We start from the raw sequence: 57,671 nt of genomic DNA, 5'->3' as shown, positions 1-57,671 counted from the left end.
TCGTTCGTCAGCACATCGCCATGAAGTGCCTCGATCGTAGAATTCACATCCACCAGCGACACATTGTCCCCACCACGACTACGAAAATCGTCATAGGCTGCTTGCGCATGGAGACTGAACCTGACAACCGGGTCAGCCGAACCACTACAGAGTTTTGTCGGAGCTATGGGATCCCAGCCAAGCAAATCCTGCTTTTTTGCGGCTATCGTCGTGCCATTGTCCGGGTTAGTGGCAAGGTCCTCCAGATAATCGGCTTTAAAGATTTCATCCCTGGCTTCGGCAGGCACAGTTGCAACTGCAGGGAGTTGAGTCAAATCGGCTGGATAGTGCACGACTGGGAAAAGCTCTTCGATAAAGCCGTCGTAGGGGACATTAAAGACATCAGACGCCGTGTCGTACACATCTCCATAAACTTTTTGCCAGGCGGTAATCTGGAACGGCACAAAATACTGTACGCCAAGGATCGGATTTTCAACACCGTCAATCAGCGACTGCGATACCTGATACGCCCCGGCGAGATGGGCTGCTGCAACCAGATTAAATTCATCCGCATAGTCGCGCTCAATTGCGCGGTGTGTTGCCATGGCGGCATGACCACCCTGAGAATAACCGCTGAGCATGACCTTGCCGTTTAATGTCAAGCCGAGTGATGGCGCAGCATTTCGCGCTGCCCGAATCGAATCGATTACGGTGCTTGCTTCCGTGTCCGCATGCGTATAGGGGTGATAGGGATAGCTGGAAAGTGCATACCCGAGATAATCGGTTGCAACTACTGCGTACCCCTGTGAGGCAAAAAAAGTCATCAGGAGCATGGCTGTAGGATCGGAAAGATCCATGGCATTGGTGCGGGCTTTTTCGAGGTTGGTGGCCCGAGCAAAGGCGACCAGCGGCAAGGGCCCCTGACAGGCGGGATCGGTTCCGTTGGGAACAAAAAGCGCGGCCGAGGCATTGCTCATTTCTCCCGGTTGTGCACCGGGGGTCTGGTAGTTGATTTGTAAAACCCTGACATCACAAATGGCCGGGCCGGTCAAAACCTGCAAGCCATTTTCCGACGTTACCGAATCAAGCTGAGAAATGCTTTGCGTGCTTTTTTCAATCGGCTCCTCAACCAGATCCCCGCGAGAGGACAGGCTGTTATTGTTTCCTCCGCAGGAAGCCAACAACAGCCCTGCCAGAGTGGTCAATGCTATTTTATGGAAATTCATGTTTGGCCTCCTGTACCTTCTGTAGATTTTCATCTTCGCGCAAAGGCGGTCAATCGGGTCGCAAAGTCATTTGAGCTGGTAAAGGATCATGATGCTGACTACCCAACGGGAGTTTGACTTGTCACTCTTCGCCTTCGGCAATCTTCAGCGCAAGCTTTCGTGCCTCCTGCATGACAACCTCTTCGTCCAGCGTAAGGAGCTTCCTGTCCTGCATGACAACGTTGCCGTCAATAATCACTGTTTCCACATCTGCCCCGTTGGTTGCATACACCAGCTGCGAATAGACATTGTAGAGCGGTATCAGATGCGGACTGTTCAGGTCGATAATGATCAGGTCGGCGCGTTTGCCCGTTTCCAGCGAGCCAATCAGGTTATCCAGTCCCAACACTTGAGCGCCGCCAATGGTCGCCGCCTTGACTGTTTCACGGGCAGACATGGCTGTAGGTTCAAGCCGCGACACCTTTTGCAACAAAGTAGCGGTATTCATCTCCTTGAACATGCTCAGATTGTTATTGCTGGCCGCGCCATCGGTCCCGAGACCCACAGCAACACCGGCGTTGAACATTTCCTGTATGGGAGCGACACCGCTGGCGAGTTTCATGTTGCTCACAGCGCAATGCGCCACACCGATCTTCTTTTTTGCCATCAGCATGATTTCACTGGAGGTCGGATAGACGGCATGAGCTGCGATCACCGTCCCACCGAAAAAGCCAAGGCTGTCAAGATACTCAAAAGGAGGCATACCATATTGCTTTGTTATGTCGCTGACCTCCTTTTGAGTTTCAGAAACATGAATCGTGAGCGGCAACCCCAGGTCATCGGCAAGCTTTTTTGCCGATTTCAGGGTCTCAGAAGAGCAGGTGTATGGCGAATGCGGCGCGACTGAAATTGTAATCAGTGGATCGTTTTTCCATTTGGCCGCCAACTCTTTGATGGTCGCAAAGCTCTCTGCGGGGCTTTGGCTGTCAGCAGTCGGAAAATCGATGATCGCCTCGCCGACAACCGCCCTGACGCCGGCTTTGTTGGCCGCCATGGCCAGCTCATCCGCGTAAAAATACATATCACTGAATGTGGTTGTTCCGGAGCGAACCATCTCAGCGAGTGCCAGATTTGCACCACTACGCACCGATTCAGCGGTAATAAATTTTGCCTCGGCCGGCCAGATATGCTTTGTCAGCCAGGCATCCAGCGGCAGGTCGTCAGCCAGCCCCCGGAAGAGGGTCATGGCCGCATGGGTGTGGGTATTCACCAGGCCGGGCATCACCAGTTTTCCGGCGGCATTGATGCTGCGAATCGCGTTATAGCGCTTTTTCAGGATCGTCGACGGACCCACTGCCACGATTTCACCATGGTCAATAACCACGCTGCCATCCTCGACAATGGTCATTCCGGCATCCATGGTCACAATCAGGGCATGGTCAATCTTGAGATCCACCTGGTTTGTCGAGCCGAAGCTCACACTTTGAATGCACAGGAGCAATAAAACGCCCAAAGCCGCGGACATAAAGTTCAGCCTTTTGTGACTCTGCATCTTCTGTCGACCAAATTTGATCATCAGATCACCATGAGTTCGTTTAATTTTTTCCTGTTGTTTTGGCAGCATAAAGCCGGCTTTAATTTGCTGAGCGACTGGAGATACTTGACTCCGAAGTAAATACCGTGATTATTGCCATCGGTTCCGCTGTAGGTGACAATCCCCCAGACATCCTCCTTGGTGAAGCCATACTTCGGCGCAAAGAAATCGATAACCTCATTTTCAAACTGATGTGTATTCAGAGCAATAAGACTGGCCGCTCTTGGATTGCCGACATTGTTCATTGCCACATCGGCAAGCCCGGAATCGGCATACCAGCGATAGAATTCCTCTAGTTCGACATTTTCGTTTACAGGAAAGCCGATCATGTTGCTTTTCTCGGCAATAATATTCTTGGCAAAGGCGTCCAGGCGAGCCATATCGATTTCGCCAGCAAAGCCAGGTAAAGATGTTGTGAACAAAATCAGAATTGAAATCAGAAACTTTTTCATGTGCAATACCCTTCGTTAATTTATGTGCTGCGGTGCGACCCGCCTCGGCCGTGGTTCCCCGGTGCGGGCGCTCGACGGTTTGTTCGTCAGGGGGTGCCGACCATAAGTTCCGTCCAGGTGCTTCGCCCCTCGGGGTCGTAGTCGGCCTCGGGAGGCAGGGAGGACGAGGTGACGACCATTTCCAGGGGCACGATCCCACCGTCCCTGGGTGCGGTGTAGAACATCTGCACGGTCTGGCCTATGCCGTTGAGGAGCATCGGAACGCTGCGCTGCCCCACGACGCCCTTGTCATCGAGGAGCGTGACATCGACGCCGACGAGCCCGTCGGCGTCGACGCCGTCCGCGTCGTCGAAGAGCACCTCCACCTGGACCACGGCCGCCTGGCCCGGCCAAAGGGAGGTCGTCTCCTCGCCCAGTGAACCGTCGGATAGCAGGGGACGCACTGACAGGGAGCCGGTGACCAGTTGGAGGCTCTTCAGCGTGCCCGACGTGATCTCAGCGACGGAGTGGGAATCGGCCACCCTGGCCATCACGGCGGACTTGGGAGTCGCCGGGGTCTGGATTGCCACCGGAACGTTGCCCGCGTCATTGGCCGTGTTGAGGTTGCCGCCCGTGGTCGAGAGGACCACATGGAGGTAGCCGGTGCTCACCCCGCTCGGGGTCGTAAAGTCGATCTCCACGTCCTGCCAGTTGTCATCAGACGCCTGGTACCCGTCGGCCGAGTTCCCCTTGTGACGACCGGGGATCGAGACAATGGGGTTCAGGATCGCCATGGGGAGCACCGTGGCCTTGGAGACGTCGGGCTGACCGCTGGTGGCCTCGTACAGGAAGGTGACCGTCACCGGGCCCGTCGGGACGAAGCTGTAGTTGTAGACCCGCAAGTTTGCCCGGACAACCTGGTTGGCAGGCAGGACGCGGTCCTTGATCCCGAGGAACCGGAGGCCCCGGACGCGGCCAGTGAGGTCGGGGACGCCCGCGGGCTTCGTCCACTGCTTGCTGCTCGGGTCGTACTTGTACTGCCGGGGAAGATTCAGCGCCGGGTCGGCCGCCTTGTCGTAGGGCGAGGCCGGGCCCCAGAGGCTCGAGTTCTGGTTGTACAGCTGGCTCACGGCGTAGGCGACAGAGACGTTGCCGGTGTCGCTGGTGTAGACGGCGGCGTCGGCGTAGAACTCCTGCTCCCAGTAGGCCCTCCCCGAAGGGCTCTCGTAGTCCCGCGTGCCGGGCCACGAGGCCTTCACCTGACTGAGCGTGCTGTGGTCAGTCGTGGTGATCGAGTCATTTGCCGTAGAGTACTCGTTGTCGTACTCGACGCTCGTCTCGATATCCACCACGTGGAAGTCGAGCTGAGGCGTGACGTTGACGTAGCTCGAGATGGTGTGCTTCGTGGACTTGAGGTCTTCCTTCTTCTCCTCGTCTTCGATCGTGAAGCTCCACGTCGACTCGTCGGGGTTGCCGATGAGTGTGCCCATGCTCCGGGCCAGGACGAGGCCGTTGATGTCCTTCCACGGGTCATCGATGGTCTTTGAGTCCCCTCCCAGGGGGTAGTCGCGGGTGCCCTCTAGCGTGCGAGGGTAAGAGAAGAGGTTCAGGCCGTTGTGCCAGGGCTCGTACCAGTCGACAGCCGTCCCCGGCGTCGGCGACAGGGATACGTCGGCGTCTATGGGAAGGATGTACTGCAGGAAGGCCTGAGAGCCGTCGTCGGTGATCGCCTGGGAGGCAGGGAAGAGGACGGGGTAGCGGTAGACCTTGTGCGTGGTCTTCCGGTATTGGATCTGGTCGTCGGCCTCGGCCGTGAAGTCGACATCGACGTGAATCGTCTCACCGATCTTGGAATCGTGCTTCGTCGCCTGCTCGCTGGCGTACTTGCCTCCTGCCTCGAAGAGCGGTGGCAGGATCTTAAACGGGTTCCCCTTGCGGATGGCAAAGTCGGTCGCTACGCTCCACTGGCCCGAGCTGATGTGGGTCGTGGCCGTCGAGTGGGAGTCCGACGTCTCGCTCGCGAGCGACGTTGAGTACTCGCCGAGGAGCGAGAATGCGTCCATGATATGGGGCGCACCCTCATACGTGATCTCGTCCCAGTGCTTGGGCGGAGCTTGGATGATGAACAGCGGCTCGATGTTGTTCGTGACGGTGTAGCTGTAGGGCTGGCCCAGGACCATGCTCTCGTGGTCCAGGTCCGCTGCGACGAGGGAGGGGACGACATTGCCGGCCTTAGCTGCGTCAAACCGGCGCCCAATACCGAGCAGTTGCAGCCCTTCCGTCGCGTCCCACTGGAAGACGCCCCAATAGAGGCTCGCATTGTGGTCCGCGTAGTAGGGACCCGCAGGAGGTGCTAGGGTGACGAGGCCGATCTGCTTTCTCAGCTCTAGAGGTTTGGAGGGAGCAGGCGGATCGGGGTAGACGAAGCGCCCGGTGTCCATGGAAAAGCGGGGATATGTGTAGTTAAGCGTCCAGCCGCCGACGACGTCGTCCAGGCGATACGTCTTCTTCGTTCCCGCGCCGTGGAGGACGGCAGACCGTTCCCCCGAGACCTCGTCGACGGTGACCGGCCACTTGTGGACGGCGATCTGCACGATCTTCAGGGTGTCCCACACATAGACGGCGCCGGGCGGAGTCCGTTGATTCGTGGAGATCCAGACCAACTCTCCGATGCCGTCGCCGTCGAGGTCGGCGATCGAGGCCTCGATGCCTGGGGCACTCGATTGGGTCTCCGTGGCGTTGAAGTACTCGCCGACTTGTACCCCCTCCACGAGTTTTTCGAGATCCTTCGTCTGCGGATTGTACTTGTAGACGTCGAGGTAGACCTTGCCGTTGCAGTGAAGCACGGCCAACTCGTCGACGCCGTCGCCGTCGAGATCTCCCATGGCCACGGCCACGCTGTCGTTCTGGATCTTCCAAGCGCCGACTTCGCTGCCCATGCCCTTCCAGGCAAACTTCGCTCGGCTTCCGTCATAAGCGATGGTCAGAATCTTCAGAACGTTGTTGTGTGAGTACCAGCCGGTAGTTCCGTTCACTTGGGTATAGTAGAGGGCCACCTCGGGAAGGCCGTCGTTGTCCAGGTCGCCGACGGCGGTGCGCACGCTATTCGGTGGCAGGTGGTTCGTGAGGCCGCCGACTACGTCGCCTCCGGTGGTGAAGGCGCACGTCGCGTCGACCCAGAAGCTGACCGTCTTCGTCGTGTCCAGGCTGGCGTCGTAGAGGGACTTACCGTCGACGAAGACGGCCGCCACCTTCATGTTCTTGTAATCGTGTTCGTGTTTTCCTTCCCAGGTGGTCGGGTTGGTGAGATAGGTCACCAGGTAGTCAGTGTAGCCGTCGCCGTTCCAGTCCCAGGCCACCATGTCGTGGGCCACGTTCATGTCCGTGGAGGGAGAATCACGATAGATGGAGCCGTCGGCGTTGAAGTTGTACTTGTAATAGGGCCTCGGCACATCTAGCCGCATTCGGCGGAACTTTTGCGTCGTCTCGGTCGTCTCGCCCCGCCCCGTGAGTTCGAGCCACAAACCCGTCGCGGTCCCGTCGGTGTTGGTCTTGGTCAGGTAGGAGGAGCAGATGACGCCTGTGGGCACCTGGCTGTAGGTCTTGGTTCCCATGAACGGCTGGTCTAGGGTGTAGCTCTGGAGCACGTTGCCCGCCGCCTGGGCCAGGGAGAAGACGCGGCTCTCGCTGTCGCCGCCCCTGACGCCCAGATCCCCCGGCTTGGTCACCAGTGTGCCCGCGTCGGCGTATGCCGAGAGATCGCTCTCCAAGGCGACGCCCTGGGCCCGGAAGGTGAGGATGTTCCCGGTCGGCTCCATGTAGGAGACGATCGCCCGGTGTTTCGGGCTGAGGGGGGCTTTCCAGTACACGATCGGCCCGTCGTCCTTCTGGGGCTGGACCGTGACAAGCGGCGGGAGGGAGTCGGGCACACTATCGCCACCGTCGTCGCCACAACCGCCGAGGAAAAGGGGAATTGCTATCAGAGAGATACCAAACCAACGGGACAATCGCATCGCTACCTCCGGTTCTAAGCGCTTCGGTTCAACTACGTGATGCTCTTCTCGGCAAACGCTGACCGGCCCGACGAAAACCGGGATCGAGCCTGCGGGGAAGCTCGGTCACGCGCTGCAGTTCCAAGCCGAACAACAGTTGCAATCCACCAACTTGAGAACGTATCTTCCTAGAGTCTGCTCTACCGCTTGCTGTGACATAACAAACTCCTGACCCGTGGTTTACTTGTCCGAAACTGGACAGCTGCAACTTCAACAAAAAAAACATTAAAGCATACTGCTTAAAGTGTACCAATTTTTTATCATCAGTTATTTCGGTAAGTTACAAAAACGCGCTTCAAGAGAGTTGTCCAAATCGAGACAATGTGTGCCTGTGGGGACAATCTAGGTGGTGGTGGTGGTGGGAGAAAAGCTGGTGGACTGTTTCTGTTTCAACCGGAGAAGCTTTCACCTCTCCGGCAAGAGACAACAAGCCCATTCCGTTGTAGGAAGGGCGCATTGATTGGAATTGATCCTAGGAGGCTGTCGGACTTTGAAAGAATCTACTGCGAAACCGGAAAATCGGACCATATTCCCGCAAATTTTCGACAAATGATAGTTATGCGCGAATTATAGCAAATTCAAAACGTCGCCCATAGTAAATCAAGGGGTTGCGCTAATTGTTTTTCAACAACCTGTTAGATATTTGATCGGCGGCGAATACTGACCCGAATTTTTTCTGTGCACCGATTTTTTTTAGTGGAGTTAAGCCGTACTTTCAACTTACACATTATGCTGATGGTGGCAGAGCTGTCCGATATGTCACCATTTTAAGCACACAAACGACCCCAACCGGAATTCCCGAGTTGGGGTTTTCCTGGAAGTTGTTCTGAATCGCTATCCTGCTTAGCCTTAGGGTTTATAGAACGGTCAGGACAGCCAACTTGTAGCTACCCGGGCACTACTCCTAAACCCGCAGCCCGGTCTTAACGTGCTTTATTTTCCGTTTTCTGAGACGACCCCTTATAGTGGTTATTTGAATTGGCACGGCGTCATAACATCGCAGAGATTTCCACAAGATTCAAATCTTGGCAAACCAACCCCGGATAAATCCTGGGAACGCACAACCATAGGCCCTCGGTTTCTCAGTCAAACAGCATGTTTTCAAACACGAAAAGAGGGCCATTTTCATCCTCCGATGAAGTGGCCCTGAGTAGGCCAATCCATCGATATCATTACGACAATCCCGATGCAGCTCACACGCATCGGCAAACCGCGTCGACAACTGAGCGCCAGACGACGACTTTTGGCAACCCTCCTTGAGGAGGGCTGCATCTTTGCTGTGCGCGGGGAAAGTCGCTTGTTTTGAGCCCAGGTTGTGTATTCCTGTCGGTTGGGTAAGCTTGGAAGGTGTGGAGTCCCCTGGTTTGGCCGCCACGATCGAACGGGAAAGCCATAAGGGGCTGGCCGCATTGCAGACAGTGGCAACGTGTTTCGCCATGACCCGTGGAAGCTGAACTGAGGTCGTCACCATGATCGTTACGCGAAATTTTCAACGGCCTCGGAGGTCGCTCCTGCAAAATCTCGCTCTGCGGTTTGTCTTCAGCGTTCTTATCTTCGGGTTCCAGATCAGTTCCGCTCTTGCCCAACAGAAACCGGCTCAGGAGGAGAGATCCGCGGCCCCTATCGGGGAGAGCACAGCGGTCGCCGAGCGGATCGAGGTTCAACCGGTCTCCAGCGACCAGGCGATCGACAGGCGTCTGACCAGAATATTTGAAGCGACCGGCTGGTTCTCTGATGTCAGCGTGCAGGTCCAAGAAGGGGTGGCATTTCTCGACGGACGCACCGACTCGGCGGACCATCGAGTCTGGGCCGGGGAGTTGGCCAGAAAGACCAGCGACGTGGTGGCGGTGGTTAATCGTATTCAGGTGACGGAAAGTTCCCCCTGGGATTTTTCCCCTGCCGTCAATGAGCTGCAGTTCCTCTGGATGTGGACCTTGCAGAGGCTGCCGCGCCTCGTGATCGGGTTGCTGGTGATGTTCGTGGCTGGAAGCCTCGCCTGGTTAGCGGCGCACGGTGCGAGGAGGACTCTTGGGCAGCAGATGAATCCTCTGCTACGTGATGTGGTTGCGCGGGTTCTGAGCATATTTATTCTTTTGATTGGGGTGTATCTGGTACTCCAGGTGGTTGGCCTCTCACGCCTTGCCGCCACGGTCCTCGGCGGTACGGGACTCATCGGTCTGGTGGTCGGGATCGCCTTTCGCGATATTCTGGAGAACTATCTGTCCAGCATTTTGATCAGCATCCGTAATCCTTTCCGTATCGGCGATCTGGTGGAGATTGGCGGACACATCGGCGTCGTGCAACTGGTAACAACCCGCGGTACGGTGCTGATGAATCTGGACGGCAACCATGTCCAGATCCCCAACTCGATGGTCTACAAAAACATTATCCGCAACTTCACAGCCAATCCCAATCGCCGCGAGAGCTTCGAGGTCGGGATCGGCTTTGAGAACAGGCTGTCAATTGCCCAGGAGGTTGTCAGGGACGTTCTCAGTGGACACCCCGCAGTGCTCAAGGATCCGGAGGCCCTGGTTCTGGTCGATAGGCTTGGTGCGGCCACCGTGAACCTGAAAATTACTTTCTGGTATGACGGCTCGGCCTACAACGGACCCAAGGTCAAGTCCTCGCTGATTCGCATGGTGAAACGGGTGCTTCAGGACCAGGGAATTTCGATGCCCGACGAGGCCAGAGAGATCCTTTTCCCCGAAGGGGTATCGGTTCGCATGCTGGAGGCGCTGCCACCCAAGCACCAGAACGAGTTGCCTAAAGAGACTGTCTCGCCCGTCGGTACCGAGGTGGTCGCCACCGGAGCTGAAGGGAGCCTGGTCAGTGAAGACGAGCAGCTTCGGGAACAGGGCCGCAAATCCAGAATCCCGGAGGAGGGTGAAAACCTATTTGTCGACAATCCAGCACAATGATTGTTATGACCCGGACTGCAGTGAAAACCTGTCCTCCAACCGGCGCACGCTGAAAGCTATCCTGGCCGTTAGAGCGCAGCGTGTACGATTCGAAACGGGGGCGTTGACGGTTTGGTCGCCGACAGATTGCGTCAAAGACTGATCGGCTGCCTCGTGGAGGGCTCCATTTGCGCGCCGATTTTGATTGGCTCGCCACCATTTATGACCGCCTCCTCGGGCCTCCCGATCCGGACCGATGGAGAGATCTGCTCAAAGGGCCCTGTGGCGGGTACCTGCTCAATGCGGGCGGCGGGACGGGCTGGCGGTGCGGGTGGTTGTGGATAAACAGGGATCACCCGCGCAACGCCAATTCCTTTTTCTCCAGCACCAGCATGCGGTCGCGCAGTTCGGCGGCGCGCTCGAATTCGAGGGCGGCGGCCGCGGTGAGCATGTCTTTTTTGAGGCGCGCGATGTCTTTGCGCAGCTGCTCGGGGGAGCGGTATTCGGTTTCTTCCTCGGCGGCCAGAGGCAAATCCACATAATCGCCCCGTTCGGCGATGTCCTCGAGAATCGAGCGCAGGGATTTCTTCACCGATTCGGGCGTGATGCCGTGCTCGGCGTTGTAGGCGAGCTGGGCTTCGCGGCGGCGGCCGGTTTCGTCGATGCAGGCCTGCATGGAGCGGGTGATACGGTCGGCGTACATGATGACGTGGCCGTCGACGTTGCGCGCGGCGCGCCCGCAGGTCTGGATGAGCGAGCGCTCGGAGCGCAGAAAACCCTCCTTGTCTGCATCGAGAATCGCCACCAGGGCCACCTCGGGGATATCCAGGCCCTCGCGCAGCAGATTGATGCCGATGAGCACGTCGAACACCCCCTTGCGCAGATCGCGCAAGATTTCCATGCGCTCCACGGTTTTGATGTCCGAATGCAGGTAGCGCACGCGCAGGCCCAGTTCTTCGAGATAACCGGTCAGATCCTCGGACATGCGCTTGGTCAGGGTGGTGACCAGCACCCGATAGCCTTGAGCGATAGTGGCGCGCAATTCGTGGATAAGATCGTCCACCTGGTTCTGCGCCGGGCGCACTTCGATAGGTGGATCGACCAGGCCGGTGGGGCGCACGATCTGCTCAACGATGACACCCTGGGCTTTTTGCAATTCAAAATTGCCGGGAGTGGCCGAGACGTAAACGGTCTGGAACTGGCGCGCCTCGAATTCTTCGAAGGTCAGAGGCCGGTTATCGAGAGCCGCCGGCAGGCGGAAACCATAGTCCACCAGGGTCTGCTTGCGCGAGCGGTCGCCGCGATACATGCCGCCCACCTGGGAAACGGTGACGTGGCTCTCATCGATGAACAGCAGACCGTCGTCGGGAAAGTAATCAAGCAGGGTCGCCGGTGCCGATCCCGGCGCGCGGTTTTCCATATAGCGCGAATAATTTTCGATGCCCTGGCAGTAGCCCATCTCTTCCATCATCTCGATATCAAAGAGGGTGCGCTGTTCGAGGCGCTGCGCTTCCACCAGACGGTTGGTGGCGCGCAATTCCGTGAGCCGCAGACGCAGATCTTCCTGAATCTCCTTGATGGCACGCTCCAGGGTCGGCTGGGTGGCTACGTAATGGCTGGCCGGAAACACATAGACGCGCGGCAGCTTGTCGATAATCTTGCCGCGCAAGGGGTCAATCTCGGCGATTTCCTCGATCTCGTCGCCGAAGAAGGTCACGCGCAAGGCACGCGCCTCTTCGTAGGCGGGAAAAATTTCCACCACATCGCCGCGCACGCGAAAGGTGCCGCGATGAAAATCGATGTCGTTGCGCTGGAACTGGATCTCCACCAGACGACGCAGCAACGCGTTGCGATCAAGTTCGAGCCCCACCGCCAGCTCGATGAGCATACCGTTGTAGGCCTCAGGCGAACCCAAGCCATAGATGCACGACACCGAGGCGACAATGAGCACGTCGCGCCGGGTGAGCAGGGAACGGGTGGCGCTGTGGCGCAGTTTGTCAATTTCTTCGTTGATCGCCGAATCCTTCTCGATGAAGGTATCGGTGGTGGGGATATAAGCCTCGGGCTGATAGTAATCGTAGTAACTGACGAAATATTCGACGGCGTTGTTGGGAAACAGTTCCTTGAATTCGCCGTAGAGTTGGGCGGCCAGGGTCTTGTTGGGTGCCAGCACCAGGGTCGGGCGATTCAAGGCCGCTGCAACGTTGGCCATGGTGAAGGTTTTTCCCGAGCCGGTCACGCCGAGCAATACCTGATGATGGTCACCGCGGTTCACCCCTTCGACCAGTTCGGCAATGGCTTGGGGCTGATCGCCGCGCGGCTGGTAAGAGGTTACGAGTTCGAAGCGAGCCATGGATTTTATTCCGGGGAAAGGGCTTAAAAAAGCCATTGTAGCGTAAACAGAAACGGGGCGCCGAAGAAAAATCCCCGGCGCCCCGCTCTCATTCTTTAACCCTGTGTGAACCGCTCTTACAGAACGACGGTTTCCTGATGCTCGCCGAACACCGCACGCAGGGTGTCGGAGATTTCGCCGAGGCTGGCATAGACCTTGACCGCGTCAAGAATGAAGGGCATGAGGTTGTCGCTGCCCTGGGCAGCGATTTTCAGCGCAGCAAGCTTCTGTTCCACCGCGCCATTGTCGCGCTTGGCCTTTAGCGCTGCCAGGGACTTCTTCTGCGCGATTTCAACTTCGGGCTTGACCTTGAGCAGGTCCTTGGGCGGCACACCCTTAACGGTAAAGCGGTTGACGCCGACGATCACCTGATCGCTGGTCTCTACAGCCTTCTGATAGGCATAAGCCGAATCCTGAATTTCCTTCTGTTGGAAACCGCGGCTGATGGCCTCGGCTGCACCACCGAGATCGTCGATGCGGCGGATATAATCGGACGCCTGCTCTTCGATCTGGTCGGTGAGGCTCTCCACCATATAGGAGCCCGCCAGCGGATCAATGGAATCAGCGGCGCCTGATTCGTAGGCGATGACCTGCTGGGTGCGCAGGGCGATACGCACCGACTCCTCGGTGGGTAGCGCCAGGGCCTCGTCACGGCTGTTGGTGTGCAGGGACTGGGTGCCGCCCAGCACCGCCGCCAGGGCCTGAATGGTCACGCGCATGATGTTGTTGTCGGGTTGCTGAGCGGTCAGGGTGCAACCGGCGGTCTGGGTGTGGAAGCGCAGCATCCAGCTACGCGGATTTTTCGCACCGAAGCGCTCTTTCATGATTTTCGCCCACAGGCGTCGCGCGGCGCGGAACTTGGCGACCTCTTCGAGCAGATTGTTGTGGGCGTTGAAGAAAAAGGCCAGGCGCGGCGCGAAATCATCCACATCGAGACCCGCTTTGACCGCCGCTTCGACATAGGCGATGCCGTCGGCCAGGGTGAAGGCCACTTCCTGCACGGCGCTCGACCCCGCTTCGCGGATATGGTAGCCGGAAATGGAGATGGTGTTCCACTTGGGCACCTGGTCTTTGCAGAAGGCGAAGATGTCGGTGATGATGCGCATGGACTCGCGCGGCGGGTAGATGTAGGTGCCGCGCGCCATGTATTCCTTTAGGATGTCGTTCTGAATGGTGCCCATGACCTGCTGCGAAGTATACCCTTGCTTCTCGGCGACGGCGATGTACATGGCCAGTAGCACCGCGGCGGTGGCGTTGATGGTCATGGAAGTGGAAACTTTGTCGAGGGGAATCTGATCGAAGAGAATTTCCATGTCGGCCAGCGAATCGATGGCCACCCCGACCTTGCCCACTTCCCCATCAGCCATGGCGCTGTCTGAATCGTAGCCCATCTGAGTGGGCAGGTCGAAGGCCACCGACAGGCCGGTCTGGCCCTGTTCGAGCAGGTAGCGGTAGCGCTCGTTGGATTCCTTGGCGGTGCCGAAGCCCGCGTACTGGCGCATGGTCCAGAAACGGCCGCGGTACATGGTCGGCTGCACGCCACGGGTGAAGGGATATTCGCCGGGGAAGCCGAGCTTCTCGGCGTAGGCGGAATCCTCGCCCTCGGGCACGTAGAGGCGTTCGACTTCGATGTCCGAGGTAGTATTGAAGGTCGGTTTGCGCTCGGGGTTCTTGGCAACCACCTTGGCGATGGTCTGTTCTTGCCAGCGCTTTTTTTCGTCCTGAATGCTCATGGCTTGCTCCTTGCCGACAAGGGCGAAGTTGTGCGCCCCTGCAATAATTAAAGAAACATCAGCGGGTCACCACGGCCAGAACGCGTAGACCGCTGTCGTCATATGCGAGCAGGCGATGCTTGGCGTCCGAATCAAAATAGACCGCGTCGCCCTCTTCCAGGAAAATGCGCTCCTCTTCGAGGATAAGTTCCGCCTTACCCTCAAGGATGAGCAAAAACTCCTCGCCCTCGTGGCTGTAAAGGGTTTCCTCCTGGGCACGCTCGGAGACGCTCAGCAGAAAAGGCTCCATCTTCTTGTTGCGCTTGCGAAAGGACAGCGCCTCGTAGGTGTAGCCGTGACCCGTTCCGGATTTGGAGATGACGCGCGACACCACCCGCCGCTCATTATGACGCACCACCTCGTATTTGCTTTCGGCCTCTTCCTCATCGAAAAACATGCCAATTTTCACATCGAAAAATTTGGCGATCTTGGACAGGGTCGCGATGGGCGGCGAAACATTGTTGTTCTCGATCTGCGAAATCAGCGCAGGCGAAAAACCGGTCTCGCTCGCCACCTGCTGCAGGGTGAGCTTGCGCGCCTTGCGCAACTTCTTGATTTTTTCTCCGATATTATAATCCATAGGCATATGCGAAAGGATAAAACCTTTTTTGATTTTTGCTTCTATATAGTCAAAATGGTAAAAATTGTCAACCGCAACTTTTAATAAAGATAAAAAAGATTTATCAAAAATAAATCGGCAAATCAATTCTTTTTGAGCCCCGCCCTCATGAATCGCGAAACGGGGGCCTGGTTGACTTGACCGGCCAAATCCTCTATCTTCATCACTTGGGCACAGGCCCTCTATTCCCCTCTGCCGGTGTTTGTTGCCGGCCCGTAGGATCTTCATGGACAACACGCAGCTTTCGGCACGCCCTTTCGAGTACCCCCTCGGCTTTCAACCCTGGCGCGACGATCTGACCGGTCGCCCACAGCCGCAGGGCGAAGGCTACACCTACGAATTGCTTGAAAATTCGCGTGACGCTTACCGCTTTCACGCCGTCATGAGTGCCGCGCGTATCGCCGAGCTGTTTCGTGAATTCTCACGCTTTCTCGGTGGTGAAGCTTTTTTCATTCTGGAATTCTACGAGGAACAGGTGGGGGTCAATCGACCTGCAGACAGCGACGAGCGCCCCTTGCCGACCATCTACTATTCACCCTACCTGCCCCTCGACGAACTTTTTTCCACCATCGACCCCTATCTGCAACGCCTCATCCACGACGGCTTCGTCGGCTTCGGCCTTGCCAACAATCGCGAAGGCATGGAGTTGTTCTATTCGGAAGAAAAGGTTCTGACCTGTTTCACCGGCAATCACATCCGCATCATGGATCTGTTCGCGCGCTTTGGCCTGAGGCATGATCAGGAGCTTTTGTTTCCCACCGATTTCGGCCACGATCATGTCTCACTGCTCTGGCATCCCCGGCAGAGCCTGCCGGATGAATTGCGCCCTCTTGCCGGCCCCGACCTCGACTACATCAATTTTTGTCGCGATTTGACTGAAATTCTCGATATGTATCCGGTGGAGGAAAGTCTCTCCTTTTTTCTTTCGAAGCGCGATCAGGACATCATCGAAGACATTCTGGCCGGCCATCCCGAATACTCGGAATTTGCCGAAGATGATTTTGGCAACCTGCTGTTCGACTGGAACGATTTCGTTCTTGAGTGCGAAGCGGGCTTTACTGGAGATCTCTGGGAATATCGGCAAGGGCTGACTCTGCGCGATGTCATTCAATATGTGCTGGACGCGGCACCCGAAACGCAACGCGATAAAATTCTCGACATCATTATTGAAACCGACCAACGTTTTCAGAAAATTCTCATCGATTGCCGCAAGCGCATCGACCAACCAACCGAGAACCCACGGGGGGCGCAGGAAAGTTTCTGGTACCACGGCGTCGTACACAATCCCGGCGCCGAGTTACGCCGCGACCTGATTCGCACCGGTTGGTACCAAAGCTGAGAGGTTCCTGACCCACGCTTTGCCCAAGACAATCCTTTTTTAAAACCCCCGACCCGAAACTAGCTTTGGCATGATTGCTCTGATCGCCGCCACGCCTCTGGAAAGTATCCTTCTTAGCGAACCTCTGACGGCTTCCGTCTTGCCCGGAGGATTTTGCCTGTTCACGGGGCATTTGGGGGAACGTTCAGTAAGTCTGGTTCTCAGCGGTGTCGGCAAGGCCAATGCCGCCGCCGCCACGGCTCTGCTCCTGGCGCAATCGCGGCCCGAGGTGGTTATTTCTTTTGGTTGCGGCGGCGCATTTCCCGGATTCGGCCTTGGCAACGGCGACCTGACTCTGGCCACGGCCGAGCACTACGGCGACGAGGGCGTGGACACGCCTCTCGGCTTTGAGGGCATGCGCGCCCTTGGTTTCGCCCTGGTTCAGCGACCGGAGCAAAATTTTCATGATATTCTGCCGGTCAGCGATACCTGGCTGGAGAAAGCCCGCGCGTCCCTCACGAACACCGCTGTCCGCCGCGGCTGCGCTTGGCGCGAAGGCATTTTCGCCACGGTCTCAACCTGTTCGGGCAGCGACCGACACAGCGCTGCCGTCGCACAGCGCACCGGCGCGCTGTGCGAAACCATGGAAGGAGCCGCGGTGGCGCAGATGTGTGCCGCCTTCAACGTTCCCTTTCTCGGGATTCGCGGCATCTCCAATCTCACTGGAAACCGCGATCGCACCGCCTGGAATTTGCCCCTCGCCGTCACCGCCGCCCAAGAGGCGGTACTCGATCTGCTGCGCAGCCTGCCGCCGGAGGAATCTGCCCCATGAGCCGTTCCTTGAGCCTCGGCTATTCGCCCTGCCCTAATGACACTTTCATCTTCTACGCCCTGGTTCACGGCCGGGTCAGCCTGCCCGGCATCGCCGTCGAGGAACGCCTGGAAGACGTGGAGACCCTCAACCAACTGGCTCGCGCCGGCCTGCTGCATCTGACCAAAATCAGCTACCACGCCCTGGGCCATCTGCGCGAAGGCTATGCCCTGCTGCGTGCCGGAGGCGCTTTGGGACGCGGCTGTGGCCCCCTGGTGGTGGCACGCTCTGCCCTTGACATGGGCCACTTGCAAGGTAAAACGATCGCAATTCCCGGCCGCCTCACTACCGCCAATCTGCTGCTGCAACTTCATGGCTCCGGCTATGACAACCTGGTGATCATGCCCTTTGACCGGATTATGGCGGCGGTGGCCGAAGGCCGGGTCGACGCCGGGGTGATCATCCACGAATCGCGCTTTACTTATGCCGATCACGGCTTGACCGCCATTGAGGACCTGGGCGCCTGGTGGGAGCGTGAAACCGGCCTGCCGATTCCCTTGGGCGGCATTCTTGCGCGCCGCGACCTGGGCAGCGATCTCATCCGCCAAGTCGACAGCAGCGTTCGCCGCAGCCTGGAATATGCCTATGCCCACCCTCAGGAACCGCGCGACTATATCCGCCGGCACGCCCAGGAGTTGGCCGACAAGGTCATTGACAGCCACATCGGCCTTTATGTGAACGATTTCTCCCTTGACCTAGGAAAAGAAGGCGAGGAGGCGGTGCGCGAACTTCTTAGCCGCGCCGAACACCGCGGCCTCATCCCCCCCTGCTCATTACCCCTGTTTGCCTGATAACAGCATTTCAAATACTGAAAATCGGTTTGTGCAAAATTTTTCCCATTTTATCTGCCCAGTCAAAAATAATTTTTGTTTTTTTTCTTTTAGTTTCCATAAACACTGATCTACGGCTGTATACCGGCAAATAGCTGAATATTCTTTAGCCTTGGAAACAGGATCAAGCATTTTTTAAACAAGATTATAAACAGAAGAACGCGCGACAGGCCCAACATGTTGTTTTACAAAGGCTTTTCCTGATTTTTCCACTTGCAGGACCGGAAGGTGCTGATATACTGGATTTGCGATTTGGTGAGATATACGCGACAGACCTTTGCATGCCCTTTCCTTCAGGAGGCCGCCCATGAAATGTCCCGTCTGCAAAAACAGTGAAAACCACAGCGAAATCGATGTTCGTTCCAACGGTTTTGACGAGAAAATCATTGCCTGCGATATCTGCGATACGATTTGGTCCGTCAACCATGGAGCCAATGAAATCGTCAAGGACGCGCAAGCCCACTCATTTCTTGAAGCCACCTCTGAGAGCGTCGAAGGAAACGATTACGCCTGGTCGACCTGAGCAAGGCGCTCCAGCCGGCCCAGCCCCAGCGCACAAAAAAAGCCCCGCCGGTGCGCGGCAGGGCTTCTCTGTGTATAGCGGCCCCGGATTTCTCACTGGTGGGGCCGCCGCCTATGTGCAAAAACTGTTTGCCTAGAGAATCGCCTTGAGGTACTCGCTGGTGCGGGCGCGTTTCTCGCGCTCCAGCTCCCGGGGATCGGTCTCGACGAATTTTTCGTCGGGGGTGATCTTGAACAGGGGCTGGCCCTTAGAGACGATGACGCCGTCGGCGCCTTCGATGAGGATCTTGTCGATGGTGCCCGAGAAGGGCGCGCGCACAGTGTTGAACATTTTCATGACTTCGATGATGTAGAGGGCCTGACCCTTTTCGAAGTGCATGCCTTCGTGAACGAAAGTCGGCAAACCCGGCGCTTCCTGCCCGTAATACATGCCGCCGCACACGGCCACGATTTCATCGGCCTTGGTCGCCGGTGGCGGAACCAGCACCTTCTTCATGCGCGCCTGCAGATCGGGATCGTTGAGGTAGCCGGGAATGGTGACCTCAAGATCGTCCTCGACGCAGAAATCCCAGAATTTGGTATTCAGACCAATCAGGAACAGCATACCGATGAGCTCCAGGCCGGCTTCGAAGCCGAAATGCGCGGACCGCACCTGCTCCCATTCCTGGGCATTGAAGCCTTTGGGCGCCTTGTCCTTCTGCAGAATCTCGTTAAGTTTGAAATAATCGTCTTTTTCCAGTTTGAATTTGTCCCGCAGGGTCGCGTAGAAGCGCAGTCCCTTCTGCAGCACTTCGTTGTCGTGATCCCAGATGACCTCAGCGGCAGTGGCCATAGGATCATAGTTCATGTTGAGGTATTCGTAGGTTTCCTCAAGAATCACCAGGGGATTGCGCAGCCACACCAGCTTGCCGTCATCCAGGCGGAAGTTATTGCGATGAACGCTCAGCCAACCCGAAAGCAGATGGGGATCGCCAAGGAGCCGTTCCATGGGGCGGGTGAGCAAGGTGCCCTTGCGATCCAGAACCTCGGACATGGTCTTGGTCTCTGCCTTGACGGAATCGGGTTGATCGGCGAATGCCTCACCGATGAGTTTGGCATAATGCTTCTTCATTTCCAGGAAGGCAAACACCGGGTCAAGCTTACCGGACTCTTCTTTGAGGGTTCCGACCAGAGTGAGGTAGGGCACAACGAAACGGGTGGTGGGCTTAGCCATGACGTTCTGGCCGAGGAACCAGTTGACCAGGCCGTAGTGAAACTCAAGGTTGGTGCCCAGATCGGTACCACGGATGGACATCTTGCACAGGACGCGGGACAGATGCTCATAGCTTGCGCGGCGATCTTCGCCCTGGGTAAGAATCAGGGCGATGTTGGAATCATAGGCCCCGGCCACTTTGTAACGCATGAACATGCCGGTATCAGGATTGGGCAGACAGATGCCCTGATCGTCGCGGATCTCGCCTTCCAGGGGCTTGGACCAGTAACGGATCATGCCGCCGGCATGGGGCGAAAGAGAAGCGTCGGTGGCATTGAGGCGCGCTTCGGCGCCGGCGCCGAAACGCTGGATGCGCTCAGGCCGCGGCAGACGCTTTTTGTGGCGGGCGAGCAAGGCCATGGCTTCGACCAGGGACTCGACGACAAAGAAATCGTTCTTGTCCTTGGGGTTCGTGAATTTCAGGCTGTAGACCAGTTCGGTCACCCGGTGTTCGACCTGAATGCGGGTATTGACTTCCATGAAGTAGTGACGGCCCCGATCGACGATGCACTCAAAGGTCGAGGCTGAGTCCAGACCCACCGCCGTGCCGAACCGCTCGGACTCTTCCTCCATGCGTTTGAGGACCTCGAGATCGCTCTCCAGGGCCGTCACCTGAGCGGTCAATCCGGCAGCCTTGGCTTTCTCGATCTCAGCGGCCAGACCCTCCTGGGTGACAGAGATTTCCAGAAGTTTTTGTTCATGCATCTGCAAAGAGCAGTCGCGCCCGCCCAGGGCGATACACCACTCGCCGTTGCCGAGCAATTGGATCTCGTTGTGCCGGGTCTGCTCGATATTGAGTTCGATGAGGACGTTCTTGTTATCGCCCACGCCCGTGGCTTTGACCTCATTGAGCACCTCGCGCACCATGGTCGGTGCTTCGGCCGCCGCCTTGGCGATCTGCTCGGAGGTGGGGCTCTTCGTCATGAGGAGTGAAGCGCCGAGAATGCGCTGGCCTTTGCCGCCGCCGCCGCCGATGGCTTTGAGGCGAATGCGGCTGCCGGGATAGCTTTTGAACATCTCGGCGACTTCGACCTGCACCTGGGCACTGAGTTCCTCGATGGAGTAGAGATCGATGCCCTTTTCATAGGAGGCATAGAGAATGGCGTCGGCCAGCTCATCCAAGGGCAGGTTCTCATCCTTGAGCAGTGCATCCTCGATGCTCAGATCCTCAGCATCAGCCAGGGCCAACAGCTTCTGGCGGGTGGGATGCTTCTTGAGCAGGGTGCGCGCGGTGACGTTGTTGATTCCGGGCGTGACACTGACGTTCACTTCAAGGGCGGTGCGCTTGGCTTCGTCTTTCTTGCCGGCGTCGGCCTGAGTACGTGAATTGGGGCCGATAAAAGTCAGCCCCGCCTTTTCGATGGCACCGACGAACTCCTCGTCTTCGGCCATAAAGCCGTAACCGGCGAAGATGGAATCATAGCCGTTGTCCTTGGCGATCCGGATGATCTGGTTGATGCGCTCAATGCGCTCTTCCTTGCTTGCACCGGTGTAGTCGGGCACGCGGTGCACGCGGGTGGAATCGGTGAGCTGGCGCAGTTCCGGGGCCAAGGCGTTGGGGTAGACGATGGAGTCCTTTTCCGAGAGCAGGATGCCGTAATGGCTGATTCCCATCTCCTCGTAGACATCCATGGCTTCCTTGCGGATGGGACCGCGGCAGACGATAAGCGGCTTGAGATCCTCGCAGGCAAAGGAGCGCACCCAGGCCGAAGAGGACTGGCTGAGGCGGCGGTCGCGATGGATCAGCGGATTGTTGCGGTAGTAATCAACGGATTGTGCCATGAGTCTCTATCTCCAATCTGATCATTTAAGTTCAGAAATTCAGGATTCGGGCCGGCTTATCAATGGAACTCGCGCTGTACGCCGCCCATGGGCGAGGGCTTGTAGTGGCGCAGGAAAAAGGCCAGGTTCTCGCCCAGCACCTTGCGCAGGTCGGTGGGCATGACGATGGAGGAGATGGAGCCCAGAGCCAGACCCTCGCGGGGATTCATCAGCTCCTTTTCGTAGCGCTGATTGAGGGCGGCCTCCTGCGCCTTGAGCCAGTCGGCGGCGGCTTTTTCCGCATCCTTCTTAGCCTCGTCGCCGTTCATGCCGGCCGCCACTCGCTCCTGGGTTGCGGCCTTGATCATGCCGGGCACCGCACTGCGGATCTTGCGCAGTTCATCCTTGTAGACAAATTCCTTGCCCGCCGGACCCATGACCGCCAGGCGCGTGGTGGGCAGGGCCAACACCAGGTCGGCGCCGGTCGGATAGTTGTTATATGAGGCATAGGCGCCGCCGAAGGCGTTGCGCAGGATCAGCAGGATACGCGGGGTGCGCACGTCGACGATGGAGTCGAGCATGGAGCGGCCCGCCTGCACGATACCGCGCGCCTCCTGCTCGCGTCCAGGGAGAAAGCCGGTGGTGTCCTCCATGAAGATCAGCGGAATGTTGTAGATGTTGCAGAAACGTACGAAGCGCGAGATCTTGAGCGCCGAATCGCAATCGATCTGGCCGGAGGCCACCGCCGAGTTGTTGGCGACGAAGCCCACCACGTGGCCGCCGAGGCGGCCGAAGGCGGTGACAACCTCACGGGCGCGCTCGGGCTGAATCTCGAAATAGTCGCCGTGATCGCACACCTGCTGAATGATGATGGAGACGTCGAAGGGCGTGTTGAAACCTGTAGGTGAGTTGAAGGCTTTTTTGAGCAGAGTGTTGATCTCCCAGGTCTTGCGCTCAAGGGGATCACTGGTCTCCTGGTAGGGTGCCATCACGCTGTTGTTGTCGGGCAGATAACTGTGCAGGCGCAACACTGTGCGCAAGGCGGCCACTTCGTCGCCAACGGTGAGATCGGCAACACCTGACTGGCCGTGGACCTTGGGACCACCAAGTTCTTCCGGTGTGATGTCCTCGCCGAGCACCGATTTGACCACCCCCGGGCCGGTCAGGCCGAAGAAGGTGTCGGTCGGCTGAATGACGAAACTGCCCTGGCGGGGCAGGTAGCTGCCGCCGCCGGCGTTGAAACCGAACATGCACATGATGCTTGGCACCACGCCGCTGATCTTGCGCAGGGCGGTGAAGGCCTCGGCATAGCCGTCGAGGCCGCCGACCCCGGCCGGCACGAAAGCGCCGGCGCTGTCGTTCATACCAATGAGCGGGATGCCCTTTTCCCCGGCCATGTACATGAGGCGCGCGAGTTTCTGGCCGTTGGTGGCATCGATAGACCCCGCACGCACGGTGAAATCATGGCCGTAAACGGCCACGTCGCGACCGTCAATGGTGAGAATGCCGGTGACCAGCGAGGCGCCGTCAAGGTTCTTGCCCCAGTTCTGGAACAGAATATTGGGCTGCGCTTCGGTCAGAACGCGCAGGCGCTCCCAGACCGTCATGCGTTTTTTAAAGTGCTGTTTTTCGATCTGTCCGACCTGAACCGACTTGATGGGACGCTGAATCAACTCGTGGCCCGCCTGCATCGCCTCCTCATAGGGGCCGGCTTCGCGCGAGATTTCTCCGGGAATCATGAATTCAACTTTTTCGGGCGGATCGAAGGGGTTCTGCAGTGACGGCTTAACGGCTTTTTTGGACATTTCGGCATCCCTCTGAAGAATTGATTTCGAAACTGGCGACGGATTGCAGCCGCATCCTGCGGTTCGGCCGTGCCGACCGGAAGCAAATGGCGCGGCAGGCGAAAAGCATTGGCGTATACTTAAAACAATGTTTCTCAGAAGCCCTAACGAAACAAAAATATCAAGGAATTGTCAAGAAAAATTTTACTAAGGGTAAAATTGTTCGGGGCATTTTCCCTTAATTTTGCCGACATTTTCTTACCTGACTAAATTTTATCCCAGCTCCAAAACAGCAAAAGGAGCGGCCCCCCAGGAAACCGCCCCTCTTTTGCACTGGTGCTGTTAAAAAACCTGCAATTCAAGTGATCGAAGACATGTGCACCTGCTTGAGGAAGCTCGACTCCGTTGCCTGGACAAGGCGCGCCACCACCTCTTCACTGGCGGGCGAGTCGATGGAAAAGACCACCATGGCCTCGCCGGCCTTGGCGCGCCGCCCGAGGTTCATATTGCCGATGTTGACCCCTTCTTCGCCGAGGATTGTGCCGATTTTTCCGATGAGTCCGGGGCGATCGACGTAGCTGATGACCAACATGTGCGGTTCGGGGCTGAAGTCGGTGTGGAAGTCACGCATCTTCACGATCTTGACCTTGCCCTCGAAAAGGGTTCCCGAAATGGTGCGCTTACCCTCGGGTGTGTGAATGTCGAGGGTAACGAGATTGGAGAAGGATTCGGTTTCCGTGGTGCGCACCTCCTCGACGGCAATCCCCATGGTGCGCGCCACCAGGCGCGCGTTGACCATGTTGACCTCGACCTCGGTCTGGCGATTAAGTAGAGCAGCGAGCCCGCAGACGGTCAAGGGTGCGCAGTCGTAGCGGGCGATCTTGCCGTTGTAGGTGAAAATGATCTTGTCGGGATTGGCCGGAGCGAGTTGCGAGAGAAATTCGCCCATCTGACTGACCAGCCCCATGAAAGGGCGCATATGGTCCATGAGGTCGGGATCGAAGCGTGGAATGTTGACGGCATTTTCCATGGGGTGCCCGTCGAGGTAATTGACCAGTTCGCGGCTGACATCGACAGCAACATTTCGCTGCGCCTCGAAGGTGTTGGCGCCCAGATGCGGCGTGACCACCATGCGCGGATGAGCGATAAGCTTTTTTACCAGGTCCGACTTGGGAGGCTCCTCGCTGAACACATCAAAACCGGCACCCAGCACCTTCCCGCTGTCCAGGGCGGCAAGCATGGCCGCCTCGTCGATGATTCCTCCGCGCGCGCAGTTGATAACGATGACACCTTCCTTCATCCCGGCGAACTGCTCCGGACCGATCATGCCGCGGGTTTCTTCATTGAGGGGCGTATGCACCGAAATGACGTCTGCGTAGCGAATGATATCCTCAAGGGGCACCAGCTTAACGCCGAAATCCTCCGCGCGCTTTTCCGAGATATAGGGATCGCAGACCAGAACCTCCATTTCAAAAGCCCTGCCGCGCAGCGCCACGCGGCCACCGACCTTGCCCAGGCCGACAATCCCCAGGGTGCGTCCTTTAAGTTCATGCCCGGTAAAGGGGGCGCGCTGCCACTCGCCGCTCTTGAGACTGGGATTGGCCAGGGTGATGTTACGACACAGGGTGAGCAGCAATGCCAGGGTGTGTTCAGCCGCCGAATTGGTGTTGCCGAAGGGAGCGTTCACGACAATGATGCCCTTATTGCTGGCATATTCGACATCGACGTTATCGATGCCGACCCCGGCGCGGGCAATAATCTTGAGCCCCTCGGCGTGATCGATCAAAGCCGCATCGATGCGGGTGCCGCTGCGGGTGATGATGGCGTCGTAGCCGCCGATAATCCGATGCAGTTCCGGAACGGGCAGGCCGAGCTTGACATCCACGGTGATCCGCGGATCTTCGAGCAACGGCTGCAGGCCTTCCTGGGAAATTTCGTCGGTGATTAGAACCTTCATGGACAACCCTCGTTTCCGGCGCCTGCGGGCGAATGCGCCGCAACCTGCCTTGGGGATTTGTTTGCAGAGGCCGAATTCTAGACCCTTTGCGCGGGGCTGTCAACGCCGTAGACCGCGCGACCCAGGCCCGTCCCTCGGCAGGCGGGGCAGGGGACTGGGGGCGCAGCATGCTGCGCCCCTACTTGACGACCTTGAGGCCGGGGGCTTTCTTCTCCTCGGGTTTTGTGGCGGGGGCCGCTTGGGGCGGCGGCGCTGCTGCTTCATCAAGGCTGGGCAGGGTGCCGGCGGCGATCATCTGCTCCACGGCGGCGGCAATGCTCAGACATTGCTTCATGCACACACGGTGCGCCGGACAAGTGGTGCAGTCGGCCGTGCCGCCCGCCATTTTCAAGGCGTGGACCACCAACTCCACGCTTTCGAGTTGATTGAGGGGGATGAAAAACATCGGTTTTGTCCTTTGCCATTTGTCATTGTGTTTGCCGATGCCCGGTCCTTTGTCCTTTGTCCTTTGCCTTGGCTCTTCAGCAAAGGGCAAAGGACCAGGCACCAAGGACAGGTTTTACAACTTCTTTCCCGCCACTTTTGCGAATTCAGCGAGCTTTTTCATCATGTCGGCGAACTGTTCGGGGCGCAGGGACTGGGGGCCGTCGCTGGCCGCGGTTTCGGGGTGCGGGTGGACCTCGACGATGAGACCGTCGGCGCCCGCCGCGACCGCTGCGTAGCACATGGAGGGCACCAGGGAGGCATGCCCGGTCGCGTGGGAAGGATCGATGAGCACCGGCAGATGCGTCTGTTCCTTGAGCACCGGCACCGCCGAGATGTCCAGGGTGTTGCGCGTGGCGGTCTCGAAGGTACGGATGCCACGCTCACAGAGAATCACGCGCTGATTGCCCTCGGAGAGGATGTACTCGGCGCTCATGAGAAATTCCTGGATGGTGCTGGCCATGCCGCGCTTGAGCAGCACCGGCTTGCCCAGTTGGCCAAGCATCTTGAGCAGGGCAAAATTTTGCACGTTGCGCGCCCCGACCTGCATGATGTCGGCATAACGCGCCACCAGTTCCACATCGCGCGGATTGACCACCTCGGTGACGATGGGCAACCCGGTTTCCGCGCGCGCCTGGGCGAGCAGTTTGAGCCCTTCCTCTTCCATTCCCTGAAAGGAATAAGGGCTGGTGCGCGGCTTGAAGGCGCCGCCGCGCAGCACCTGGGCACCGGCGGCCTTGACCGTACGCGCTGTCTCCAGAATCTGTTCTTCACTTTCGACCGAACAGGGCCCGGCCATCACCACCAGATTTTCCCCGCCAATCACCAGCCCCGGTGCGATTTCCACCCTGCTCGGTTCGGGGCGCACTTCGCGGCTGGCCAGTTTGTAGGGTTTGAGAATCGGCACAACGTTCTCAACCCCCGGCATGGATTCGAGGGCCTGGAGTACAGCTTTGCCGCGCTCGTCGCCGACCGCGCCAACCACGTCGCGCGTGGCGCCATGGATGACATGGGGCTTGTAGCCCAGTTCGCGAATGCGCTTTTTAACTTCAGCCAGCGCCTCGCGACCGGCCCCCTGTTTCATGACGATGATCATGTCCTGATCCTTTCTGGCAAATGCCTGGAAAGCGGACAGGCCGCCCGAAGTCTCCCGGCGGCCTGTCCTGATCTGTCTCCAGAAAAAGAAAAACCACGGGCGACTCCGTGCGAGTCTGCCCATGGTTTGATGGTCTGTGGAACTTTCGGCCGGGTGCTTATGCCGATAGACCTTCCCCCCGGGCAGACGGCCTAAAAAAGCCGTACCAAAAGGAAAAGCCAAAAAAGAAGAAAAAGACAGCACGCACCTGAAAACCTCTCGTCAAGAACAACGCCAGAATTTTAATCCTATTTTCCCAGCAATAGCAAGTGAGAAAATCCAGGTGGTTGAAAACGGTTCATCAGCGTGCCGCGGCCCTACAACGAATTGACGAAATACTCCACCCAGCGATGCACATTGTTACGCTGAACGGAGGCGCGCAACATACGCATGCGGCGCTGCCGCTCACCTTGCTCCATGGTACAGGCGCGACGGATGGCCTCGGCGGTGCCGTCGATATCATAAGGATTGACCAGCACGGCGCCCTTGCCCAGCTCTTCGGCGGCACCGGCGAACTCACTGAGAATCAGCACGCCGTTGTTGTCCACCGAGGCGGCGCAATATTCTTTGGCCACCAGATTCATGCCATCGCGCAGGGGAGTGATCAGAGCGATTTCCGCCGCCCGGTAATGGGCCAGCAGCTGCACCCGATCCAGAGAGCGGAACATATAGTGAATAGGAATCCAGCCCGCCTGGCCGAAGCGCGCATTGATGCGTCCGGCCAACTGATCGAGCTGGTCTTTGAGAAGCTGATATTCCGGCACCTGGGTGCGGCTCGGGACAACGATCTGCACCAGATTCATTTTGCCGTGCAGTTCGGGATAACGCTCGAGGGCCCGCTCGAAAGCCAACAGCCTCTCGGGAATGCCCTTGGTGTAATCAAGTCGGTCGACGCCCAGAATCAGTTGGCGATTTTCGTAGTGCTCGTGCAGATACCAGGCGGCGTCCGCCACATCGCGGCTGCGCGCATGATTGTTGAACTCACTGAAATCAATACTGATGGGAAAATGGCCGACGCGTATCTCGCGCTCGTCCCAGCGCAACAGAGTCGTTCGGCGACGCACCTCGGCCCGCAATTCGGGGAGCAATTCCCGGGCGCAGGCGACAAAGTTGCGCCGGTCGCGCAGGGTTTGAAAACCTACCAGGTCAAATTCGAGCAGGCCGCGCAATATCTCCATTTTCCAGGGCAGACGCCGGAACAGGTCAAGAGACGGGAAGGGGATGTGCAGAAAAAACGCCAGGGGGTTTTTCACGCCGAGTTCGCGTAACCGTCCCCCCATGAGCATCAACTGGTAGTCCTGCACCCAGATCAGATCCTCTTCCTCGACCCGTGTCGCCGTAACCTCTGCAAAGCGGCGGTTGACTTTGACATAAGCCTCCCAGTGCCGGGGATTGAACTGGCAGAGACCGAGCAGATCGTGAAACAAGGGCCAGAGGGTCATGTTGGAAAAACCCTCGTAATACTCTTCGACTTCCTCCTGGGTCAGCGGCACGGTGCCCAGGCCATAGCCTTCCTCGGCGGCAAAGCGCCCCACCAGCTCGTCCAGAGGCGCCGCCTCATCGCACCCCGGCCAGCCGATCCACATGCCACGGTGTCCTTTGAGCACCGGCGACAAAGCCGTCACCAAGCCGCCGGCACCGGCTTCCAGTTGCCAGCGGCCATCCTCCTCCTTGACCACAATGGGCAGGCGGTTGGAAACTGCAATAAGTCGCCGCGTATCCTTTTTGCTCATGTTGTCGGGCACTCCTTTCGATTGCCGCGTAATTGCGGCTCAGACATTCACAGCGGCACTCAACCGCCACACCCTGCCGTGCGATTGGGCCATGCAGCGAAGCATTTTTAAAACTTACCAAAAGATCCCCCCGCCGCAACTCCGCGGCCACCTCTGAGCGGCATCCACCCTTATAACCGGACCGTTGCGGCAAATTTTGTTGTTGACAGAGTCCGCCCGTTTTCGTTATATACTGACGCTCACTTGCCCAGGTAGCTCAGTCGGTAGAGCAGTGGACTGAAAATCCACGTGTCGGCGGTTCGATTCCGTCCCTGGGCACCAGAAGAAACAAGGGGGTTAGCTGTTTGCAGCTAGCCCCCTTTTTCTTTGTCCGATCCCAGAGGCGCCACACTCAGCGGTCCGGCAGTGTTATCAGCAATCGCCGCGGCAGTTCGTAGGTCACGTACAAAACCGGGTCGTTGCTGGTGAAGTCGCCGACCAGAGCGCGATTGCGCCAAATTTCAGCTCTCTGCGCCACGGAATAGAGGACGGCGGTCGCTTCAAGTTCCAGGCGCGGGTGGCGCACGGCGTCACACAGGCCAAAAGACTGGTAATGATCGACCCACAGCATCAAGACCGCATCAACTCCCGACGGGACCTGCGCGAGAACGTTGTCCGCCGTTTCATCGACCAGGGGGTCCGACGAAACAACATAACGCGGCGCCTCACGCGCGACCCGCGTCACCTCATAGCCTTTGCCTTCCAGAGCGCGTACAAGACTGAAGCGCAAGCGATTTTCCACATCCCGCTCACAGAAACCGCGCGGCGTCCAGTCGCGCACCACCACCGGCTGGACCGCAATCTTCGTGATGCCGTGAGCGGAAAACGCCGCATCCTCGACGGGCGCGACAACGGGCTGGGGCGCGCAAGCGCTGACCGTCAGCAGCAAAGCCATGGTTAGAACAAAGCGAACCAACATAAGTCACCTCCGTTTCCTGATACCTGGTACCGCCATTATACCAAGACCGGTGCTTTCATCTCTTCATTCGTCGGTAACTATTCCGCGGCAATGCCCGATAACGTCGCAGGCCGCGGCGATTGAATGCCCGGGTGAATGCGTGAGTCACGCGCGCGTTTTGGGCGCAAACGATGCCGTCGCGGCCGGCGATACATGCTGAATTGCTACCATTCTTCTTTAATTCTCTCCAACCTCTGCTAATCTTTTAGCAGTCGGCCCCCCTTGCCCGAAGAGGAACCCATGATTCGTCACGAGACTCTCAATCCACCCCCGCACATCTATCCGGTCAACGAGTGGAAAATCATCGAAACCGCCTTTTATCCCCGTTTTCTAGCCCAGACCGAGACTCTGTTCGCCCTCGGCAACGGCTATCTGGGCATGCGCGGCAATTATGAGGAGGGGCGCCCGTGCTTTCAGAACGGCACCTTCATCAACGGCTTTCACGAAACCTGGCCCATTGTTTACGGCGAAAAAGCTTTCGGCTTTGCCCGCACCGGCCAGACCATGCTCAACGTCCCCGATACCAAGACGATTCGCCTGTATGTCGATGACGAGCCTTTTTTTCTGCCGACCGCCTCTTTGCAACTCTACGAGCGGGTGCTCGATATGCAGAGCGGCACCCTTGATTTCGAGGTCCTCTGGGAAACGCCCTCGGGCAAACAGGTTCTGATCGAATCCCGGCGCCTGGTGTCTCTGGAACAGCGTCATGTGGCGGCCATCTCCTACCAGGTGACGGTGCTCAACGGCGATGTGCCGCTGGTGATCTCTTCCGAGATACGCGAGGCGCCGCCTAACCAGGCCGGCATGGAGGATCCACGCCAGGCGCGCGGGTTTGCCCATCAGGTGCTGATTCCGGTTCATCATCAGAGCAATGAGCAGCGCATGGTTCTCGGCCATCGCACGGCCACCAGCGGCATGACCCTGGGTTGCGGCGTCGACCATCGCATCGAGACGGAAAACCCCTATGCCGTGGATATGAGCTGTGACGGCAAACAGGGGCGTGTGGTCTTTTCCGTGGAAGCCCGAGCGGGACGCCCGGTGCAGATCTTCAAGTTCATCACCTATCACAGCTCGCGCGGCGGCGCTACACCGCAGGAGCTGTGCGAGCGCAGCGAGCGCACCCTGGATCGCACCCTCACCGCCGGATTCGATCACCTGCTCAAGCAGCAGCGGGTGTTTCTTGAGGAATTCTGGCGTAAAGCCGATGTCCAGATCGAGGGCGACGCCGAGCAAGCCCAGCGCCAGGCGGGGGAAATGCAGCAGGCCCTGCGCTGGAATCTGTTTCAGATCCTGCAGGCCTCGGCACGCGCCGAAGGCACCGGCATTCCCGCCAAGGGGCTTACCGGCCAGACCTATGAGGGTCACTATTTCTGGGACACGGAAATTTACCTCTTGCCCTTTCTTACCTATACCGAGCCGCGCATCGCGCGCAACCTGCTGCGTTTTCGCCACAGCATGCTCGACCGCGCCCGCGAACGCGCGCGGGAGGTCAACCAGAAAGGTGCCCTGTTTCCCTGGCGCACCATCAACGGCGAAGAGGCCAGCGCCTACTACGCCGCCGGAACGGCCCAATATCACATCAATGCCGACATCATCTACGCCCTGCGCAAGTATGTTGAAGTCACCGACGACAAAGCCCTGCTCTTCAACGAGGGGGCCGAGATGCTGGTGGAAACGGCGCGCCTGTGGCTGGATCTGGGGTTTTTTTCCGACCGGCAGGGGGGAAAATTCTGCATCCACAGCGTCACCGGCCCCGACGAGTACACTACGGTGGTCAACAACAATGCCTTCACCAATCTCATGGCCCGGGAAAATCTCTGGTATGCGGCCACCACTGTCGGGACCATGAAAGACCAGCATCCCGAGCATTATGCCACCCTGGTTCACAAGACCGGATTAGAAGAGGGAGAAATCGCCGACTGGCAGCGCGCCGCCGACGCCATGTTCATCCCCTATGAAGAGGAACTGGGTATCCATCCCCAGGATGACAATTTTCTCGACAGCGAAATCTGGGATATCAAAAACACGCCGCGTGACAAATTTCCCCTGCTGCTCTATCACCATCCCCTGGTCATCTACCGTCACCAGGTGATCAAGCAGGCCGATGTGGTACTGGCCATGTTTCTGCTTGGCGACGAGTTCAGCCGCGAACAGAAAAAACGCAATTTTGACTACTATGATCCTCTCACGACCGGCGACTCGTCCCTGTCGGCCTGCATTCAGTCCATCATCGCCGCCGAAATCGGCAATTCAGGTGAGGCGGTGCGTTACGCGCGCTACGCGGTACTCATGGATCTGGCCGATATCGGCGGCAACGTGCGTGACGGCTGCCATATCGCCTCCATGGGCGGCACCTGGATGGTGGCAGTCTACGGCTTTGCCGGCATGCGTGATTACGGCGGGCGCCTGAGCTTTGACCCGCGTCTGCCGCGAATGCTCTGCCGTCTGCGTTTCTGTCTGATCTTTCAAGGACAGGATTTGGAAGTTGAATTTACCCACCAACAGGCGCGCTACCGGTTGCGCGAAGGGCAGGGGCTGACCCTCAGCCATCAGGGGCAAAGGGTCGAACTGAAACCGGACGAGGAAATCGCGCTGCCCCTTGCAGGAGAGTCTCAGCTCTGCGCTGCGCGGAAAAAGGAAAGGCAGTGAGTAACTATTCAGCTGCGACGTCCGACAGTGCCGCAGGGTGCGGCGGGTGAGTGCTGCGGCAAATGTTTGAGCCGCAGGTGAGTTTTTGCCGCAAGCGATGCCGCCGTACCCAGCGGTGCATGCTGAACAGTTACGACGGTGAAATCACTCCCGGCGCCGCCCGCTGTGCGCATACCAGAGAAGCGCCAGTACCTGACAGGCGAGAATCATGCCGAAACCGGCGCGATAACCTTCAGGCGCGTAGCTGCCTTGGGCGGTTTCAGGCCAGAGTCCGATGACCGCCCCGATGCCCCACTGGGCGGCAAAGGCTGCGGAAAACACCAGCAGATTGAGGGTCGTATTGGCACGCCCGGTCAGATGGCGTGAAAAAGCCTGGGAGAGTACCGCATAGGGCAGGATGCACGCCGTGCCGCAGAACCCGAACAGCAGCCACAAAGGCAGGGTGAGGGGTTGCCATTGCAGAAGCAGCAGTGCCTGCACCAGCATGAACGCCCCCATGCCCCAGGCCGCTACGCTCATGGGCGCGACGCCGCGTCGCCCGAGACGCTCGGCCAGGGCGCCGAAAAAGAAATAGCCGGCGGTCATGGTCAACGCGATCAAGAGCAGGACGTAGGCCACCTCCTCGCGACCGCGACCCGCCACATCGCGCAGCCAGGGGCCCGACCACAGTCCCTGGATGGAGAGATAGGCCGCTTGGCCGGTGCAGGCCCAGGGCGCGACACGCCAGAAGGCGGGGCTGCGTAGGATTTTTCCCAGACCGCGTAACTGCTCGGGCAAGGTTTCGCCAACGCCCTCGCGCGGCTTCTCGGGAACGACCAGAAACAATGCCACGGCGGCGACAAAGGTCAGCAGGGCAAGCAGGGTAAACACCCCGCGCCAGTCGGTGACATGCAAGGCGGCAGCCACCGGTGCTGTGGCCGCCAGGGCTCCCAACCCTCCCGCCACCATCTGAATGCCGTTGGCCAGGGGCAAGCGCTCGGGCGGCAACCATTGGGCAAACGCCTTGAACGCCGCCATCAGGCAGGCCGAAACCCCCAGGCCGATCAAGGCGCGCCCCACCAGCAGCTCGTTCATGCTTTCGGCGCGCGCAAAGAGCAGGGCCCCGGCGGCCGCCACCAGCAACAATGCCGCTTCCACCCGGCGTGGGCCGAAGCGGTCAAGGAGCAGCCCCAGGGGCAATTGAAAGGCGGCAAAAGCAAAAAAATAGGCTGCCGTCAACAGACCGAGGCCCGCCGGCTCCAGAGCCAGGTCGCCAATCAGATCCGGCGCGATAACCGCGTTGACGGTACGGAAAAGATAAGAAAGAAAATAGGCGAAGCAGAAGGGCAGAAACACCCGCATCAGCACCGCAACGGACAGGGTCATAAGCAACTCCAAGAGCAGGCAGGTCCCTATTCATAACGGATCGGACGGCCTGCGCCAAGAGAAAACATGGGCCTCCATGAACGAATAACCTTGAGTCTTGAGCGGCCTGTGATAGGTTTTCTGGTATTCAAAACTGTGCTTGTCTGCCGCGACCTGCCGCGGAACGCGCCGCTCACCGAGGCCTTGCATGCCGACCATGTCCAACCCTGATGCCGCACCCGCACAGATTACCTGGCAGAGTAGCGACGATAACCGTCTGGTCGTTTGCTTTTCCGGCACCTGGGCAGGCGACCAACCTTTGCCCGACACGGCCGATCTTTTTACCCAACTCGCGGCGGGCCCGCGGGAAGTTGTGCTGCGCGGCGAAAATCTCGGCACCTGGGACAGCCGTTTTCTGGCCTTCGTGCTGGGGATTTCCGACGCCTGCCGTCGCCGGGAAATCACCTGCCTGCGTGAGGGGCTTCCCAGCGGCGCCCAACGATTGCTGAACCTGGCCGAAGCGGTTCCCGAGCAGGGCGGCAGCGGGCACCGAGAGACACCCTCGCGCCTCCATCAGCTTGGCGCGGCGACGCTGGAATGGCGACGCAAAGGCATCGACAACCTTGCGTTTTTCGGCGAGGTGTTTTTCAGCCTGATGCGCCTGGGCAGCGGCCGCGCGCGTTTCCGCCGGTCCGACCTGCTGCTCCATCTGCATGAAGCCGGGGTTCAGGCCCTGCCCATCGTCACCCTCATCAGCCTGCTGGTCGGGTTGATTCTTGCCTTTGTCGGGGCCGTGCAGCTGCGCATGTTCGGCGCCGAGATCTATATCGCCGACGCGGTTGGTTTGGGCATGGCGCGCGACATGGCCGCCATGATGACCGGCATCATCATGGCCGGGCGCACCGGTGCCGCCTACGCGGCGCAACTCGGCAGCATGCAGGTCAACGAGGAGATCGATGCGCTGCGCACCTTCGGCGTGCAACCCATGGACTTCCTGGTGCTGCCACGCCTGCTGGCGATGGGATTCATGCTGCCGCTGCTGACCGTCTACGCCATGCTCATGGGCATTCTCGGCGGTGCCCTGGTGGGTATCGGTCTGTTCGACATCCCCGCAACCCAGTACTATCAGCAGACCATTAACGGCGTGCCGCTGATTCATTTTGTCACCGGCCTGATCAAGGCAGCCGCCTACGGCTTGATTGTGGCCGTGGCCGGCTGCTTGCGCGGCATGCAGTGTGGACGCAGCGCCGCGGCCGTCGGTCTGGCGACCACCTCGGCGGTGGTCACGGCCATCGTGTGGATCATTGTCGCCAATGCCTTGCTGACAGTGATTTACTACGTGGTAGGAATTTGAGCTCAGCGCTGTCCGCTCTCCGGTCAGCAATAACAGGATCAGCCTCCAACGTGAGACCCACATCCATGTCCTCGGTTGCCGCGCCACCAAAAAACGAATTCCCCATCCGGGTCGAAAATCTGACCCTGGCCTATGGCGAGACCGTCATTCAGCGCGATCTGACCTTCAGCATCGCCCGTGGCGCCATATTCGTCGTCATGGGCGGTTCGGGCTGTGGCAAAAGCACCCTGCTGCGTCACCTGGTGGGGCTCCAGAAACCCGCTTCCGGGCGCATTTTTTATGGTGCTTTGAGCTTTTGGGAGGCCGATGAACAGACGCGCAAGCGCTTTCTGCGCCATTGCGGTATTCTTTATCAGAGCGGCGCTCTCTGGAGTTCGCTGACGGTGGCGGAGAACGTGGAGCTGCCATTGCGTGAATACACCCGCCTGAGCGACAAGGAAATTCGCGATCTGGCCCAATTTAAACTGGCCCTGGTGGGCTTGGCCGGATTCGGGAACCACTATCCGGCGGAAATCAGCGGCGGCATGCGCAAGCGCGCCGGTCTGGCCCGAGCGCTGGCGCTGGATCCCGACATTCTGTTTTTCGACGAGCCATCGGCCGGCCTTGATCCACTCAGCGCCCGGCGCCTCGACGACCTGATCCTGGAACTGCGCGAGAGCCTCGGTGCCACGGTGGTGATGGTGACGCACGAATTGGCCAGCATCTTTGCCATCGGCACCGACTCCGTGTTTCTCGATGCCGAGTCCCGCACCCTGATCGCCCGCGGCAATCCCGTTAATTTGCGCGATGAGTGCCCCGATCCGCGTGTGCGCCGCTTTCTCCGACGCGGCGCGGAGGAATGAGCATGAGCAAAAAAGTCAATCCCGCCCTGGTCGGCGCCTTTGTTCTGGGGGCGCTGGCACTTTCCCTCGCCGCGGTCATTATTTTCGGCGGCGGCCATTTTTTTCGCGCCACGGAGCGCTACGTGCTGTATTTTGACGGCTCCGTCAAAGGTCTTAATGTCGGTGCGCCTGTGGTATTTCGCGGCGTTCAGGTGGGCAGCGTGGTGCAGATCCGTATCGAATTCGACGAACGCGACCTTTCCTTTCGCATCCCTGTGATGATCGAAGTTCAACCCGACCGCTTCATCCGGGTGTGCTGTGATAAAGACGAAGTAACACAGGAAATGGACGTTGGCACCGAAGAGTTCATCGAACTCATGGTGGAACGCGGTCTGCGCGCCCAACTGCAACTCCAGAGCATCGTCACTGGGCAATTGCTGGTGAATATCGACCTGCTCCCCGACCGCCCCCCGCGCCTGGTCGATGTACCCACCAGGCATCCGCAACTGCCGACGATTCCCTCGCCCCTTGAGCAGTGGACGCGCACCATCGAGGAGTTGCCCCTCGACGAAATCGTTCACAAAGTCGTCGGGGTTCTCGACGGGCTGGAAAAGCTCGTGCAGTCACCCGATTTCGGCGAAACCCTGCACGATGTCCGTGCAACCCTGTCGGATGTGCAAAGCCTGGTGCGCGGCATGGAGCAGCGCCTGGAGGGAACCGATCAGGAACTGCGCGCAACCCTGGACAGCGCCCGGCTACTGCTGACCAATCTCGACCGGCAACTGCTGCCCCTGGCCGAAGTGCTTGGAGATGCGGCGCAGGCAGGGCAGAGCGCCCTGGATGAAACCCGACAAACCATGACCGCGATCAAAGAGACGGTCGCGCAGGATTCGAGTCTGCGCTTTCAACTGGAAAGCACCCTGGCCGAGGTGGCGGCGGCGGCACGCTCTCTGCGCATCCTCAGCGATTTTCTCGAGCGCCACCCCGACGCCCTGCTGCGCGGCAAAGGAGGAGCATCGCGATGAACCCTGCTCTACGAAAACTCTGCCCGACGGTTTTCTTTTTTCTGTCCGCCCTGCTGCTCGGCGGGTGTCTGATGCTCGGCGAGGGGCAGAGCGAAGCAACCCGCTACTACACCCTCAGCCCAATACAGGCCGATCCGCTTGCGCAATTCAGTGAAAAGCGGCCTTCCTTTCTGCCGGGCATCGGGCCGGTGCGCATCGCCGCCTATCTCGATCGACCACAACTGATGAAACGACGCAGCGCCCATGAGTTCGAAGTCATCGATGCCGCCCTGTGGGCCGAGCCCTTGCAGGAAAACCTTGCCCGCGCCCTGGCCGCGAATCTCGCCGGACACACCGGCAATCCCCAGGTTCTGCTCTTTCCCTGGCGTGCAATGCAGCGGCCCTCCCACCAGATAACCATCGAAGTCCGGCGCTTCGATGTCGGCCCGGACGCCCGGGCCTATTTGCAGGCCGACTGGGCGATCCAAACGCAAAACGGCGGCCCATCCGAGATGAGCCGCCAATCAGAATTCAGTGCGCAACTGAGGGAAACCGACGCCGCGGGCTCCGTCGCCGCCCTGAGTGAAACTCTCGGCGCCCTGAGCCGCGAAATCGCCCTGGCCCTGGCCGATCTGGCGGCTCAGGACCCTGACTAGGCTTATCCCCTCAACAAGGAGGGGGTGGTGGGTTCATAAGCGTTCGTAAAACGAAGGCCGCAGGAACTCAAAGTTTTCCACAAAGCGGTCAAAATCTTCCTGGTCACGCAGATCGTAAGCAGTTTCGGCCGCGCGCCACTGGGTAAAATAAAAAGCCACGACCCGTTCGCCGCGCCGGGCAAAGACCACCTTGACATGCACCTTGTGCCCCAGCACCGGCTCAATGCCCTCGGTTAGCGCGATCAGGCCCTCCTTACCGAACACCTCGGTCTTGTGCAGCTCGGGCTCGGCAAAATTGACGCGACTGGCCCACAAAAACCGCTGAAACAGCTCTTCTTGACGCTTCTGGAAATCGAGGGAATAGCCAAAAGGCTCTTCGGCATAGGCCAGGGTGCTCTGGCAGGGGTAGGCCTCGTCACACAACTTCATATAGGCCACCGAATAGTCGTCCTCGTCCAGATCGATGATCTGCCAGGGTGCCGGCGGCGGTACGAATCTGTATTCTTCCTGCCAGACCAGCGCCTCGCCCTCGCGCTTGAGTGAACTCGCCGAATCATCCGCCGGGGGTGGTTGGAGCAGGGCACAGCCGCTCAGGGGCAACAACAAGGCCGCGGCCAGCCCCAGAATGCGCATCCGCAATCCTCTCATCGCTGACCCTCCTCTTCATGAAGCTGCTTGAGCACGGTGAGAATTCCGCGATAGTCGGGATTGCCGGGTTGCATGTAGCGGATCACACCCCATTTGTCGATGATCACCGTGGTACGATTGAACATGGGATAGCCGGCCTGCAAGGCATTAAACCAGATGCCGATATGGCCGATGGGGTTGGAAAAAATGGGGAACTCCAGACCCAAATCTTTGGCCCAGAATTCAAGGGTTGCAACCTGGTCACGACTGACGCCCGCCACGCGGGCGTTGAAGCGGTCATAGAGATAAAGATTTCTCTGATGACCCTCCATTTCCCCCGTTCAGACAGGGGTAAAAGCGGCTGGAACGAAAGTCATCACCAGATGATGACGGCCGTAATAATCCTTGTCGTAATCCACCAGCGTGCCCTGCGACGTGGCAACCTGGAAGATCGGCGCCCGATCTCCGAGGCGTTTAGACATATCGGCGCGCTCCTGCGCTGCACCGGTGGGCGGAGCAAACAACAGGCAGGCCATGAGGGCCGGCAGAATTGCGCGGGCCCATCCTGCCCAACGCGGCTTTCGAACAATGTTTTCCATAGAAACCTCCCTAGGTGTAGAAAACGATCCGCATTCCGGAAAATCATTATCAAATATATTATCGCAGATAACGCGGAGCGCAACCATCCCCCGCGCTTTAGCCTCCGGCGCGCAGCAGGAAAAGAACCTCCTGGGGACTGACCTGACCCTGCCAGTTCCCCGTCAGACGCCCCCACAGGGATACACCGATAAAAATACCCACCAGCAGCACCCCGAAGGCGGTAGCGGTCAGGCGCCAGCGGCCAGCCCAGGTCAATTCTACCGCTCCGGCCACCGGACAGCCCTGAACACAGCGGTAGCAGGCGTAGCACTCCGCCGAGCGTACGCGGCGCTTGTGCATGACCGGCAGCCAAGCCGGACAGCGCGCGCTGCATGCTCCGCAGCGGATGCACAGATGCTCATCCCGGCTGATTTTACCCAGGGACAACAGGGACACCAGACCAAGCAGCGCCCCATAAGGGCAGAGATAGCGACACCAGGCCATCTGCACGAAAAAGCAGGCAACAGCGAGCAGGCCGATGACAACCAGCGTCGTGGCGGACGGATGCTGAAAAAACTCAAGCATGCGGATATCGGAAATCTTGTGGTAGGGCGAGGCGAGAAATGCGCGCAAGCCGGGCAGGGGCATGACCCACAGAATCTGGTAGGCGAAAAACCCCAGCAGCAGGTATTTGAGGCTGCGCAACAGCAGGTCGAGCCAGAAAGGCGGAGCAAAGGTGCGGCCACAGAGTTTTGCGCCAAGCCGCCACAGCCCCTCGGAAAGAGGGAACACCGGACAGACCCAGGAGCAGAAACCACGCTTGAGCAGCAGCGCGGTGAGCAGGGCCCCGAGCAGGATCAACGCTGCGGCGGGATGCACGGGAAACAACTGGCCGGCTTCGAACCAGTGGCGCAATCCCATCAGGCCGCTGATAGGCAGAAAACCGTCGACCGCCGCGGGCCGGGAGAAATCGGGAATCTCCCCCGCTTTGAGCAGACTCACCCACTGGGCGAAACGTACGGCCAGCCAGACATAGAACAGCATAAAGCCGGCCTGCACCAGGTAGCGCGGCAGCATGGGCGGCAGGCGGTGACGCGTTTGGGCGTTTCTAGCGCGCGGGGTTTGGCTGGGCTGTTCTTCGCGGTTCATCACGGCCTCCCTGAAGGTTGAAAAGGGGAGGGTACGCCCGCCCGCCAAATCTTGTCAATCCCGCTCCGTTGCGAGATCGAGGTAAAGCTGCGCGCCCGGCTCCATTCTTCATTGACAGGCGCCGGGGAGGTCGGTACCTTTTGAAACCCGACCAACAGGCATTCAGCAACACCGACCGAGGGGCAGGGGCGCCGCCCCGCTTCTCGGTCGCAAGGTTACTTTCTTTCAAGGAGTTCACCATGGCCGCCGATAGCCCGACCTGGAATCTTGCGCCCCTCTACCAGGGCGCTGATGACCCGGCCCTTGAGGCCGACCTGGAACAATTGCGCAAGGCCGCGCGCACTTTGCGGCGCGATTTTCGCGGCCGCATCGCCTCGGACAACCTCAGCGCCGATGTCTTTGCCGCCGCCCTGCGCAACTACGAACAGATGCAGCGCATCGGCCTCAAACCTTATCTTTACGCGCAACTGCTGTTTTCCGCAGACAGTCGCCCGGATGCGCACAAGGCGTTGTTCGCCCGGGTTCGTGAGCTGTGGAGCAGCGTCAGCGAGGAGGTGCTGTTCTTTGAACTCGAGATGCTGCGCATTGACGAGGAGCGCTTCGCGGCTCTGCTCAAGGATCCCGGCGTCGCCGCCTACAGCCACTATCTGCACCAGATGCGCGCCCATGCGCCCTACACCCTGAGCGAAGAGGTCGAGAAGGCTCTCAAGCGCAAGGATCTCACGGGCAAAGAAGCTTTCGTCCAGCTCTTCGAGGAGCTGACTTCCTCCCTGACCTACACCTTCACCCTGCCCGGCGAAGAGCAGGCCCGCGAGGTCACCGGCGAAGAACTCCTGGCCCTGTTGCACCATCCCGACGGCAAGGTGCGCGAGGAAGCCTTTGCGGCGTTTCTCGACAAGCATGCCGACAACCAGCTGGTGCTCAGCAGCTGCTTCAACAATCTGTTCCTGGATCACGCCCGCGAGGTGGAACTGCGCAAATATCCCGACATCATGACACCGACCCATCTGAGCAGCGAGGCCGAACCGGCCATGGTCGAGCGCATGATGGAGGTGACGGAAGCCAATTACGGCCTGGCCCAGGAGTACTTTCGCCTGAAACAGCAGCTGTTGGGCCTCGATACGATGAAAAACACCGACATCTACGCGCCCCTGGACACCGAAAACCGCAGCCTCGCATTCAGCGATGCGCGTACCCTGGTGCTTGATGCCTTTGCCGGCTTCGCCCCCGAGCTGGCCCAGGCCGCCGCGGCTTTCTTCGACGAGCAGCGCATCGACGTCGCCCCGCGCCCCGGCAAAACCGGCGGCGCCTACTGCATGGGCATGATGCCGGGCTTCGCGCCCTATGTGCTGCTCAACTACACCGGCAATCTACGCGATGTCGCGACCCTCGCCCACGAACTCGGCCACGGCGTGCATTTCGCCCTGTCCCAGGAGCAAAACCTGTTTCACTACCAGGCCTCGCTGCCCTTTGCCGAAACCGCCAGCGTATTCGGCGAAATGCTCCTCACCCGCCACCTGCTCAACCGCGAAACGGATCCGCAGGTGAAAATCGGCCTGCTGTGCGCGAAGCTCGAGGACATCATCGCCACTACCTTCCGCCAAACCGTGCTCACCCGCTTTGAAATCGCCGCCCACCGCCGCCGCGCCGAAGGGCTGCTTTCGCCCGAGGATTACTGCGCGCTGTGGTGGCAGGAAAACGCCAAGCTGTTCGGCGATGCGGTGACGATGATCGAACCCTACCGCTGGGGTTGGAGCTACATCAGCCACTTCATCCACGCACGCTTTTACTGCTTCAGCTATGTCTTCGGCGAGCTGCTGGTGCTGGCTCTGTATCAGAAATATCTTGAGGAGGGGCAAGCCTTCGTGCCCAAATATCTCGAACTCCTGCGTCAGGGCGGCAGCCGCTCACCTCAGGAGCTGCTGGCACCCCTGGGCATCGATCTGGCCGATCCCGATTTCTGGCAGAAAGGCTATGATTTTGTCGGCGGGCTGCTGAAAGAGCTCAAAACTCTCGTCGCCGCGCGCTAGAACGCAAAAAGCCGCCCCCGAAATGGGGCGGCTTTTTGCGTTCCAACAGCACCAGCGCCAATCAGCCTAGCGCAGCCAGGCTTCGACCTTTGCGGGGTTTTCCTCGATCCAGCGCTTGGCCGACGCGTAGGGCGTCGCGCCATCCTCGCGGTTCCACACCATGACCTGCTGCAGGTCGTCGGTGGTCCAGGAAAAATTGTCGAGGAAGCGATAGACTTCGGGCATATCCTCTTCGAGTCCCTGGCGCACGATGGTATGGATCTGCTCTGCGCCACCGTAGACATTCTGCGGATCCTCGAGATATTTCAGGTCCCACTGGGCGAATTTCCAGTGAGGAGTCCAGCCGGTCACCACCATCCATTGGTCACGATTGATGGCATCGGCCAGGGTAGCGGTCATCGTGGCACCGCTGCCTTCCATCAACCGCAGGTTGTCCAAACCATAGACCTCCATGGCTTCTTCGGTTTTGGACATAATCCCGGCGCCGGGATCGATGCCGATTATGCGGCCGTCGAAGCGCTCGGCATGCTGCTTGATCTCGGTAATGGAATTGATGTCGACATAGGCGGGCACCACCAGACCGATGCGGGTGCCGTCGAGGTTCGGGCCGAGATCTTCAAGCTGTCCACTAAGCCGCTCCAGATAATGGCCGTGGGTGGTCGGCAGCCAGGCTGCGACCATGGCGTCGGCGTCGCCGCTGGCGATACCCTGCCACATGGCGGCGGCGCTCACCGGCGTCAATTGGACCTCGTAGCCGAGCTTTTCCTGCAACACGGCCTTGACCACATTGGTGCTGGCGACCTCGGAGGACCATTCCACGTAAATCAGGTCGATTTTTTTCTGCGCCGCACGATCTTCCTGCTTCTGGCAGCCGCCGACAAGCAAAGCCATCGCTACAATCAGCACGAGTGCCATCTTCATCAAGTGTCTTTGCATCTGCATCTCCTTTTCAGCATGAGGTTGGTTGTTCCGGTCAAACTTTTTTGCGCCCCCCGACTTTTTGCGTAATTCGATCAAGGGCCATGGCCAGGATCACCACGCCCAAACCCGCCTCGAAACCGTTGCCCGGTTCAAAGCGTTGAATGGCCCGCCACACGTCGCTGCCCAGCCCCCGCGCACCGATCATGGCCGCGATCACCACCATGGACAAGGACAGCATGACGGTCTGATTGACTCCCGCCATAATGGTCGGCTTGGCCAGGGGAATCTGCAGTTTGAAAAGTTTCTGCGCACGGTTGGCGCCAAAGGCATCGCTCGCCTCGATCAGGTCCTTGGGGACCTGCTGAATGCCCAGGCAGGTAAGGCGAATCGCCGGGGGCATGGCGAAGATGACGGTGGAGAAAATGGCCGACACCGGACCCAGGCCGAAAAAGGGAATCGCCGGAATCAGATAGACGAACGCCGGCATGGTCTGCATGAAGTCAAGCACCGGCATGGTCACCCGATGCATAGGATTGAAAAGGGCGGCTAGAATCCCCAGCGGCAGGCCGATACTGACGGCAATCGCCGTGGCGATTAAAACCAGAGCCAGAGTCGAAACCATAGAGGCCCAAAGGGCCATGTTCCAGATCAAGGCAAAACCGACCAAAGTCAGAATGCCGGCACGCCGCCCGGCAAATTTCCAGGCCAACAAGGTGAACACCAGAATCAGGACCCAGGGAGGAAAAAACATCAGCCCTGCGACCAGCAGATCAATACCCGTCTCCATAAAACGGGAAATGGCCCGGGTGATAAAGGCAAAATTGAGGGTGAGAAAATCGATAATCGCTTCGAGAGTGTCACCGATAGGTATGCGCGGCCCAGGCATCGTCATCAGTCGTCGCTCCTTTCCGCCATGGCAGCCAATAAAGCGCCGCGGATGATGAGTCCCTGCAGGCGTCCGTCTTCATCGGTCACCGCCACGGGAAAACTTTCTATAGCGAAGATTTCACTCAAGGCTGCCTCGGGCAAGACCTGCGGCACATCACGCAACAAAATGGCTTCAAGATCCTTGCTCCCTTCGGCGGCCAGGCGCGAGGCATCGTCGGCCGTCACGCGGCCCACCAGACGACGCTCCCGGTCGACCACCAGCAGGCCGGAGATGCCGATTTCCTTCATCTTGCGCAGGGCGGTTTTGGGACCGTCCTTGCCCAGGGTGACGCAGGAAGCTTTGTGCATGACCGAGCGCGCCGTGAGCACCTTGGCCAGATTGACGTCCTCGACGAACCTTTCAACGTATTCGGTGGCCGGGTTGGTGAGGATATCCTCGGGGGTGCCGATCTGCACGATACGCCCGTCTTTCATGATGATGATGCGATCACCGAGTTTAAGCGCCTCGTCGAGATCATGGGTGATGAACAGAATGGTTTTGCGCATGCGGCTCTGCAAGGACAGCAGTTCATCCTGCATCTCGCGCCGAATCAGGGGATCCAGGGCGCTGAAGGCCTCGTCCATGAGCAAAATATCCGGATCGACGGCCAGGGCCCGTGCCAAGCCGACACGCTGCTGCATGCCGCCGGAGAGTTCGTCCGGCGCGGAATCCTCCCATCCCGACAGACCCACCAGTTTGAGAGCGTCGCGCGCCTTCTGGGTGCGCGTGGCCGGCTCGACGCCCTGAATTTCCAAGCCGAATTCCGTATTTTGCAGCACCGTGCGATGGGGCAGCAGGGCAAATCGCTGAAAAACCATGCCGAACTTTTTCATGCGCAAGCGACGCAGCTCTTCCGCATTCAGAGCGGTGACATCGACTCCGTCGATCACCACCTTGCCGGCGGTCGGCTCAATAAGGCGGTTGATGCAGCGCAGCAGGGTCGATTTGCCGCTGCCCGAAAGACCCATAACCACCAGAAGCTCGCCCTCGGCGACCTCGAAGGAGGCGTCATCGACACCCACTGCGAGGCGGGTCTTTTCCATGATCGCGTCCTTGCCGAGGCCTTCGTCGAGCATCTTGATGCCACGGCCCGGGTCGCGACCGAATATTTTAAATACATTCTCAACGCGGATTTTTGCCGGAGGACCGGTCTCTTCCATGGCAGGACCTGCTTTCTTTAACTGCGATTGCTCGGGGAAAAACCTGAAGATGCGAGGGTGGGGCGCCCGCCGAGGGGCGCCCCCAGGGACTAGAAATAATAACCGAAGTTGATATTGAGACGCGTGGTGCGCCCCTCGTTGCCGGCGCCGACCATGTCGCCGCCGCTGAAAATCATGTTCTTGCCGGAGATCACGTCGACATAGGTAAACACCGGGCCGGAAGCGATCATGCAGCCCACCACGTTCTGCCAGATGCTGTTGAAGCGATCCTTGTCCGGCTCGATGAGGGTGTTGTCGGAATAGAAGGTCAGGCTGTCGATGGGTCCCCAGTTGAGCGGCTGAGTGTAGGCCACATTGAGGATGCCGATGTCGGCCTTGGCCGGCACGCCCCAGGAAAAGCTGTAGGCGCCCATGGTGATGATGTCGTTTCTGAGGGGCAAGAAGGAGTCATCGGCCAATTCTATCGCGTCGAGGTTTTTCGGATTGTGCTCGTAGCGCGCCCACTGCAGCTGCACGTTCCAGCGCCCGTAGTTGCCGTTGAGGTGCAGAGCGGTCGCCCAATGGTCGCCGGTCTTACCGGTGTTGTTGTTGTAGAGCTGGCCCCACTGGCCGCTGCCGCCCAGCTCGGTGGTGCCGAAATCGCCGTGGTCGAGGGTGTGGGCGAGGCGCAGGTTGAACTGGTTGGTTTCGCGGTTACCGGCGGGCTGCGCGCCGGCGAAGCCGCCGTCGGCGTTGCTGATCACGTCCACCGAATAGCGTCCGGCGTTGCCGGCGTTGCCCAATTCTTCGTTCTTGTAGAAGGCGAGGGCGAGATCCCAGGGACCCTGGTTGTAGAGAAACTTCAGCCCCATGTCGTAGTCATCTTCGAGACCTACGTAATAGGCGCCGCTGAACCAGAAATTGTGGCTGGCAAAGGGCAGCAGGCCGAAGGGCACCTGGTGAATGCCGATCTGCCCCTGCAGCTGGTCGGTGAAGTTGTAGCCGATCCAGGCATGATGGGGCGCGTGCCAGTCGTCGGAGGGATAGAACCGGTACTCGGCGGAAAGGATCATGTCCTTGATCTCGCCGTCGAGGTTGAGGCGAAAGGTATCGAAATTGAAGTCGCCGCCACGCTCCTTGTTGCCGGCGTCCCAGTCGGTGTAGCTGTACTGCACGCGTACGGCGCCGCCGAAACGGATGCCGCTCTGCGATTCCTCTTTCAACTCTTCTGCGTAGGACTGTTCAAGCTCGGCGATACGCTCTTCGAGCTTGCGGATATGCTCCTCATCCAGGGCCAGGGCGGCGGCAGGTGCCGTCAGGGCGCAGACGAGAAAAAAAGCGAGATACCTAGCCATTTTTTTCATGGAAAAATCCTCCTTCTCATGGAAATTCAACCCGTTAAAAAAAACACCATGCCACACCTCGGCGCGGGCGCAGAGGTGCGACATTCAGAAAACAAAAAAATGTCCTTAGGGAAATAGTGGAAAAACAGATCAATGGATCAAACCGTGGCAGGTCATGACTGTTTCCATTTTTTAGCGCAGCAGACAAGATTGTACGCTTGATTTTTTTGCTTAGTATTGATTGAACATCCGGCAGGGGGTCACCCTATAACATTGAAAAACCGCTGTCAAGTTTCAGCTTTTTTCTCTCTTTCATGCGCAGAGATCACTGAATCAGCATTGCGCCGGAGCGTTTTCGCACAGATTCAAACCCACTCGCGCCCCTGGGGTCCAGGGGCGCGAGTGAGGGCTCAGCGTACGCTGGAGAGAAAATGCATGTGCCGCTCGTATTGATCGAGCACGTCGTTGATCACGTCGCTTTTACTCCAGCCCATGATGTCGTAGTCCTGCCCACCTTCGCTCAGGTGGACCTCGGCGCGGTAATATTTAAGCGCCTCGAGGCGCTCGGGCTGGGTATCGCGCAGCACGAAGGTCGGCGGCTCATAGGGCTGCGGGTGCACCGAGTAGTAAAAGTCGATTTCCTCGCCGTGCCGGACTTCCACCCACACCTGATCCTGGTCGTCTTCGCTGACCCGCGCGTCGAGATTCATCTTTTTCAACTCGGCGGCGACCTCGTTCAACGCCGGGCTGACCACCTCTTTGAGGTAGCGCACCACTTCGCGACGCTTGGGGTGATAAACCATGGAACGCACCCGGCGCTGCCAGTTCATGGCGGCGTGCGGGCCGCGCGGCGCAACCCGCGCCTCGCGCAGGCTCATGCGCTTGAAAGACTCGATGCGCAGGGCGCGCAGCAGGCCCCAGCACATCAGAATCATGATCATCGTAAAGGGCAGGGCGCTGGCGATGGTGGCCGTCTGCAGGGCACCCAGTCCGCCGGCCAGGAGCAGCGCCGCGGCGACGATTCCCTCGATCACCGCCCAGAAAATCCGCTGCCAGGTCGGCGACTCTTCCTTGCCCCCGGAGGTGAGCATATCGACCACCAGGGAGCCCGAGTCCGACGAGGTGACGAAAAAGGTGATAACCAGCAACGTGGCCAGCAAGGACATGACCCCGGAGAAAGGCAGATGCTCGAAGAACTGAAAGAGTGCCACCGAAGTATCCGCCGCCACGGCATCGGCCAGCTCGGTGACGCCCTGCATGAGGATCATGTGAATGGCCGTGTCGCCGAAAAAGGTCATCCACATGAAGGTAAAGCCCACCGGCACCATCAGTACGCCGATAACGAATTCGCGGATGGTACGGCCGCGCGACACCCGCGCGATGAACATGCCGACGAAGGGCGACCAGGCGATCCACCAGCCCCAGTAGAACAGGGTCCAACCGCCGATCCAGGTGGTCGGCTCATAGGCATAGAGGTTGAAAGTCATGCGGAACAGGCTTGAGAGATACTCGCCGGTGTTCTGCACCAGAGTCTGCAAAAGAAAAACCGTCGGCCCCGCCACCAGTACGAAACTGATGAGAATCACGGCCAGGATCATGTTGAGCTCGGAGATGCGGCGAATGCCGGCATCGAGCCCCAAACCCACGGAGAGGGTGGCGACGGCGGTAATCGCCGCGATGAGGATGATCTGTACGCCGATGGTGGTGGGCACGCCGAACAGGTAATTGAGCCCTGAATTGACCTGAATGACACCGAAGCCCAGGGAGGTTGCCACGCCGAAGATGGTGCCGAGCACCGCGAAAATATCTACCGCATGGCCGATGGGGCCGTGTATGCGCTCGCCGATCAACGGATAGAGGGAGGAGCGGATGGTCAGGGGCAGATCATGCCGAAAGGCGAAATAGGCCAGAGACAGAGCGACCACGGCGTAGATGGCCCAGGCATGCACACCCCAGTGAAAAAAGGTGATCTTCATGGCCTCGCGCGCCGCCGCCGGAGTTTCGCCGAGGCCGACGGGCGGGCTGACATAATGCATGACCGGCTCGGCCACCCCAAAAAACATCAGCCCGATGCCCATGCCCGCCGAAAACAGCATGGCGAACCAGGAGGTGTAGCTGTAGTCGGGCTGACTGTGATCGGGGCCAAGCTTGATGCGTCCGTAATCCGAGATCGCCAGAAGCACTACGAATACCAGAAAACCGGCCACGGAAATCACGTAGAACCAGCCCGCCGAATGCGACACCCACGCCTGGATATTGGAGAACAACTCTCCGGCCGTCTCCGGCGCGATTACGGCGAAGAGCACGAAAATGACTGCCAGGGCGCTGGATATGAAAAACACCGGGGGATTGATTTGAATGCGGAGCTTAGGCTTAGGGACTTCTTCTTTTTTCGCCATGCATCTCTCCTTGATTTCATCGGTTTTCAAACCAGGAACCCATCAGCTCTGCGCGTCAGGGTTGACGTCTTTGCTTCTGGCCAGCAACTCCTTGACCCTCTTGCCGACGGCTTCGGGAGTGAAGCCGAAATGCTCCAGCAGGACGGCGCCTGGGGCACTCGCGCCGAAACCGCGCATGCCGATGACTTCGCCCTCGGTGCCCACCCAGCGCTCCCAGCCCAGAGGCGAAGCCGCCTCTATGGCCACGCGCGCGCGGCAACTCGGGGGCAGCACCTGCCGACGATAGCTCTCGGCCTGCTCGGCAAATTTTTCCCAGCAGGGCAGGCTGACCACCCGCGTTGCCACACCTTCGGCCTGCAACAACTCACGCGCCGCCAGCGCCACATGGACTTCGGCGCCGGTAGCCAGGAGCAGGGCCTGCAAATCGCCCTCTTCCTCAGCCAAAACGTAACCGCCGCGCCGCACGCCGTCAGCCGGAGCGTAGCGATCAGGATCCAGCACCGGCAGCCCCTGGCGGCTGAGGACCAGAGCCGTGGGCCCGTTGCGCCGCTCCACCGCCAAACGCCAGGCTTCGGCCGTCTCGTTGGCGTCGGCGGGGCGGATGACATGCAAGTTGGGCAGAGCGCGCAGTCCCGGCAACTGTTCCACGGGTTGATGGGTGGGGCCGTCCTCGCCCAGGGCGATGGAATCGTGGGTAAAAACATAGATGGGAGCCAGCCCCATCATCGCCGCCAGACGCATGGGAGGACGCATGTAATCCGAAAAAATAAGGAAAGTGGCACCGTAAGCGATCAGCCCGGGCGTATGGCTGAGGCCGTTGAGCACCGCACCCATGGCGTGTTCGCGCACCCCGAAATGCAGGTTGCGGCCGCTGCCGGTGCGCGAGAATGATCGTTCGCCCTTGAGGCTGGTGTTGGTGGATGGCGCCAGGTCGGCCGAGCCGCCGAGCAGCAACGGCAAGCGCGCGGCCAGGGCGTTGAGCACGATACCGCTTGCCTGGCGCGTGGCCAGAGGCCCGTCTGCCGCACCGAACGCCGGCAGATGCAGATCCCAGCCCTCAGGCAAGGCGCCATCACGGCTGCGCAACCAGTTTAGCAGGCCTGCCGAGGGATTTTTCTCCAGGTCTCGCAACAGCTCCTGCCACTGCTGCTGGAGATGCCTACCGCGCGTCCGACATGCGCCCATGTGGGCACGGACCTCCTCGGACACCAGGAAGCTTTGATGCGGATCCCAGCCGTAGGCGCTCTTGGTTGCGGCCAACTCCTCAGCGCCCAGGGGGGCTCCGTGCGCTTCGGCGCTGTCCTGTTTGGTCGGCGCGCCGGGTGCGATATGGGTGCGGGCGATGATCAGCGAGGGACGTGGATCGGCCTTGGCCGCGTTCAGGGCCATCTCGATTTCCGTTAAATTCTCTCCCTCGACCTGAAGAACCTGCCAGTCGTAGGCAAGAAAGCGCGTCGCCACCTGCTCGCTGAAAGCCAGGCTGGTTTCCCCTTCGATGGTGATGCGGTTGTCGAGATAGACAACAATGAGATTGCCCAGGTGTAGATGTCCGGCCAGGGAGGCCGCTTCGCTGCTGAGCCCCTCCATAAGATCGCCGTCGGAACACAGGGCGTAGACCCGATAATTGAACAGCTCTGCGCTGACCTGTTCGGCTAGAAACCGGCCGCCCATGGCCATGCCGACGCTCACCCCCAGCCCCTGCCCCAGAGGGCCGGTGGTGGTCTCCACTCCCGGCGCATGACCGAATTCGGGATGGCCCGCGGCTGGGCTGTGCAACTGGCGGAAATTCTTTAAATCATCCAGGGATAAGGCGTAGCCCGCCAGGTGCAGGACACCGTAGAGCAGCATGGAGGCATGGCCGCAGGACAGCACCAGCCGATCGCGCCCCGGCCACGCCGGATCGGCCGGATTGTGACGCAAATGACGGCGATACAACAGATAGGCGAGGGGAGCCGCTTCCATGGGCGTTCCGGGATGACCCGAGCGGGCCCTTTCCACGGCGTCAGCAGCCAAAAATCGCAAGGTATCGATGGTTGAGCGGGCGAGGACGGCATCCAGAGGTTCCCGAGTCATTGATTTCTCCTTTGAGGGTACGTAGCGCTTAGTAGGCACCGCGGAGCGCGGCGGCAGCCTTTGCGGCAAAAACGCGCCTGCGCCTCAGGCATTCACCGCGCCGCTCAACCCTTAGGCCCTAAGGCCCGAAACGTCATTGCTGCTCAATGGCTACAAAGATACATCCCTAAGATTCAAACAGGGCCGGCCTTCAAATTCAAGGACTCTCTGAAAAAACTCGGATTTGGTTGGTAGAATAGGAAGGATTGTAAAAGCTTTTTTTCTTTATGTGGAAAGGAGTTCGCAGATGCTCTATTTCGCCTATGGCCACAACATGGATCCTGAGGTTCTTGCGCAGCGAGGCGTGAGCTTCAGCCGTGTGTGTACCGGGAAAATTCGCGGCATGCGCTTGGTGTTTCACAAGCCAGGAGAGGATGGGAGCGGCAAGGCAGATATTCAGGACCATCGCGGCAGCGTTGCCGAGGGCGTGATCTATGATGTTCCCGAGGAAAGCCTGGCCAATCTTGATGTCTACGAAGGGGTGGACAAAGGGCACTATCGCCGCCAGCTCATTAAGGTGCAGACCTTCAAGGGCGAACTCGAGTGCGTCGTCTACCGCGCCGCCAAATTCAAAAACGGGCTTAAGCCGAGCCGCCAGTATCTGGGCGCGCTGATCCGCGGCGCCGCGGTTCATGGTTTATCGGCGGACTATCAGGTATTTCTCAAATCACATCTTACCGCTGACTGAGCTGGAGGGCGAGAGGACCACCGAGGAGAAAAAGGGTCAGGGCCGGTTCGGGAGGAGGCATGTCCCGATTACCGGCCCTGAGGGTTTTGCCAGAGGGAGTTTGCAATGAAGAAGGGAGTCTTCATATCGAAAGCCCGCCTGCCACAACAGGCCCCCGATGATTCATACTATATCCAGGGATCCAAGCCCCCGCCACCGCCATTCACGTAAAAATCGCTCCGCAAACAGGCAGCCGCGACTGTGCAACTACACAGATCGTCGTCCTTGGGGGGGTTGGGGATTCATACCGAAGCCGCAGTGATCGAGCAGAATCCTGACTTTTTGCTCTCGCGATCCCTGCCAACGAGCCAAGAGCCGCTCGGCCAGGGTCTGCCCCTCGGCGGCCAGCTCCGCTATAGGGTCGAGGTAAATGGTTTCATCCCATCCCCGCTGATTGGCAACCCTGCGGCGCACCAGACCTTCTCGCGCCAACTGCAGAAGATCAAGACAGAGTTCGCCCAGGCTGCGGCGACCCACCGGGGCCTTCAGGCCGACCCGCCAGGAGGCGGGAAAAACCTCGGACAAATGGGGATAAAGTTCAGCGTGCAACAATCTCCAGCTTGCGTCCAGAGATTCAGCGTCATACAACAGCCCCTTGACCAGAGCCGCCACCGCCAGGGTGTACACCGGCGGCAGACTATCGGCGGAACGCAGCTCGATCTGTGGCCGCAGGCGCACTTCAGTAAAAATCGTCGAGAGATGCAGATCCCAATCCCCCAGGGTAGCCCGATACTCACCCCAGCCTTTCTCCAGGTATCGGCGAAATGGCAGGCGCTCAGCGGTCAGGGCAATATAGCGGCCCTGGCGGTGGATAAAATACATGGGCACGTCGAGGGCATAGTCGACGAAGCTGGCGTAGCCGGCATCTTCCTGAAAAATCTCCGGCAACAACCCGGTCCGTTCAGGGTCGGTGCGCGCCCAGATTTCACCGCGGGTAGAGAGAAAGCCGCTGGGTCGTCCGGCGAGCAGGGGCGAATTGGCAAAGAGAGCGTAAAATACCGGTGCCAGCAACAGGCCGACGCGTACCTTGGCAATCCAGTCGACCTCGTCGGAAAAATCAAGATTGACCTGCAAGCCGGCGCTCTGCTTCATCATCGCCTGGCCCAGGTCGCCGGTGCGACGCATGTAGGGCCCCATGATGCGATAGCGGTCCTTGGGCACCCATCCGATGTTCTCCAAGGGTGTGAACGGCTGAGTGCCGAGCCCCAGAAACGCCAGGCCCAAGTCCGCCGCCTCGGCCGCCACCGCCTCATGGTGACGGGCAAAATCACCATAACAGCAATGAATATCGGGGCAGAGTTCGCCGGAAAGCTCCAACTGGCCGCCCGGCTCCAGGGTCACGGACGAGGTCGCGCTGTGCAGGGCGATCAGACGTCCTTCTTCACGAATCCCCAACCAGCCCGCGCGACCCTCCAGGCGACCCAACAGGGCCTCGATGCGCGCAAATTCAGCGGCTTCGCCGCTTTGCGCATCAATCACCAGCTTTTCTGACTCAACGCCTATGCCCCAGCGCTCAGCGGGGCGCGCACTTGCCGCCAAGTAGGCGATCAGCGCATCTGTACCGCTGACCGGTGTATCCAGACCTTCTTTCGCCAAGGTTGTCATGGGGAAAACATATCACTTTCCGGCGAAAGAACAATGGGATGCAAGGGTCCGCCAGCCTCAGGAATTAAGATACTCAGTAATCGTTGCCGCAATGGTTCTGAAAATAGCAGTAAATTCCTTTTCGTCAAGCTCGAGCAGGGTGATGCGAAAACCTCTCTCCGGGGTACAGAAGGAGGACAGCGGTACTACGCAAATGCCTGTCGCGGCCAGCAGGTAATAGACAAAGCGCTTGTCGAGGGAGATTCCCGGCTGATTCACCAGATGCTCCACCAGCTCCTTCACCTCGGGGTTGGCGATGGGTAGACTCTGCTTAGAGGTCAACTGATCGGGCTTGAACGCCACGCTCATGTAAAAGGCGCCGTTGGTGCGATTGACCTGAATGCCCGGCACCTCTTTGAGGATGTCGTAGGCGATGTTGGAGTGGCGCTCGTAGCGGGCCCTGCGCAAATCCAGGTACTTGGAATATTCCGGGTGGCTCAGAATAGGCGGTATCGCCTTTTGGGGCAGGGTGGTCGAGCAGACCTCCACCATCTTCGAATCAAGGATACTCTGGATATAGCGCTTAAACATGGGATCGCGTTCAGCGTTGTACACCTCGATCCAGCCACAGCGCGATCCCGGCCAGGGCAGCTCCTTGCTGATGCCCTTCATGGCGATGGCAGGCACCTCGCCGATTAGATCAGAAAGCGGCTTGGTCGATTCACCGTTATAGACCAGGTTGTGATAGATCTCGTCGCAGATGATAAACAGGTCGTATTCCCTGGCAATACCCACGATTTCCTTGAGGATGCGCTCGGGATAGACCGCGCCGGTGGGATTGTCGGGATTAATGATGAGAATGCCGCTGATGGCGGGGTTATATTTGACCGAAAGACGCAGATCATCGAGGTCGGGATACCAGTTGTTGTCGGGATCCAGGCGATAGGTCACGGGGCGTTGTCCGGCGTGAGCCGCCTCGCCCGAGGAGTGGGTTGAATACGTAGGGGAGGGGCCGATAACGCGCGCCTCACGCCGTAGTAGCCCGTAGACTTTCTGGATGGCATCGCCCAATCCGTTGAAAAAAATGATGTCTTCTGCGGTAATCTGGGTCTTGCCGCGAGCATTGGTCATCTCGGCAAGAAACTGGCGCGTTTCGAGTAGCCCCTTGGTGGCGCAGTAGCCGTAAGAACAATCCTGCATGGCCAGGTCGGCAACAATTTTTTTCATCCAGGCCGGAATCTTTTCCCCCTTGGCCACCGGGTCGCCGATATTTTCCATATTGGTCTTAATGCCGAGCTTATTGAGCTTTTCGGCAATGTCAACAATGGCGCGTATTTCGTAGGTCAATTCGCCTGCACCGATGTGCACGATGTTGTTACGCATAGAGGATATCTCCCAAGGTTGGCCGGTCGCTACTGCGGCGGCAGGGGCAATTAACGCAAAAAAGCCATGAGCGAGCGGCCCATGGCTTCAGGTTTATCAACAGAAAAAACGCGTCACCGGGCCATGCGCCGCTCAAGAGCAAAGAAAGAGGCTGCGGTCGCCGCGGCGGCCGCGCTTCTAGCTCGCAATATGGCCTTAATGAGGGGCATGGGGATCATGAACGTAGCGCCTTCCGATGACCTGCGGCGCATTTTGCGCCGAATGTGAGTCAATACCACAATGGAAGGTGGAAGTCAACGACGGCGCCGCGCCCCAGGCTCAGCTTTTTTTGCCGGTTTCCGGTGCCGCGGGTTTCTGCATCTCCAGACTGCCGTTGAAAACCACGCCTTCTTCTACGGTGAGCAGGGGCGTGGCAATGTTGCCTTCAACCTGAGCTGGAGCACGTAATTCAACCCTGGCCGTGGCACTGACATTGCCCTTGAGTTTGCCGCTGAGAATCAATGTTCCGACGGTGATTTCAGCATGCAATTCTCCGGTCTGACCAACGATCAGGGTATCCTTACTGTTGATCTCTCCGCGAAAGACACCATCCAGGCGTACGATCTCGGTAAAAACCAACTTTCCTTCAAACTGGCTGCCGGGGCCCAAAAAAGCCTTGATATCACTTTTTTCCAGTGGAGTAGCCACATTCGTACCCTTTTTTCCAAACATGTTCGCTGTTCGTCCCTTTGCCGAGATTGACGATGCAGGTGCCCGCGCGAAAATTTCATTTCCGGGCAATGGCGGTGTCAGGTAATCCCAAGGTGTGCCGACAGGCGCTCAAGCTCCTCGGCCGAAGCATAAGAGATTTCGATGCGTCCGCCTTTTTTCCCTTGGGCCGCGATACGCACCGGAGTGTCGAGAACACGGGTGAGTTCCTTGGCCAAAAGATCCAGTTGCGGATCGGGCTCGACCTTGGCCGGCCGGCGCTGCCGATTGGCGCCAAAATTTTTAATTCGTTTAACCAGAGCTTCGACATCACGTACCGAGAGGCCTTTGCGTTGCAATTCGCTGCTGGCCTCCACAATATCCTCATCGCTTTCCAAAGCCAGCAGCGCGCGCGCATGGCCCATGCTGAGGCGGCTTTCTAGCAGATCGCGGCGTACCACCTCGGGCAATTTGAGCAGGCGCAAGGCGTTGGCCACCGAGGAGCGATCTTTGCCGACGCGGCGCGCCACCTCTTCCTGGGTCAGATCAAAATTGCTCACCAGGTTGCGATAGGCCTCTGCCTCCTCGATGGGATTGAGATCCTCGCGCTGAATGTTTTCGATAAGCGCCATCTCCAACGCCCAGTCTTCGGAAACATCCTGTATAACCACCGGAACTTCAGACAGTCCAGCTTTTTGTGCGGCCCGCCAGCGCCGCTCACCGGCGATGATCTGATAATGGTCGTCCTGGCGGCGCACCACCAGTGGCTGAATGATGCCCTTTTCGCGAATCGAGGCGACCAATTCCTCCATTTTGGCGTCATTGAAACTCTTGCGCGGCTGATCGACGTGGGGCCGCAGATCCTCAAGAGGACAATGAAAATATTTTTTTTCCGCAGTGCTCGCCGCGGGGCCCAGCAGGGCGCCCATGCCGCGGCCCAAGGCGGGTCGTTTTGCCATGTCAGACTCCCATTCCGATAATTTCGCGCGCGAGATCGAGATACGCCGCCGTACCCTTGGAATTGACATCATAAAGCAACACCGGAAGGCCATGGCTGGGCGCTTCTGACAGACGCACATTGCGCGGGATAACGGTATGAAAGACCTTGCCGTTGAAATGTGTTCGGATTTCTTCGGACACTTGATGTGAGAGATTGTTGCGTCCGTCGAACATGGTCAGCAAAATACCGTGAATGGCCAACCGGGGATTGAGCTGGGTCTTGATGATACGGATGGTGTTCATCAACTGCGACAGCCCTTCCATGGCGTAGAATTCACACTGCAAGGGCACCAGCACCGAATCCGCGGCGGTCAGAGCGTTGACCGTGAGCAGGCCCAGGGAAGGTGGGCAATCGATGACCATAAAATCAAAATCGTTGAGCAAGGGATCTAAGGCGCTTTTCAGCTTGACCTCACGGGCCAGAGCGGTCACCAGCTCTATTTCAGCGCCGATCAGGTCGGTGTTCGAGGGCAGCACCCGTAACAGGTCGAGCTCCGTTGATACAATAATCTCACGGGCATCGACCTCCCCCAGCAGAGCGTGGTACACGGTGCTTTGCAGTTGAGATTTATCGATACCCAATCCGGTACAGGCATTGGCCTGGGGATCCATATCCACCAACAGAGTACGCTTTTCCGCCGCCGCCAAAGATGCGGCCAGATTAACCGCCGTGGTGGTTTTGCCGACGCCCCCTTTTTGGTTGGCAATCGCTATGATCTTGGCCATATGGCTGCAACTCCTTGCGGAAAAATCAAAGAGGTCACTTTAACACAAGGCAGCGGTGTTTCGGTAACAGATTTTTCCTCGATCAGCGCCATCAACCGCACCTTACAAAAACCTCGAGCCGCCGGCGTGCGCCGCTGGCCGGCAGAACCAGTTCGCGCTGCCCGACCCATTGAAAGCCTGCCGCCACGGCAAGACACTCCAGGTCACCCTCGTCCTCCTGGGCTTTCATGGCAATAAAGCGGCCACCCTCGGGCAAAAAGGGCGCCGCCCATTGGAGCAACTGCTCAATGTGCGCCAGGGCACGCGCGATGACCAGGTCATAAGCCCTGCGCTGGGCAGGGTCGAGGGCAAACTCCTCGATGCGCGCACGCACCGGGGTGAAACCGGTTAAACCCAGGATGCGCGCTGCATGGCGCTGGAAAAGAACCTTTTTTTCCTGGGCCTCCAGCGAAACCACTCGCAACTCGGAACAGGCAATCTTCAGCGGAATGGCGGGCAACCCAGGGCCCGATCCCAGATCGAGCAGATTCACGGCTCCGCTCAACAAGGGCAGGGGAGTGAGAGAGTCAACCAGGTGCTTTTCCACGCTTTGCGCCTGGTCGCGGATGGCGGTCAGGTTGATTTTTCGATTCCACGCCAGCATTTCCCGCTGGTAAAGCAGCAACTGCTCCTGCACGGTACGCGATACGGACAGGCCCAAGGCTTCGAGTTGGGTGCTAAGTAGGGATTGCACGTTCACTTCAGCGTCTCCGCAGAGCCACGGAGAGGATCGCCAGAGCTGCCGGCGTAACTCCGGAAATACGTGAGGCCTGTCCCAGGGTCAGGGGACGCACCTTTTCCAGCTTTTCCCGTACTTCCACGGTCAATCCCGAAATTTTCGCATAGTCGAAATGCTCGGGGATTTTCACCTCTTCGGTACGGCGGAA

The 57,671-nt window shown here is 58.9% G+C and carries 44 protein-coding genes and 1 tRNA gene (2 of these 45 running past the window's edge); 13 read left to right on the top strand and 32 right to left on the bottom strand.

What is annotated here, in order from left to right; genetic code table 11:
• From GFER_RS03295 to GFER_RS03280, 4 genes are all read right to left on the bottom strand, one after another.
• Positions 1-1,205, bottom strand: the 5' portion of a protein-coding gene (locus GFER_RS03295; protein ID WP_040096021.1) for a lipase family protein. Its footprint begins 91 nt before the window's first position; the window shows 1,205 of its 1,296 coding nt (coding positions 1-1,205); its start codon is at positions 1,203-1,205; its stop codon lies off the left edge, out of view.
• A 121-nt stretch (positions 1,206-1,326) separates the two neighbouring features.
• A complete protein-coding gene (locus tag GFER_RS03290; protein ID WP_052445905.1) occupies positions 1,327-2,760 on the bottom strand; it encodes an amidohydrolase in 1,434 nt (477 codons plus the stop codon).
• Positions 2,760-3,230 carry a PLP-dependent aminotransferase family protein gene (locus GFER_RS03285; RefSeq protein ID WP_040096018.1) on the bottom strand — a complete coding sequence of 157 codons (471 nt, stop codon included), beginning with the start codon at positions 3,228-3,230 and terminating at the stop codon, positions 2,760-2,762. The genes GFER_RS03290 and GFER_RS03285 overlap by 1 nt, the downstream gene beginning before the upstream one ends.
• An 86-nt stretch (positions 3,231-3,316) precedes the next feature.
• Positions 3,317-7,138 (bottom strand): FG-GAP repeat domain-containing protein, encoded by a 3,822-nt coding sequence (locus GFER_RS03280; RefSeq protein WP_139172023.1) that lies wholly within the window; start codon positions 7,136-7,138, stop codon positions 3,317-3,319.
• Between the two features lie 1,592 nt (positions 7,139-8,730).
• Between GFER_RS03280 and GFER_RS03275 the strand changes: the two genes are divergently transcribed.
• Positions 8,731-10,179 (top strand): mechanosensitive ion channel family protein, encoded by a 1,449-nt coding sequence (locus GFER_RS03275; protein ID WP_052445904.1) that lies wholly within the window; start codon positions 8,731-8,733, stop codon positions 10,177-10,179.
• A 331-nt stretch (positions 10,180-10,510) separates the two neighbouring features.
• Here GFER_RS03275 and uvrB read toward each other — a convergent pair whose 3' ends face one another.
• The 3 genes from uvrB to GFER_RS03260 form a co-directional block, all read right to left on the bottom strand.
• Positions 10,511-12,511: an excinuclease ABC subunit UvrB gene (gene uvrB, locus GFER_RS03270; RefSeq protein ID WP_040096013.1), complete on the bottom strand. Its 2,001-nt coding sequence runs from the start codon at positions 12,509-12,511 to the stop codon at positions 10,511-10,513.
• Positions 12,512-12,627: 116 nt separating this feature from the next.
• Positions 12,628-14,283 (bottom strand): acyl-CoA mutase large subunit family protein, encoded by a 1,656-nt coding sequence (locus GFER_RS03265; RefSeq protein WP_040096011.1) that lies wholly within the window; start codon positions 14,281-14,283, stop codon positions 12,628-12,630.
• 58 nt (positions 14,284-14,341) lie between these two features.
• A complete protein-coding gene (locus GFER_RS03260) occupies positions 14,342-14,908 on the bottom strand; it encodes a helix-turn-helix domain-containing protein (protein WP_040097321.1) in 567 nt (188 codons plus the stop codon).
• Positions 14,909-15,167: 259 nt separating this feature from the next.
• Between GFER_RS03260 and GFER_RS03255 the strand changes: the two genes are divergently transcribed.
• The 4 genes from GFER_RS03255 (at position 15,168) to GFER_RS03240 (ending at position 18,483) form a co-directional block, all read left to right on the top strand.
• Positions 15,168-16,280, top strand: a complete 1,113-nt coding sequence (locus GFER_RS03255) for a hypothetical protein (RefSeq protein WP_040096009.1) — start codon at positions 15,168-15,170, stop codon at positions 16,278-16,280.
• A gap of 70 nt (positions 16,281-16,350) precedes the next feature.
• On the top strand, positions 16,351-17,091 hold the full coding sequence (gene mqnB / locus GFER_RS03250; protein WP_052445903.1) for a futalosine hydrolase: 741 nt from the start codon (positions 16,351-16,353) through the stop codon (positions 17,089-17,091).
• On the top strand, positions 17,088-17,921 hold the full coding sequence (locus GFER_RS03245; protein ID WP_040096008.1) for a menaquinone biosynthesis family protein: 834 nt from the start codon (positions 17,088-17,090) through the stop codon (positions 17,919-17,921). Before mqnB ends, GFER_RS03245 begins: the two co-directional genes overlap by 4 nt.
• 346 nt (positions 17,922-18,267) lie before the next feature.
• Positions 18,268-18,483, top strand: coding sequence for a hypothetical protein (locus GFER_RS03240; RefSeq protein ID WP_040096007.1), 216 nt, complete (start codon positions 18,268-18,270; stop codon positions 18,481-18,483).
• A 132-nt stretch (positions 18,484-18,615) separates the two neighbouring features.
• On the opposite strand, the gene GFER_RS03235 is transcribed toward GFER_RS03240, so the two are convergent.
• From GFER_RS03235 to GFER_RS03210, 6 genes are all read right to left on the bottom strand, one after another.
• Positions 18,616-21,516 (bottom strand): ATP-binding protein, encoded by a 2,901-nt coding sequence (locus GFER_RS03235; RefSeq protein ID WP_040096005.1) that lies wholly within the window; start codon positions 21,514-21,516, stop codon positions 18,616-18,618.
• Positions 21,517-21,575: 59 nt separating this feature from the next.
• On the bottom strand, positions 21,576-23,300 hold the full coding sequence (locus GFER_RS03230) for an acyl-CoA carboxylase subunit beta (RefSeq protein WP_040096002.1): 1,725 nt from the start codon (positions 23,298-23,300) through the stop codon (positions 21,576-21,578).
• Positions 23,301-23,637: 337 nt separating this feature from the next.
• On the bottom strand, positions 23,638-25,236 hold the full coding sequence (serA, locus tag GFER_RS03225; protein ID WP_040096000.1) for a phosphoglycerate dehydrogenase: 1,599 nt from the start codon (positions 25,234-25,236) through the stop codon (positions 23,638-23,640).
• A gap of 178 nt (positions 25,237-25,414) precedes the next feature.
• Positions 25,415-25,681 carry a hypothetical protein gene (locus GFER_RS03220; RefSeq protein ID WP_040095998.1) on the bottom strand — a complete coding sequence of 89 codons (267 nt, stop codon included), beginning with the start codon at positions 25,679-25,681 and terminating at the stop codon, positions 25,415-25,417.
• A 114-nt stretch (positions 25,682-25,795) separates the two neighbouring features.
• Positions 25,796-26,815 (bottom strand): 3-deoxy-7-phosphoheptulonate synthase, encoded by a 1,020-nt coding sequence (gene aroF / locus GFER_RS03215; RefSeq protein ID WP_040095996.1) that lies wholly within the window; start codon positions 26,813-26,815, stop codon positions 25,796-25,798.
• 356 nt (positions 26,816-27,171) lie between these two features.
• A complete protein-coding gene (locus GFER_RS03210; protein WP_040095994.1) occupies positions 27,172-28,587 on the bottom strand; it encodes an alpha,alpha-trehalose-phosphate synthase (UDP-forming) in 1,416 nt (471 codons plus the stop codon).
• Between the two features lie 245 nt (positions 28,588-28,832).
• Here GFER_RS03210 and GFER_RS03205 point away from each other — a divergent pair.
• Positions 28,833-28,908: transfer RNA gene (locus tag GFER_RS03205), tRNA-Phe, on the top strand.
• Between the two features lie 70 nt (positions 28,909-28,978).
• On the opposite strand, the gene GFER_RS03200 is transcribed toward GFER_RS03205, so the two are convergent.
• Positions 28,979-29,545: a hypothetical protein gene (locus GFER_RS03200; protein ID WP_040095993.1), complete on the bottom strand. Its 567-nt coding sequence runs from the start codon at positions 29,543-29,545 to the stop codon at positions 28,979-28,981.
• A 279-nt stretch (positions 29,546-29,824) separates the two neighbouring features.
• Here GFER_RS03200 and GFER_RS03195 point away from each other — a divergent pair, with 279 nt between their 5' ends.
• The gene (locus tag GFER_RS03195; protein ID WP_040095991.1) at positions 29,825-32,233 is read left to right on the top strand and encodes a glycoside hydrolase family 65 protein; all 2,409 of its coding nucleotides are present in this window, start codon (positions 29,825-29,827) and stop codon (positions 32,231-32,233) included.
• 144 nt (positions 32,234-32,377) lie between these two features.
• On the opposite strand, the gene GFER_RS03190 is transcribed toward GFER_RS03195, so the two are convergent.
• Complete coding sequence (locus GFER_RS03190; protein ID WP_040095988.1) at positions 32,378-33,598, bottom strand: MFS transporter; 1,221 nt, start codon at positions 33,596-33,598, stop codon at positions 32,378-32,380.
• Between the two features lie 187 nt (positions 33,599-33,785).
• Here GFER_RS03190 and GFER_RS03185 point away from each other — a divergent pair, with 187 nt between their 5' ends.
• The 4 genes from GFER_RS03185 (at position 33,786) to GFER_RS03170 (ending at position 37,412) form a co-directional block, all read left to right on the top strand.
• On the top strand, positions 33,786-34,931 hold the full coding sequence (locus GFER_RS03185) for an MlaE family ABC transporter permease (RefSeq protein WP_200889283.1): 1,146 nt from the start codon (positions 33,786-33,788) through the stop codon (positions 34,929-34,931).
• A gap of 65 nt (positions 34,932-34,996) precedes the next feature.
• On the top strand, positions 34,997-35,773 hold the full coding sequence (locus GFER_RS03180) for an ABC transporter ATP-binding protein (protein ID WP_040095984.1): 777 nt from the start codon (positions 34,997-34,999) through the stop codon (positions 35,771-35,773).
• A 2-nt stretch (positions 35,774-35,775) separates the two neighbouring features.
• On the top strand, positions 35,776-36,777 hold the full coding sequence (locus tag GFER_RS03175) for an MlaD family protein (protein WP_040095981.1): 1,002 nt from the start codon (positions 35,776-35,778) through the stop codon (positions 36,775-36,777).
• Positions 36,774-37,412: a PqiC family protein gene (locus tag GFER_RS03170; protein WP_040095978.1), complete on the top strand. Its 639-nt coding sequence runs from the start codon at positions 36,774-36,776 to the stop codon at positions 37,410-37,412. The genes GFER_RS03175 and GFER_RS03170 overlap by 4 nt, the downstream gene beginning before the upstream one ends.
• A 33-nt stretch (positions 37,413-37,445) precedes the next feature.
• Here GFER_RS03170 and GFER_RS03165 read toward each other — a convergent pair whose 3' ends face one another.
• The 4 genes from GFER_RS03165 to GFER_RS03150 form a co-directional block, all read right to left on the bottom strand.
• The gene (locus GFER_RS03165) at positions 37,446-38,060 is read right to left on the bottom strand and encodes a hypothetical protein (RefSeq protein WP_040095975.1); all 615 of its coding nucleotides are present in this window, start codon (positions 38,058-38,060) and stop codon (positions 37,446-37,448) included.
• Positions 38,057-38,371, bottom strand: coding sequence for a redoxin domain-containing protein (locus GFER_RS03160; protein ID WP_040095973.1), 315 nt, complete (start codon positions 38,369-38,371; stop codon positions 38,057-38,059). The genes GFER_RS03165 and GFER_RS03160 overlap by 4 nt, the downstream gene beginning before the upstream one ends.
• Before the next feature lie 9 nt (positions 38,372-38,380).
• Entirely contained in the window at positions 38,381-38,638 is a 258-nt protein-coding gene (locus GFER_RS03155; protein ID WP_040095970.1) for a thioredoxin domain-containing protein, read from the bottom strand.
• A gap of 97 nt (positions 38,639-38,735) precedes the next feature.
• Positions 38,736-39,767, bottom strand: coding sequence for a 4Fe-4S binding protein (locus tag GFER_RS03150; RefSeq protein ID WP_052445902.1), 1,032 nt, complete (start codon positions 39,765-39,767; stop codon positions 38,736-38,738).
• Positions 39,768-40,006: 239 nt separating this feature from the next.
• On the opposite strand from GFER_RS03150, the gene GFER_RS03145 reads away from it, so the two are divergent.
• The gene (locus tag GFER_RS03145) at positions 40,007-41,797 is read left to right on the top strand and encodes a M3 family oligoendopeptidase (protein ID WP_040095967.1); all 1,791 of its coding nucleotides are present in this window, start codon (positions 40,007-40,009) and stop codon (positions 41,795-41,797) included.
• A 66-nt stretch (positions 41,798-41,863) separates the two neighbouring features.
• Here GFER_RS03145 and GFER_RS03140 read toward each other — a convergent pair whose 3' ends face one another.
• The 6 genes from GFER_RS03140 to tkt form a co-directional block, all read right to left on the bottom strand.
• Complete coding sequence (locus GFER_RS03140) at positions 41,864-42,733, bottom strand: glycine betaine ABC transporter substrate-binding protein (RefSeq protein ID WP_139172021.1); 870 nt, start codon at positions 42,731-42,733, stop codon at positions 41,864-41,866.
• Between the two features lie 37 nt (positions 42,734-42,770).
• On the bottom strand, positions 42,771-43,610 hold the full coding sequence (locus tag GFER_RS03135; protein WP_040095965.1) for an ABC transporter permease: 840 nt from the start codon (positions 43,608-43,610) through the stop codon (positions 42,771-42,773).
• Positions 43,610-44,806 carry a quaternary amine ABC transporter ATP-binding protein gene (locus GFER_RS03130; RefSeq protein ID WP_040095962.1) on the bottom strand — a complete coding sequence of 399 codons (1,197 nt, stop codon included), beginning with the start codon at positions 44,804-44,806 and terminating at the stop codon, positions 43,610-43,612. The genes GFER_RS03135 and GFER_RS03130 overlap by 1 nt, the downstream gene beginning before the upstream one ends.
• An 89-nt stretch (positions 44,807-44,895) precedes the next feature.
• Positions 44,896-46,149 (bottom strand): porin family protein, encoded by a 1,254-nt coding sequence (locus tag GFER_RS03125; RefSeq protein WP_161807377.1) that lies wholly within the window; start codon positions 46,147-46,149, stop codon positions 44,896-44,898.
• 389 nt (positions 46,150-46,538) lie between these two features.
• On the bottom strand, positions 46,539-48,527 hold the full coding sequence (locus GFER_RS03120; protein ID WP_040095960.1) for a BCCT family transporter: 1,989 nt from the start codon (positions 48,525-48,527) through the stop codon (positions 46,539-46,541).
• Between the two features lie 42 nt (positions 48,528-48,569).
• Positions 48,570-50,600, bottom strand: a complete 2,031-nt coding sequence (tkt, locus tag GFER_RS03115; RefSeq protein WP_040095957.1) for a transketolase — start codon at positions 50,598-50,600, stop codon at positions 48,570-48,572.
• Between the two features lie 286 nt (positions 50,601-50,886).
• On the opposite strand from tkt, the gene GFER_RS03110 reads away from it, so the two are divergent.
• Positions 50,887-51,327, top strand: coding sequence for a gamma-glutamylcyclotransferase family protein (locus GFER_RS03110; RefSeq protein WP_040095954.1), 441 nt, complete (start codon positions 50,887-50,889; stop codon positions 51,325-51,327).
• A 246-nt stretch (positions 51,328-51,573) separates the two neighbouring features.
• Here GFER_RS03110 and GFER_RS03105 read toward each other — a convergent pair whose 3' ends face one another.
• From GFER_RS03105 to mnmG, 7 genes are all read right to left on the bottom strand, one after another.
• Positions 51,574-52,971, bottom strand: a complete 1,398-nt coding sequence (locus GFER_RS03105) for a glutamate--cysteine ligase (RefSeq protein ID WP_040095952.1) — start codon at positions 52,969-52,971, stop codon at positions 51,574-51,576.
• A gap of 57 nt (positions 52,972-53,028) precedes the next feature.
• Positions 53,029-54,333, bottom strand: coding sequence for a pyridoxal phosphate-dependent aminotransferase (locus tag GFER_RS03100; RefSeq protein ID WP_040095950.1), 1,305 nt, complete (start codon positions 54,331-54,333; stop codon positions 53,029-53,031).
• A 318-nt stretch (positions 54,334-54,651) separates the two neighbouring features.
• The gene (locus tag GFER_RS03095) at positions 54,652-55,044 is read right to left on the bottom strand and encodes a bactofilin family protein (protein ID WP_052445900.1); all 393 of its coding nucleotides are present in this window, start codon (positions 55,042-55,044) and stop codon (positions 54,652-54,654) included.
• Between the two features lie 77 nt (positions 55,045-55,121).
• Positions 55,122-55,979, bottom strand: coding sequence for a ParB/RepB/Spo0J family partition protein (locus tag GFER_RS03090; protein ID WP_040095947.1), 858 nt, complete (start codon positions 55,977-55,979; stop codon positions 55,122-55,124).
• A gap of 1 nt (position 55,980) precedes the next feature.
• A complete protein-coding gene (locus GFER_RS03085; protein ID WP_040095946.1) occupies positions 55,981-56,745 on the bottom strand; it encodes a ParA family protein in 765 nt (254 codons plus the stop codon).
• Positions 56,746-56,836: 91 nt separating this feature from the next.
• Positions 56,837-57,484: a 16S rRNA (guanine(527)-N(7))-methyltransferase RsmG gene (gene rsmG / locus GFER_RS03080; protein WP_052445899.1), complete on the bottom strand. Its 648-nt coding sequence runs from the start codon at positions 57,482-57,484 to the stop codon at positions 56,837-56,839.
• A 1-nt stretch (position 57,485) separates the two neighbouring features.
• Positions 57,486-57,671, bottom strand: partial view of a tRNA uridine-5-carboxymethylaminomethyl(34) synthesis enzyme MnmG gene (mnmG, locus tag GFER_RS03075; protein WP_040095944.1) — the end only. Its footprint extends 1,677 nt past the window's final position; only the last 186 of its 1,863 coding nucleotides appear in the window; the start codon falls outside the window, past its right edge — the gene reads right to left on this strand; it ends in the stop codon at positions 57,486-57,488.

It is taken from the genome of Geoalkalibacter ferrihydriticus DSM 17813, from assembly GCF_000820505.1.
GTDB classification, from domain to species: Bacteria; Desulfobacterota; Desulfuromonadia; order Desulfuromonadales; family Geoalkalibacteraceae; genus Geoalkalibacter; species Geoalkalibacter ferrihydriticus.
The sequence above is the reverse complement of the archived record's forward strand: the minus strand, read 5'-3'. Positions and strand labels throughout refer to the sequence as shown.

What these genes read in the sequence shown, in the direction of transcription:
- GFER_RS03150 (WP_052445902.1), bottom strand. Translation starts at nt 39,767, where the DNA reads ATGAACCGCGAAGAACAGCCCAGCCAAACCCCGCGCGCTAGAAACGCC.
- GFER_RS03260 (WP_040097321.1), bottom strand. Translation starts at nt 14,908, where the DNA reads ATGCCTATGGATTATAATATCGGAGAAAAAATCAAGAAGTTGCGCAAG.
- GFER_RS03110 (WP_040095954.1), top strand. Translation starts at nt 50,887, where the DNA reads ATGCTCTATTTCGCCTATGGCCACAACATGGATCCTGAGGTTCTTGCG.
- GFER_RS03230 (WP_040096002.1), bottom strand. Translation starts at nt 23,300, where the DNA reads ATGTCCAAAAAAGCCGTTAAGCCGTCACTGCAGAACCCCTTCGATCCG.
- GFER_RS03185 (WP_200889283.1), top strand. Translation starts at nt 33,786, where the DNA reads ATGCCGACCATGTCCAACCCTGATGCCGCACCCGCACAGATTACCTGG.
- GFER_RS03255 (WP_040096009.1), top strand. Translation starts at nt 15,168, where the DNA reads ATGGACAACACGCAGCTTTCGGCACGCCCTTTCGAGTACCCCCTCGGC.
- GFER_RS03275 (WP_052445904.1), top strand. Translation starts at nt 8,731, where the DNA reads ATGATCGTTACGCGAAATTTTCAACGGCCTCGGAGGTCGCTCCTGCAA.
- uvrB (WP_040096013.1), bottom strand. Translation starts at nt 12,511, where the DNA reads ATGGCTCGCTTCGAACTCGTAACCTCTTACCAGCCGCGCGGCGATCAG.
- GFER_RS03155 (WP_040095970.1), bottom strand. Translation starts at nt 38,638, where the DNA reads ATGGAAAACATTGTTCGAAAGCCGCGTTGGGCAGGATGGGCCCGCGCA.
- GFER_RS03210 (WP_040095994.1), bottom strand. Translation starts at nt 28,587, where the DNA reads ATGAGCAAAAAGGATACGCGGCGACTTATTGCAGTTTCCAACCGCCTG.
- GFER_RS03160 (WP_040095973.1), bottom strand. Translation starts at nt 38,371, where the DNA reads ATGGAGGGTCATCAGAGAAATCTTTATCTCTATGACCGCTTCAACGCC.
- GFER_RS03285 (WP_040096018.1), bottom strand. Translation starts at nt 3,230, where the DNA reads ATGAAAAAGTTTCTGATTTCAATTCTGATTTTGTTCACAACATCTTTA.
- GFER_RS03235 (WP_040096005.1), bottom strand. Translation starts at nt 21,516, where the DNA reads ATGGCACAATCCGTTGATTACTACCGCAACAATCCGCTGATCCATCGC.
- GFER_RS03290 (WP_052445905.1), bottom strand. Translation starts at nt 2,760, where the DNA reads ATGATCAAATTTGGTCGACAGAAGATGCAGAGTCACAAAAGGCTGAAC.
- GFER_RS03175 (WP_040095981.1), top strand. Translation starts at nt 35,776, where the DNA reads ATGAGCAAAAAAGTCAATCCCGCCCTGGTCGGCGCCTTTGTTCTGGGG.
- GFER_RS03180 (WP_040095984.1), top strand. Translation starts at nt 34,997, where the DNA reads ATGTCCTCGGTTGCCGCGCCACCAAAAAACGAATTCCCCATCCGGGTC.
- aroF (WP_040095996.1), bottom strand. Translation starts at nt 26,815, where the DNA reads ATGATCATCGTCATGAAACAGGGGGCCGGTCGCGAGGCGCTGGCTGAA.
- GFER_RS03145 (WP_040095967.1), top strand. Translation starts at nt 40,007, where the DNA reads ATGGCCGCCGATAGCCCGACCTGGAATCTTGCGCCCCTCTACCAGGGC.
- GFER_RS03195 (WP_040095991.1), top strand. Translation starts at nt 29,825, where the DNA reads ATGATTCGTCACGAGACTCTCAATCCACCCCCGCACATCTATCCGGTC.
- GFER_RS03085 (WP_040095946.1), bottom strand. Translation starts at nt 56,745, where the DNA reads ATGGCCAAGATCATAGCGATTGCCAACCAAAAAGGGGGCGTCGGCAAA.
- GFER_RS03140 (WP_139172021.1), bottom strand. Translation starts at nt 42,733, where the DNA reads ATGCAAAGACACTTGATGAAGATGGCACTCGTGCTGATTGTAGCGATG.
- GFER_RS03095 (WP_052445900.1), bottom strand. Translation starts at nt 55,044, where the DNA reads ATGTTTGGAAAAAAGGGTACGAATGTGGCTACTCCACTGGAAAAAAGT.
- GFER_RS03200 (WP_040095993.1), bottom strand. Translation starts at nt 29,545, where the DNA reads ATGTTGGTTCGCTTTGTTCTAACCATGGCTTTGCTGCTGACGGTCAGC.
- GFER_RS03190 (WP_040095988.1), bottom strand. Translation starts at nt 33,598, where the DNA reads ATGACCCTGTCCGTTGCGGTGCTGATGCGGGTGTTTCTGCCCTTCTGC.
- GFER_RS03125 (WP_161807377.1), bottom strand. Translation starts at nt 46,149, where the DNA reads ATGAAAAAAATGGCTAGGTATCTCGCTTTTTTTCTCGTCTGCGCCCTG.
- GFER_RS03100 (WP_040095950.1), bottom strand. Translation starts at nt 54,333, where the DNA reads ATGCGTAACAACATCGTGCACATCGGTGCAGGCGAATTGACCTACGAA.
- GFER_RS03245 (WP_040096008.1), top strand. Translation starts at nt 17,088, where the DNA reads ATGAGCCGTTCCTTGAGCCTCGGCTATTCGCCCTGCCCTAATGACACT.
- GFER_RS03170 (WP_040095978.1), top strand. Translation starts at nt 36,774, where the DNA reads ATGAACCCTGCTCTACGAAAACTCTGCCCGACGGTTTTCTTTTTTCTG.
- GFER_RS03090 (WP_040095947.1), bottom strand. Translation starts at nt 55,979, where the DNA reads ATGGCAAAACGACCCGCCTTGGGCCGCGGCATGGGCGCCCTGCTGGGC.
- GFER_RS03130 (WP_040095962.1), bottom strand. Translation starts at nt 44,806, where the DNA reads ATGGAAGAGACCGGTCCTCCGGCAAAAATCCGCGTTGAGAATGTATTT.
- GFER_RS03135 (WP_040095965.1), bottom strand. Translation starts at nt 43,610, where the DNA reads ATGACGATGCCTGGGCCGCGCATACCTATCGGTGACACTCTCGAAGCG.
- mqnB (WP_052445903.1), top strand. Translation starts at nt 16,351, where the DNA reads ATGATTGCTCTGATCGCCGCCACGCCTCTGGAAAGTATCCTTCTTAGC.
- GFER_RS03105 (WP_040095952.1), bottom strand. Translation starts at nt 52,971, where the DNA reads ATGACAACCTTGGCGAAAGAAGGTCTGGATACACCGGTCAGCGGTACA.
- tkt (WP_040095957.1), bottom strand. Translation starts at nt 50,600, where the DNA reads ATGACTCGGGAACCTCTGGATGCCGTCCTCGCCCGCTCAACCATCGAT.
- GFER_RS03165 (WP_040095975.1), bottom strand. Translation starts at nt 38,060, where the DNA reads ATGAGAGGATTGCGGATGCGCATTCTGGGGCTGGCCGCGGCCTTGTTG.
- GFER_RS03220 (WP_040095998.1), bottom strand. Translation starts at nt 25,681, where the DNA reads ATGTTTTTCATCCCCCTCAATCAACTCGAAAGCGTGGAGTTGGTGGTC.
- GFER_RS03265 (WP_040096011.1), bottom strand. Translation starts at nt 14,283, where the DNA reads ATGAGCATTCAGGACGAAAAAAAGCGCTGGCAAGAACAGACCATCGCC.
- GFER_RS03240 (WP_040096007.1), top strand. Translation starts at nt 18,268, where the DNA reads ATGAAATGTCCCGTCTGCAAAAACAGTGAAAACCACAGCGAAATCGAT.
- serA (WP_040096000.1), bottom strand. Translation starts at nt 25,236, where the DNA reads ATGAAGGTTCTAATCACCGACGAAATTTCCCAGGAAGGCCTGCAGCCG.
- GFER_RS03120 (WP_040095960.1), bottom strand. Translation starts at nt 48,527, where the DNA reads ATGGCGAAAAAAGAAGAAGTCCCTAAGCCTAAGCTCCGCATTCAAATC.